This window comes from Streptomyces vinaceus, from assembly GCF_008704935.1.
GTDB classification, from domain to species: Bacteria; Actinomycetota; Actinomycetes; order Streptomycetales; family Streptomycetaceae; genus Streptomyces; species Streptomyces vinaceus.
The window spans coordinates 1363621-1419939 of the sequence record NZ_CP023692.1; the positions used below are offsets into that span (position 1 = coordinate 1363621).

Annotated in this window: 52 protein-coding genes, 1 tRNA gene, 1 pseudogene and 1 riboswitch (1 of these 55 only partly in view); of the genes and pseudogenes, 31 read left to right on the forward strand and 23 right to left on the reverse strand. The window is 73.7% G+C overall.

All coding sequences use genetic code 11. The features are described from left to right. On the reverse strand, positions 1–299 hold the 5' portion of the coding sequence (locus CP980_RS06085; RefSeq protein ID WP_150492901.1) for an NAD(P)-binding protein. It extends 1123 nt beyond the left edge of the window; 299 of the gene's 1422 nt are visible here — the first part of the coding sequence; its start codon is at positions 297–299; the stop codon falls past the left edge of the window. Between the two features lie 104 nt (positions 300–403). After that, positions 404–1438 (reverse strand): NAD(P)/FAD-dependent oxidoreductase, encoded by a 1035-nt coding sequence (locus tag CP980_RS06090; RefSeq protein WP_150492903.1) that lies wholly within the window; start codon positions 1436–1438, stop codon positions 404–406. Positions 1439–1503: 65 nt separating this feature from the next. Here CP980_RS06090 and CP980_RS06095 point away from each other — a divergent pair, with 65 nt between their 5' ends. The 3 genes from CP980_RS06095 to CP980_RS06105 all read left to right on the forward strand — a co-directional run bounded on the left by CP980_RS06095 (position 1504) and on the right by CP980_RS06105 (position 2627). Next, positions 1504–1989 (forward strand): nucleotide triphosphate diphosphatase NUDT15, encoded by a 486-nt coding sequence (locus tag CP980_RS06095; protein ID WP_132759469.1) that lies wholly within the window; start codon positions 1504–1506, stop codon positions 1987–1989. A 118-nt stretch (positions 1990–2107) separates the two neighbouring features. Further along, complete coding sequence (locus tag CP980_RS06100) at positions 2108–2380, forward strand: DUF6400 family protein (RefSeq protein WP_132759468.1); 273 nt, start codon at positions 2108–2110, stop codon at positions 2378–2380. Further along, positions 2367–2627 (forward strand): hypothetical protein, encoded by a 261-nt coding sequence (locus CP980_RS06105; protein ID WP_150492904.1) that lies wholly within the window; start codon positions 2367–2369, stop codon positions 2625–2627. The genes CP980_RS06100 and CP980_RS06105 overlap by 14 nt, the downstream gene beginning before the upstream one ends. Before the next feature lie 12 nt (positions 2628–2639). Here CP980_RS06105 and CP980_RS06110 read toward each other — a convergent pair whose 3' ends face one another. The 3 genes from CP980_RS06110 to CP980_RS06120 all read right to left on the reverse strand — a co-directional run bounded on the left by CP980_RS06110 (position 2640) and on the right by CP980_RS06120 (position 7111). Further along, on the reverse strand, positions 2640–4739 hold the full coding sequence (locus CP980_RS06110) for an MDR family MFS transporter (RefSeq protein WP_150492906.1): 2100 nt from the start codon (positions 4737–4739) through the stop codon (positions 2640–2642). A gap of 36 nt (positions 4740–4775) precedes the next feature. Then, positions 4776–6131, reverse strand: a complete 1356-nt coding sequence (locus tag CP980_RS06115) for a 6-phospho-beta-glucosidase (RefSeq protein ID WP_165937372.1) — start codon at positions 6129–6131, stop codon at positions 4776–4778. A 107-nt stretch (positions 6132–6238) separates the two neighbouring features. Next, a complete protein-coding gene (locus tag CP980_RS06120) occupies positions 6239–7111 on the reverse strand; it encodes an MmyB family transcriptional regulator (protein ID WP_150492908.1) in 873 nt (290 codons plus the stop codon). Between the two features lie 336 nt (positions 7112–7447). Here CP980_RS06120 and CP980_RS06125 point away from each other — a divergent pair, with 336 nt between their 5' ends. From CP980_RS06125 to CP980_RS06135, 3 genes are all read left to right on the forward strand, one after another. Continuing rightward, on the forward strand, positions 7448–8113 hold the full coding sequence (locus CP980_RS06125) for a helix-turn-helix domain-containing protein (RefSeq protein ID WP_099888745.1): 666 nt from the start codon (positions 7448–7450) through the stop codon (positions 8111–8113). A 67-nt stretch (positions 8114–8180) separates the two neighbouring features. Continuing rightward, positions 8181–8738: a toxin-antitoxin system, toxin component gene (locus CP980_RS06130; RefSeq protein ID WP_165937371.1), complete on the forward strand. Its 558-nt coding sequence runs from the start codon at positions 8181–8183 to the stop codon at positions 8736–8738. Next, entirely contained in the window at positions 8735–9922 is a 1188-nt protein-coding gene (locus tag CP980_RS06135) for an MAB_1171c family putative transporter (RefSeq protein ID WP_150492910.1), read from the forward strand. Before CP980_RS06130 ends, CP980_RS06135 begins: the two co-directional genes overlap by 4 nt. 29 nt (positions 9923–9951) lie before the next feature. Here CP980_RS06135 and CP980_RS06140 read toward each other — a convergent pair whose 3' ends face one another. Both CP980_RS06140 and CP980_RS35515 read right to left on the reverse strand, forming a co-directional pair. Next, the gene (locus CP980_RS06140) at positions 9952–10731 is read right to left on the reverse strand and encodes a bestrophin-like domain (protein ID WP_150492912.1); all 780 of its coding nucleotides are present in this window, start codon (positions 10729–10731) and stop codon (positions 9952–9954) included. A 76-nt stretch (positions 10732–10807) separates the two neighbouring features. Beyond that, positions 10808–11362: a hypothetical protein gene (locus CP980_RS35515; protein WP_189998447.1), complete on the reverse strand. Its 555-nt coding sequence runs from the start codon at positions 11360–11362 to the stop codon at positions 10808–10810. Between the two features lie 215 nt (positions 11363–11577). On the opposite strand from CP980_RS35515, the gene CP980_RS06150 reads away from it, so the two are divergent. Continuing rightward, complete coding sequence (locus CP980_RS06150; RefSeq protein ID WP_150492914.1) at positions 11578–13197, forward strand: YfcC family protein; 1620 nt, start codon at positions 11578–11580, stop codon at positions 13195–13197. A gap of 54 nt (positions 13198–13251) precedes the next feature. Here CP980_RS06150 and metG read toward each other — a convergent pair whose 3' ends face one another. After that, positions 13252–14967, reverse strand: a complete 1716-nt coding sequence (gene metG, locus CP980_RS06155; protein WP_150492916.1) for a methionine--tRNA ligase — start codon at positions 14965–14967, stop codon at positions 13252–13254. Between the two features lie 490 nt (positions 14968–15457). On the opposite strand from metG, the gene CP980_RS06160 reads away from it, so the two are divergent. Then, the gene (locus tag CP980_RS06160; RefSeq protein WP_229906825.1) at positions 15458–16105 is read left to right on the forward strand and encodes an RNA polymerase sigma factor; all 648 of its coding nucleotides are present in this window, start codon (positions 15458–15460) and stop codon (positions 16103–16105) included. Between the two features lie 776 nt (positions 16106–16881). Further along, positions 16882–17601: pseudogene (locus CP980_RS06165) on the forward strand (IclR family transcriptional regulator domain-containing protein); the annotation flags it as partial. A gap of 333 nt (positions 17602–17934) precedes the next feature. On the opposite strand, the gene CP980_RS06170 reads toward CP980_RS06165, so the two are convergent. Next, positions 17935–18786 carry a LysR substrate-binding domain-containing protein gene (locus CP980_RS06170; protein ID WP_150530144.1) on the reverse strand — a complete coding sequence of 284 codons (852 nt, stop codon included), beginning with the start codon at positions 18784–18786 and terminating at the stop codon, positions 17935–17937. Between the two features lie 138 nt (positions 18787–18924). Here CP980_RS06170 and CP980_RS06175 point away from each other — a divergent pair, with 138 nt between their 5' ends. Together CP980_RS06175 and CP980_RS06180 are read left to right on the forward strand one after the other, a co-directional pair. Next, positions 18925–19977: a bile acid:sodium symporter family protein gene (locus CP980_RS06175; protein WP_150492918.1), complete on the forward strand. Its 1053-nt coding sequence runs from the start codon at positions 18925–18927 to the stop codon at positions 19975–19977. A 9-nt stretch (positions 19978–19986) separates the two neighbouring features. Further along, positions 19987–20424: a (2Fe-2S) ferredoxin domain-containing protein gene (locus tag CP980_RS06180; RefSeq protein WP_189998359.1), complete on the forward strand. Its 438-nt coding sequence runs from the start codon at positions 19987–19989 to the stop codon at positions 20422–20424. Positions 20425–20445: 21 nt separating this feature from the next. Here the strand turns inward: CP980_RS06180 and fdhD are convergent, their stop codons facing one another. Further along, the gene (gene fdhD / locus CP980_RS06185; protein WP_132759574.1) at positions 20446–21279 is read right to left on the reverse strand and encodes a formate dehydrogenase accessory sulfurtransferase FdhD; all 834 of its coding nucleotides are present in this window, start codon (positions 21277–21279) and stop codon (positions 20446–20448) included. Between the two features lie 222 nt (positions 21280–21501). Here fdhD and CP980_RS06190 point away from each other — a divergent pair, with 222 nt between their 5' ends. Then, entirely contained in the window at positions 21502–22443 is a 942-nt protein-coding gene (locus tag CP980_RS06190) for a beta-ketoacyl-ACP synthase III (protein WP_150492920.1), read from the forward strand. Here the strand turns inward: CP980_RS06190 and CP980_RS06195 are convergent. Continuing rightward, entirely contained in the window at positions 22427–23629 is a 1203-nt protein-coding gene (locus CP980_RS06195) for a low temperature requirement protein A (protein WP_150492922.1), read from the reverse strand. The two genes, CP980_RS06190 and CP980_RS06195, sit on opposite strands and share 17 nt — an antisense overlap. Positions 23630–23835: 206 nt before the next feature. Between CP980_RS06195 and CP980_RS06200 the strand changes: the two genes are divergently transcribed. The 8 genes from CP980_RS06200 (at position 23836) to CP980_RS06235 (ending at position 32960) form a co-directional block, all read left to right on the forward strand. Continuing rightward, the gene (locus CP980_RS06200) at positions 23836–24297 is read left to right on the forward strand and encodes a hypothetical protein (protein ID WP_150492924.1); all 462 of its coding nucleotides are present in this window, start codon (positions 23836–23838) and stop codon (positions 24295–24297) included. A 144-nt stretch (positions 24298–24441) separates the two neighbouring features. Continuing rightward, positions 24442–24529, forward strand: a tRNA-Leu gene (locus tag CP980_RS06205). Positions 24530–24705: 176 nt separating this feature from the next. Next, positions 24706–26529 (forward strand): AMP-dependent synthetase/ligase, encoded by a 1824-nt coding sequence (locus CP980_RS06210; RefSeq protein ID WP_150492926.1) that lies wholly within the window; start codon positions 24706–24708, stop codon positions 26527–26529. Between the two features lie 113 nt (positions 26530–26642). Continuing rightward, positions 26643–27905 (forward strand): ABC transporter substrate-binding protein, encoded by a 1263-nt coding sequence (locus CP980_RS06215; protein WP_150492928.1) that lies wholly within the window; start codon positions 26643–26645, stop codon positions 27903–27905. Between the two features lie 9 nt (positions 27906–27914). Next, on the forward strand, positions 27915–30734 hold the full coding sequence (locus CP980_RS06220; RefSeq protein ID WP_150492930.1) for an ABC transporter permease subunit: 2820 nt from the start codon (positions 27915–27917) through the stop codon (positions 30732–30734). Further along, complete coding sequence (locus CP980_RS06225) at positions 30731–31504, forward strand: ABC transporter ATP-binding protein (protein ID WP_132759455.1); 774 nt, start codon at positions 30731–30733, stop codon at positions 31502–31504. The genes CP980_RS06220 and CP980_RS06225 overlap by 4 nt, the downstream gene beginning before the upstream one ends. Positions 31505–31628: 124 nt before the next feature. Then, on the forward strand, positions 31629–32477 hold the full coding sequence (locus tag CP980_RS06230) for an aldo/keto reductase (protein ID WP_150492932.1): 849 nt from the start codon (positions 31629–31631) through the stop codon (positions 32475–32477). Between the two features lie 51 nt (positions 32478–32528). Then, the gene (locus CP980_RS06235) at positions 32529–32960 is read left to right on the forward strand and encodes an RICIN domain-containing protein (RefSeq protein WP_132759453.1); all 432 of its coding nucleotides are present in this window, start codon (positions 32529–32531) and stop codon (positions 32958–32960) included. Between the two features lie 5 nt (positions 32961–32965). On the opposite strand, the gene CP980_RS06240 is transcribed toward CP980_RS06235, so the two are convergent. Then, positions 32966–33271 (reverse strand): 4a-hydroxytetrahydrobiopterin dehydratase, encoded by a 306-nt coding sequence (locus tag CP980_RS06240; protein WP_132759452.1) that lies wholly within the window; start codon positions 33269–33271, stop codon positions 32966–32968. Positions 33272–33536: 265 nt separating this feature from the next. Here CP980_RS06240 and CP980_RS06245 point away from each other — a divergent pair, with 265 nt between their 5' ends. After that, positions 33537–34352 (forward strand): helix-turn-helix domain-containing protein, encoded by an 816-nt coding sequence (locus tag CP980_RS06245; RefSeq protein ID WP_150492934.1) that lies wholly within the window; start codon positions 33537–33539, stop codon positions 34350–34352. On the opposite strand, the gene CP980_RS06250 is transcribed toward CP980_RS06245, so the two are convergent. After that, the gene (locus CP980_RS06250) at positions 34338–34763 is read right to left on the reverse strand and encodes a hypothetical protein (protein ID WP_150492936.1); all 426 of its coding nucleotides are present in this window, start codon (positions 34761–34763) and stop codon (positions 34338–34340) included. The two genes, CP980_RS06245 and CP980_RS06250, sit on opposite strands and share 15 nt — an antisense overlap. Before the next feature lie 349 nt (positions 34764–35112). Here CP980_RS06250 and CP980_RS06255 point away from each other — a divergent pair, with 349 nt between their 5' ends. The 4 genes from CP980_RS06255 (at position 35113) to CP980_RS06270 (ending at position 39440) form a co-directional block, all read left to right on the forward strand. Next, positions 35113–36132 carry a hypothetical protein gene (locus CP980_RS06255; protein ID WP_150492938.1) on the forward strand — a complete coding sequence of 340 codons (1020 nt, stop codon included), beginning with the start codon at positions 35113–35115 and terminating at the stop codon, positions 36130–36132. Continuing rightward, positions 36129–36692 (forward strand): toxin-antitoxin system, toxin component, encoded by a 564-nt coding sequence (locus tag CP980_RS06260; protein WP_229906824.1) that lies wholly within the window; start codon positions 36129–36131, stop codon positions 36690–36692. The genes CP980_RS06255 and CP980_RS06260 overlap by 4 nt, the downstream gene beginning before the upstream one ends. 109 nt (positions 36693–36801) lie before the next feature. Next, positions 36802–38253: an NAD(P)/FAD-dependent oxidoreductase gene (locus tag CP980_RS06265; protein WP_132759448.1), complete on the forward strand. Its 1452-nt coding sequence runs from the start codon at positions 36802–36804 to the stop codon at positions 38251–38253. Continuing rightward, positions 38250–39440, forward strand: coding sequence for an MAB_1171c family putative transporter (locus CP980_RS06270; RefSeq protein ID WP_132759447.1), 1191 nt, complete (start codon positions 38250–38252; stop codon positions 39438–39440). The genes CP980_RS06265 and CP980_RS06270 overlap by 4 nt, the downstream gene beginning before the upstream one ends. 24 nt (positions 39441–39464) lie before the next feature. Here the strand turns inward: CP980_RS06270 and CP980_RS06275 are convergent, their stop codons facing one another. After that, complete coding sequence (locus CP980_RS06275; protein ID WP_308439321.1) at positions 39465–40748, reverse strand: NADH:flavin oxidoreductase/NADH oxidase family protein; 1284 nt, start codon at positions 40746–40748, stop codon at positions 39465–39467. 151 nt (positions 40749–40899) lie between these two features. Then, positions 40900–41745 carry a bifunctional 5,10-methylenetetrahydrofolate dehydrogenase/5,10-methenyltetrahydrofolate cyclohydrolase gene (locus CP980_RS06280; RefSeq protein ID WP_132759571.1) on the reverse strand — a complete coding sequence of 282 codons (846 nt, stop codon included), beginning with the start codon at positions 41743–41745 and terminating at the stop codon, positions 40900–40902. 98 nt (positions 41746–41843) lie between these two features. Then, positions 41844–41941, reverse strand: a riboswitch (ZMP/ZTP riboswitch). A 108-nt stretch (positions 41942–42049) separates the two neighbouring features. On the opposite strand from CP980_RS06280, the gene CP980_RS06285 reads away from it, so the two are divergent. Continuing rightward, positions 42050–42811 carry a class I SAM-dependent methyltransferase gene (locus CP980_RS06285; protein ID WP_099888771.1) on the forward strand — a complete coding sequence of 254 codons (762 nt, stop codon included), beginning with the start codon at positions 42050–42052 and terminating at the stop codon, positions 42809–42811. A 226-nt stretch (positions 42812–43037) separates the two neighbouring features. Next, positions 43038–44633 (forward strand): RNA polymerase sigma factor, encoded by a 1596-nt coding sequence (locus tag CP980_RS06290; protein ID WP_132759446.1) that lies wholly within the window; start codon positions 43038–43040, stop codon positions 44631–44633. 57 nt (positions 44634–44690) lie between these two features. On the opposite strand, the gene CP980_RS06295 is transcribed toward CP980_RS06290, so the two are convergent. From CP980_RS06295 to CP980_RS06310, 4 genes are all read right to left on the reverse strand, one after another. Further along, complete coding sequence (locus CP980_RS06295; protein ID WP_132759445.1) at positions 44691–45131, reverse strand: SRPBCC family protein; 441 nt, start codon at positions 45129–45131, stop codon at positions 44691–44693. A gap of 53 nt (positions 45132–45184) precedes the next feature. Continuing rightward, complete coding sequence (locus CP980_RS06300; RefSeq protein WP_132759444.1) at positions 45185–46594, reverse strand: amino acid permease; 1410 nt, start codon at positions 46592–46594, stop codon at positions 45185–45187. Positions 46595–46670: 76 nt separating this feature from the next. Further along, on the reverse strand, positions 46671–48848 hold the full coding sequence (locus tag CP980_RS06305; protein ID WP_150492940.1) for a phage holin family protein: 2178 nt from the start codon (positions 48846–48848) through the stop codon (positions 46671–46673). Positions 48849–49010: 162 nt separating this feature from the next. After that, a complete protein-coding gene (locus CP980_RS06310) occupies positions 49011–49415 on the reverse strand; it encodes a hypothetical protein (protein ID WP_132759442.1) in 405 nt (134 codons plus the stop codon). A 127-nt stretch (positions 49416–49542) separates the two neighbouring features. Here CP980_RS06310 and CP980_RS06315 point away from each other — a divergent pair, with 127 nt between their 5' ends. Next, positions 49543–50319 (forward strand): MBL fold metallo-hydrolase, encoded by a 777-nt coding sequence (locus CP980_RS06315; RefSeq protein WP_150492942.1) that lies wholly within the window; start codon positions 49543–49545, stop codon positions 50317–50319. 56 nt (positions 50320–50375) lie between these two features. After that, positions 50376–50987, forward strand: a complete 612-nt coding sequence (locus CP980_RS06320) for a DedA family protein (protein WP_132759570.1) — start codon at positions 50376–50378, stop codon at positions 50985–50987. A gap of 42 nt (positions 50988–51029) precedes the next feature. Here the strand turns inward: CP980_RS06320 and CP980_RS06325 are convergent, their stop codons facing one another. Next, positions 51030–51620 (reverse strand): TetR/AcrR family transcriptional regulator, encoded by a 591-nt coding sequence (locus CP980_RS06325; protein WP_150492944.1) that lies wholly within the window; start codon positions 51618–51620, stop codon positions 51030–51032. A gap of 163 nt (positions 51621–51783) precedes the next feature. Here CP980_RS06325 and CP980_RS06330 point away from each other — a divergent pair, with 163 nt between their 5' ends. Both CP980_RS06330 and CP980_RS06335 read left to right on the forward strand, forming a co-directional pair. Beyond that, positions 51784–52764, forward strand: a complete 981-nt coding sequence (locus tag CP980_RS06330; RefSeq protein ID WP_150492946.1) for an alpha/beta hydrolase family protein — start codon at positions 51784–51786, stop codon at positions 52762–52764. 40 nt (positions 52765–52804) lie between these two features. After that, positions 52805–53137: an NAD(P)-dependent oxidoreductase gene (locus CP980_RS06335; RefSeq protein ID WP_189998357.1), complete on the forward strand. Its 333-nt coding sequence runs from the start codon at positions 52805–52807 to the stop codon at positions 53135–53137. 11 nt (positions 53138–53148) lie between these two features. Here the strand turns inward: CP980_RS06335 and CP980_RS06340 are convergent, their stop codons facing one another. The 3 genes from CP980_RS06340 to CP980_RS06350 form a co-directional block, all read right to left on the reverse strand. Beyond that, positions 53149–54249, reverse strand: coding sequence for an MBL fold metallo-hydrolase (locus CP980_RS06340; protein WP_132759437.1), 1101 nt, complete (start codon positions 54247–54249; stop codon positions 53149–53151). 44 nt (positions 54250–54293) lie between these two features. After that, positions 54294–55511 (reverse strand): aminotransferase class I/II-fold pyridoxal phosphate-dependent enzyme, encoded by a 1218-nt coding sequence (locus CP980_RS06345; RefSeq protein ID WP_132759436.1) that lies wholly within the window; start codon positions 55509–55511, stop codon positions 54294–54296. Positions 55512–55665: 154 nt separating this feature from the next. Beyond that, positions 55666–56238 (reverse strand): TIGR03086 family metal-binding protein, encoded by a 573-nt coding sequence (locus tag CP980_RS06350; protein WP_132759435.1) that lies wholly within the window; start codon positions 56236–56238, stop codon positions 55666–55668. Between the last annotated feature and the right edge of the window lie 81 nt (positions 56239–56319).

Below are 56319 nucleotides of genomic sequence, written 5' to 3' on the forward strand. Positions count from 1 at the left end.
GGCGGGCGTACGTCGAACCAGTCCAGCTCGTGCCGCTCGCGCGCCCCGAGCCGCAGCATCCGCGCGTGGACGTCGGGCAGTTCCTGCCGCAGGACCGTACGGGCCGCACCGAGCAGGGCGTGCGGCTGCGTGGCCTGCGGGACGCCCGGCCGGTGCCAGCCGAAGAAGTCCCGGTCGAGCGCGGCGCCGGGTGCGCGCGTATCGCGTTCGAACAGCTCGGCGGTGTGTCCGTACCGCGCCGCGAGCAGCGCGGTCGCCAGCCCCCCGACACCTCCGCCGATGACCAGCACATGTGCCATTGCGCGCCCCCCGAGCCGCTGAGCCGATGAACGGTACGAAGATCGGACTGTTCAGAGCCTGCACGAACCCGCCCCGGCCGAAACCCGCACACCCGTCCGACGGACTAAGCTCCGCCCGCGCCCGCGCCCCCGCCGCCGGCAGCGGCGCGGTGGGCTTCCAGCGCCCGCCGGCCCTCCTCCTCGATCAGGTCGCCGTTGAGCGCCACGGCCGCCCGCACCCCGGCCGCGGCCGCCCCGGCCAGCTGCTCCATGGGGCCGGCCACGTTCCCGGCCGCCCAGACACCGCGCAGCGCGGTGGCTCCGGTCAGCGGATCCGCCTCCAGGCAGGTGCCGATCGCCGTCCCGTCCCGCTCCACCGTGGCCACGGGCAGCCCGAGGCTCGCCGCGACCCCGGCGCGGGCGGTGAACCGCGGGGCCACCACGAGGGCCGTGCACGCCACCTTCCCGCCGTCGGCCAAGGTCACGCCGGCCAGCCGGTCGCCGGCGATGTCCAGCCCGCTCACCTCGCCCTCCGCCACCGCGACGCCGAGCGCGGACAGCAGCTCCCGGTCCTCCTCGGTGAGCCGCCGGGTATGGGTCAGCAGGGTCACGCGGTCGGTCCAGTTCCGCCACATCTGCGCCTGGTGCACGGCGAGCGGACCGGTGGCCAGCACCGCGACCGGCTCGTCGCGCACCTCCCAGCCGTGGCAGTACGGGCAGTGCAGCACGTCCCGCCCCCAGCGCTCGCGCAGCCCCGGCAGCTCCGGCAGTTCGTCGACCAGCCCCGTGGCGATCAGCAGCCGGCCCGCCCGTACGGAGGACCCGTCGGCGCACCGGACGAGGAAGCCGCCGCCGGGCAGCCGGTCGGCGGCGAGCGCGGTGCCGGCGGCTCCGCAGCGGATCCGGCCCCCGTACCCGGTGACCTCGGCCCGCCCCACCGCCAGCAGCTCCGCCGGGCTCGCCCCGTCCCGGCCCAGGTAGCCGTGCAGGTGGGCGGCGGGGGCGTTGCGCGGGCTGCCGGAGTCGAGCACCAGTACGCGGCGGCGGGCCCGGGCCAGGGTGAGCGCCCCGGCGAGTCCGGCGGTCCCACCGCCCACGACCACCACGTCGAAGGAGTCCGTCGGCGTGTTGTCCCTTGCGTCGTCGCTCGCGTTGTCCATACCGCCGAGGGTGTGGCCCGCCCACCCGCTTGACAAACTCTGTTGCCGAACCGGCAAATGGAGCGATGACCACACCCAGCGACCGCCCCGGACCCCCGACCCGGGCCGTCCCCCGGCCCAACGCCGTCGTCGGCGTCGGCCTCGTCGTGACCGACCCGGCCGGGCGCGTGCTCCTCGGCCAGGCCCACGACGGCCGCTGGGAGCTGCCCGGCGGGAAGGTCGACCCCGGCGAGAGCTTCGAGCAGGCCGCCGCCCGCGAGCTGGCCGAGGAGACGGATCTGCGGGCCGCCCCCGAGGACATCCGGATCCTGACCGTCCAGCTCTCCCCGGAGGCAGGGACGACCCGCCTGACCGCGGGGGCCGTGACCGGCGCCGCCGAGGGCACCCCCACCGTCACCGAGCCGCACAAGATCCTGCGCTGGCAGTGGTTCGCCCCGGAGGCGATCCCGGAAGCCCTCTATGCGCCCTCCGTGACGGTCCTCCGCGCCTGGCGCCCCGAGCTCGGGCCGACCCTGCCGCCCGTCCCCTCGTACGACTACCCGACGCCCTGACGCGGTCGGGAGGACAGGGCAGGGCACGGCAGAGCGGGGCAGGCGGCGCCGCCGACCCGCTGTGACATCTCCCACCCCCTCTTGCCACGGCAAGGAAGGCATACCTAAGTTCGTATGCATGGCCCCCCACCACCCCACACCCCCCACCGGCCCGGACTCCGCCGGGCTGACCGAGTTCACCGTCGACCTCACCGCCCAGGAGGTCCTGCGGCGGGCCCAGGTCATGGCCGCCCTCGGCCCCGACTGGGACCCCGTCGAGGTACTGCGCGGTGAGGAGGCGGCGTACGACCTGCTCTACTCCGGCCTCGACGCCGAGCAGCAGCGCATCCACGACAGCCTGGTCGAGGCCGGTGTGCTCGCCCCGCGCGGGGACGGCCATGCTGCCGCTTGACCCGCAGGCGGACCCCGGGCGGCGTGCCTGGGTGGCCTGCCCGAGCTGCGACGACGCCCGCGGCTGCCCGCCCTGCGAGGAGCGGCGCACCTGCTCCGCGCACTGGCGCTACCTGCTCACCAACACCGGCAGCCTGCTGCACCTGCAGTGCCCTTCCTGCACCCACGTCTGGGTGCACGAGAGCGGCTTCGGCGCCACGCGCTCCCTGTGGAGCCGCGTCACCGGCGGCCGCCCGACCGGGCTCTGACCCCCTCGCGGGTCACACCCCCGCCGGGGCCTTCTGCGCGAAGTAGCCCTCGCCCAGGTCCTCCGCCAGCAGCCGCTTCGCGATCGCGTCGGCCGCCGCCCGGAGTTCCTCGCTCCGCGGCCGGCCGCGGTCCTTCTCCAGCTGGTCCCCGAGCCAGTCGCCCCACGCCTTGGAGAGCGTCGCCGCCTCCCGCTGCCCCGCCGGCGTGAGCGTGAAGAAGGATCCCTCCCGGCTCACGTACCCCTCCTGCTCCATCCGGTCGAAGACCGGCACCAGGACCTCGGGCGGCAGGGCGCGGCGCGAGGCGATGAGCCCGAGGCTCGCGTGGCCGACCGTCCGGGTCATGATCTCCACCTGCATCACCGCCCACGCGCCCGCGATGTCCAGCCGGGTGTCGGAGCCGTTCACGATCGCCCGCGCCGTCTCCGGCCCCATGTTCCGTACGAGCTTGCCGACCGCCAGCTCCAGCAGCTTGGCCGAATCCCCGGAGGCCGTGGCCGGGGAGGCGAAGCCGTCGCCCATGTCCGTCGAGGCCGCGCGGGCGGAGTCCCGCAGGTGGACCTGTTTGAGGTAGAGCGCGACGACGAAGCCGACCCCGGCCACCGGCACGGTCCACAGGAACACCGTGTGCAGGGCGTGTGTGTACGCCTCGATGACGGGGGCGGCCGCCGCCGGGTCGAGCCCGTGCACCCCCTGCGGGCTCTGGGCCGCCTTCGCCAGCTGCGCCGGATCGGCCCCCGTCGCCCGGGCGGCCTGCGCCACCGCCTTCTCCAGCTCGGGGCCCAGGGTGTTGGCGTAGATGGTCCCGAACACAGCTGTGCCGAACGAGCTTCCGAGCGTACGGAAGAACGTGACGCCTGATGTGGCGGTGCCGAGGTCGGCGTAGTCCACGGTGTTCTGGACGGCGATCGTCAGGACCTGCATGCACAGGCCGATCCCCGCGCCGAGCACGAACATGTACAGCGATTCCAGCCAGGCGCCGGTCTGCGGGCCCATCCGCGACAGCAGGTACAGCCCGATGCCCATCACGGCGCTGCCGACGATCGGGAAGATCCGGTAGCGGCCCGTCTTGCTGGTGACGTTGCCGCTGAAGACCGAGGCGATGAGCAGGCCGATGACCAGCGGCAGGGTCCGCACGCCCGACACCGTGGCCGAATCCCCGTCGACGTACTGGAGGTAGGTCGGCAGGAAGGTCATCGCGCCGAGCATCGCGAAGCCGACGACGAAGCTGAGGACGGAGCAGACGGTGAAGACGGGGTTGCGGAACAGCCGCATCGGCAGCATCGGTTCGACGGCGCGGACCTCGGCGAGGCAGAAGAGGGCGAGGGCTACCGCGCCGCCCGCGAACAGACCGATGATCACGGCCGAGTTCCAGGCGTACTCGTTGCCGCCCCAGCTCGTGCCGAGGATGAGCGCGCTCGATCCGATCGCGACGAGGACGATGCCCAGGTAGTCGATGACGGGCCTGCCCTCGACCCGCACCGTGGGGATCGTGCGCGCCGCCGCGATGACCACCAGGATCGCGATGGGGACGTTGACGTAGAAGCACCAGCGCCAGGACAGGTGGTCGGTGAACAGGCCGCCCAGCAGCGGGCCGATGACGGTCGCGACGCCGAAGACGGCGCCGATGGCGCCCTGGTACTTGCCCCGTTCGCGCAGGGGCACCACGTCGGCGATCAGGGCCATGGCGGTGACCATCAGCCCGCCCGCGCCGACGCCCTGCACGCCCCGCCACAGGATCAGCAGGGACATGTTGCTCGCCAGCCCGCACAGGAAGGAGCCGGTGATGAAGACGACCGCCGATATCTGGAAGATGAGTTTCCGGCCGAACATGTCGCCGAACTTTCCCACCAGCACGGTCGCGACGGTCTCCGCGAGCAGGTAGGAGGTGACCACCCAGGACATGTGGTCGCCGCCGCCGAGATCGGCCACGATCGTGGGCAGCGCCGTGCCCACGATCGTCTGGTCGAGCGCGGCGAGCAGCACGCCCAGCATGATCGTCCCGAAGATGACGTTGCGCGTCCGCCGGTCCGGCAGGGGCGGCGCCGCGGCGGGGACGACGGGGGCAGTGGTCACACTCCGGACTCTCACAGCACGCCCGCGCCCCCGCATCCGGCACGGGGCCGAACGGATGACGCTCCGCCGGGATCAGCGCAGGTGGGCCAGGCCCGGATGCTCGGCCGCGTACCCGTCGAGCAGCCGGCGCGCCACCCCGACCGAGTCCACCAGCGGGTGCAGCGCGAAGGCCTTGACGGCGTCCGGCCGGGAGCCGCTCGCGGCGGCCGCGAGGACGGCCCGCTCCACCGCCTTGACGGAGGTCACCAGGCCCACCGCGTGCAGCGGCAGCGGATCGACGGCCACCGGGTGCGCGCCGTTCGCGTCGACCAGGCAGGGCACCTCGATGACCGCCTGCGCGTCCAGCACGGACAGCACGCCGCGGTTGCGGACGTTGAGGATCAGCGTGGCCCGCTCGTCGCGCGCGATGGCCCGCATCAGTGCGAGCGCCACCTTCTCGTACCCGCCGGACTCCAGATCGCTCGCGTCGCGTTCGCCCGTGCCCGCCGCCTCGCGGTTCTCGGCCATGTACGTGGCCTCCCGCTCGGCCCGCGTACGGTCCCAGGCGGCCAGGGCCGCTCCGGGCGCCAGGTCCGCGCGGCCCGCCTGGGCGTAGAACCCGCGCTGCTGGTCGCGCAGGAAGGCCCCGCGGGTCTGCCCGGCCTGCGCGTAGGCCCGTACGGTGTCGCGGTTGAAGTAGTAGTAGTGCAGGTACTCGTTGGGGATCGCGCCGAGCGAGCGCAGCCACTCGGCCCCGAACAGCCGGCCCTCCTCGAAGGACTCCAGGGCCCCGGTGTCGGCCAGCAGCCGCGGCAGTTCGTCGCGGCCCGCGATGCGCAGCCCGCGGACCCAGCCCAGGTGGTTGAGGCCGACGTAGTCGATCCAGGCCTCCTCGGGGCGGGCGCCGAGCAGCCGGGCGAGGCGCCGGCCGAGCCCCACCGGGGAGTCGCAGATCCCGATCACGCGGTCGCCGAGCTCCTCGGCCATGGCCTCGGTGACCAGCCCGGCCGGGTTGGTGAAGTTGATGACCCAGGCCTCGGGGGCGGTACGGGCCACCCTGCGGGCGATCTCCCGGGCGACCGGCACCGTCCGCAGCCCGTACGCGATCCCGCCCGCGCCGACCGTCTCCTGGCCCAGCACTCCCTCGGCCAGCGCGACCCGCTCGTCGGCGGCGCGGCCTTCGAGCCCGCCGACGCGGATGGCGGAGAAGACGAAGTCGGCTCCGCGCAGGGCCTCGTCGAGGTCGCGGGCGGCGGTGACGGCCGGGGCGTCGGCCGCCCCGGAGGCGGCCGCCTGGTCGGCGAGCACCCGGGCCATGGCGCCGAGCCGGGCGGGGTCCTCGTCGTACAGGGTCACGTGGGTGACCCGGCCCTCGGCGTGGTCGCCGAGGAGTGCTCCGTAGACGAGCGGTACCCGGAATCCGCCCCCGCCGAGGATGGTCAGCCGCACGCCCTACCGCCCTTCGCCCGTGCCACGATCGGTGCCACGATCCGTGACACCCGCTCCCGCGGCACGGGATCGACCCGTGATGGAGGTCCCAGTGTCCCCCGCGGCGGCTAGTCGTCCAGCGACGGCACGGCGCGCAGCCGGGGTCCCCGGTGGAGGGGCGCGGCGGCGCCGTCCCGGACCGGGCCCGTCGCCGCGCCCTGCGGCGCGGACAGGATCATGGTGATCCGGGTGAGGCCCATGCCGTCGAGCATCCGGCTGGATTCGGCCACCATCCGGCAGCGCACGTGCCCCCAGCGCGGATCCCAGTGGCGTACGGTCCGCACGGCCCCGTCGCGCTCGGCCGCGTCCGCCCCGTGGGTGCTCAGCCAGTGCGGCACCCCGTAGCGGTAGGCCGCCTCCATGAACGGATCGCGGGCCACCTCCTGGCGGATGGAGGTGAGGCCCTCGTCGTCCGGGGCCGCGGCGAGCGCGGCGGCGAACTGGGCCAGCAGCGGTACGCACCAGGCCGGTTCGTGGTCCTCCAGCACGGCGGCGGCGTCCGGGTGGAACAGCACGAAGCGCAGGAAGTTGTCGTCCGGGAGGGCGGTCGGGTGGGGGCGCACCGACTGGAAGAGCTTGTCGAACGCCGAGTTGGTGAGCGCCACGTCCCAGCGGTGGTCCACCAGGAAGCTCGGGTAGGGCACGGACTCCATGAGCGCCGCGTAGTCGCACAGGTAGTCGCGCTGGGCGGGGTCCTGGGGCAGCCGGCTCTCCTCGGCCGCCCGCCAGGTCGGCGGCGGGTCGCGGTCGACCATGACGCGGAAGAGCCAGAAGCACTGCCGCTCGCTCATCTCCAAGGCCTCGGCCAGGGCGAGCAGTTTGCGGTCGGTCCATTCCTTGACCAGGCCGCGTTCCCAGTTGCCGTAGGCGCGGACGCTGATGCGCAGCCGGGCGGCGAGGTCTTCCTGGCTCAGGCCCAGTTCCTCGCGCCGCTGGCGCAAAATCTCCTTGCGTCGCTCCGACCGCACTGCGCCGCGTGCGGACTCGTCGCCCGCAAGGCGCTCCTCGACGACTCGGGCAAGCCCGTCGGACGGGCCCACCGCTGCGAGATGTGGCACCGAGAGCTCCCCCTCTTCACGGTCTGGATCTTCAATTTCCTCTGGCGATCCTGCTACCGACTTCATTCGAGTGTCAACTATCGTGGCAATTCCAGCCTCTTGACAGCTCATTCCCGCCACAGCTGTGGCAAGTTCTGGCCCTGCGACGGCTCCTCGGCTAGATTCCAAAAGCCGACCATGTGCCCGTACCGACCCCGCCGCGATCTAGGAGAACCACTGGTGACAGACGGCTTCCCGGCTCCCGTCGCGGTGGCCAACGCGCCCCTGGCAGCCACCGTCACGCGCGTCGCCGAACTCGCGGGCAAGATGGGCCGCGACCTGAACAAGGTCTTCGACCTGCGCCGCCTGTCCGAGGCTTCCGGCGTCCCCGCCGACGTGGTCCGTTCCCTGCTGGACGGCCGGCCCGTCGTCGAGCCCTGCCTGCAGACGCGCTTCCTCCAGCGCCTCGACCTGCTCCGGCGCACCCGGCTGAAACCGAACGGACGCCGCTACACGCAGCAGGAGATCGCGGACGGCGCCGGAATGTCGCGCCAGCAGGCCGGCGCCCTGATCAACGGCGACCGTCGGCCCACCATGGAGCACTGCGACGCGATCCAGCGCTTCTTCGGCGTCCACGCCGGCTTCCTCACCGCGCACGACGCCGAGGCCCTCACCGACGCCCTCCTGCGGACCGAGCAGCAGCTGCTCCAGGACTACGCGGTCCGGACGCGCGAAACCGTACCCGCCCCGGCCGCTTCGACCGGCGATCCGCTGGCAAGACTCCTCCAGAACCACGGTGTCCGCGGCATCGCCTGGCGCGCGGCCCAACTGCCCAGCGACAAACACCGGGACAAGGTGACCGAGTGGCTGGACATGCTTCTCGAAAGCGTCAAACCGAATGAATGATGACCCGGTCGAGAGTCTGGGTCTGATCCTTGAGTCCTGATCCGGATCCGCGCCGACGGGGAGAACGGTGAGCATAGGCAGAGAGCAGCGCCGGTTGTGCGGCGAACTGGTGGCCGGGCTCCGGCTGACGGCGCCCGCGGAACCCGTGGACCTCTACGCCGCCCTCTGCGAGGGCATGAGCAGACACCGCGGCCGCCGGGTGGACTTCCGGATGGCCTCGTTCCCGCCGGGGACGGCCAGCGGCCTGTGGCTCGACATGGCGGACCGCGATCTGGTGGTCATCGAGGAACGCACGGCACCCGACCACCAGTTGGTCATCCTGGGCCACGAGCTGTGGCACATGAAGGCCGGCCACTGCAGCCACCACGTCGACGGCGCCGCCGTCGCCGCCCGGCTGCTGTCCGACGGGGCCGACCTCGGCGAGACCGTCCGCAGCGTCGCCGCGCGCACGCGGGCCGACGTCTCGGAGGAGACCGAGGCGGAGACGTTCGGTTTACTGCTGGGCAGCAGGTGCCGGACCTGGCTCGCCGGGTCCGGGGGCCACCGGGCGCCCGCACAGCGTGATCAGTTGGCGGGCCGCATCGAGGCCTCGCTCGGATACCGGGGGCACAGGAACGACCGTTGAACGGCCAGGACTACTACATACCGGCAGCCGCCCTCGCGGTCTCCCTCGCCTTCAAGCTGCCGGCGCTACGGCACAACTGGCGCGATCCGCTCCTGCGGTCGGTCTGCGCCCTGCTGGTCCTGGCCGGATCGGTGTTCACCTTCGCCGCCCCGCCCACCATCGAGGCGGTCAACGAGTGGACCGGCATCACCAACGTCTCCGCCCCGCTCGTCTACTGTCTGATCACCCTCTTCAGCGCCGCCTGCCTGGTGCTGATCGTGAACTGGCGCGGCGGCCCTCCCGAGGAGACCCGGCGCATCTCGCGCCGCTGGATGACCGGCTACGCCGCGGTCGTCGTGGTGCTGGTGGTGCTCTTCGCCCTCGGCGACACCCCGGTCGAGCGACTGCGGGACTTCGACACGTACTACGCCAACACCCCGTACATCCAGCAGATGATCGCCCTCTACCTGACGGCGCACCTGGTGGCGGCCGTCGTGATGGTGGCCATGTGCTGGCGCTGGTCCCTCCAGGTGCACGGCTGGCTGCGGATCGGCCTGATGATCATCGTCTCGGGCTACGTCTTCAACCTCAGCTACGACGCCACCAAGATCTCGGCGGTCGTCGCCCGCTGGGCCGGCCACGACCTCGACGACCTGAGCACCTACATCGCCCCGCCGCTCGCCTCCGTCGGCGCGCTGATCAGCGCGATCGGTTTCGTCCTGCCCCTGCTGTGCCAGCGGCTGTCGGACAGCTGGCAGACCTGGACGACGTACCGCCGCCTCGGCGCGCTGTGGCACGAGGTGCAGATCGGCGCCCCCAGTGGGACGCACGTCGTGCAGATGTCCTGGTGGGCCCCTGCGGAACTGCGGGTGATCCAGCGCGAGTCGGACATCCACGACGGCTTCCTGCACCTCGGCCCGTACTTCGACCCGGACCGCCGCGAGGACGCCTACGCACGGGCCCTGGCGGCGGGGGCGGAGGAGGAGACGGCGCGGGCGGTCGCCGACGCGGCGATGGTCGCGGCCGCCGTCCAGGCCCGGTCGGCGGACCCCGAGGGCGCGGTCATCGGGGCGAGCGAGGAGAGCGTCCTCGACACCCTCGGGGGACCGCGCGACCTCGTCGGGATCTCGCACGCGCTGCGGCATTCGCCGGTGGTGGCGGCCGTACGGCGGCAGATGGCGCTGTCGGGGCGCGAACCGGCCTGATCCGGCCCGCCCGCGCCCCGGGGAGGGGGTCAGCGCCCGGCCGCGGCCAGCGCCACCTTCGGGAACAGGTCCTGGAACGGACCGGCGGAATCGATTCCCTCCCGGCCGTAGGGTGCGTCGAAGCTCCACACCATGAACAGCAGGAACACGATCAGCGCGCTGAACAGCCCCGCCAGCAGCAGTTCCCGCCCGGACCGGCGGATCTGCAGGGTGAAGATCAGCCCCACCGTGACCACCCCGCCGACCAGCAGCCCGAACCACACCACGCCCGGCAGGGTCGACTCGTCGGCCTGCATGCGCGAGTGCCGGGCGTCGTCGGCGGCCGCGATGTGGTCCAGCAGCGGCTGGTAGGCCTGTGCCTGGAGCTCGTTCGCCGGGCTCTGGTGGGTGACGTCGGTGCGCAGCTTCCCGAGCAGGTCGCCGCCCTGGGCCGAGGCGCCCTGGCCCGAGGTGAGCAGCGGCCAGTCCACGGCGACGGTGTGGGAGACGTACGCGTCGACCTCGCCCCGGATGCGGTCGCGGACGGGGACGGGGTAGACGTCGGCGCGCTGGGCGACCTCGTACAGCGACTGGGCCTCGCGGCGCACGCTGTCCTCGGCGGCGCCGCGCGCCTCCCAGACGCCGGCGATGGCCAGGCCGAGCACGATCGCGTAGACCACGCCCACCATCATCGTCATGTACTCGATGACGTCGGGGGTTTCGCTGGTGTCCTCGTCCTCCGCGACCCGGCGGTGCCGGAGCAGGGTGCAGGCGAGGACGAGGGCGCAGACGAGCGCCATGGCGACGGCCAGGACCAGCCATTCGGACACGAGGGTTCTCCCGTTGACGGTTCGGTGGATCGGTGGATCGGTGGATCGGCGCGGAAGGGCCGGCCGGGGCCGCGGCTCAGCTGCGGCCGCTCCTGGAACGCGGCCGCAGCGCGGCGGCGGCGAGGACGGCCGGGGTGGTGACGACGACCATGAGCATCACGGTGGACATACCGCCCGGGGTGCGCCGCTCCAGGGCGATCGAGTGGTACGGGCGCACGTGGAAGGAGCTCACGGGCGCGGCCACGGCTGCGGCCCGGGGCGGAGCCGGGGTCGCGGCCGGCGCCGGCTCCGCGACGGCCGCGGGCTCCGGCGCGGCCGGCGCCGGCTCCGCCCGCCCGGCGGCGGCCTTCGCCGTCGGCGGGGGAGCCGTCCCGGCGGCCCGGGCGGCCGGTGCGGGCCCCCGCCCCGGGTGGTGCACCGTCGGCCGCTCGGCGCCGGGCACGGGGATCCGTACCGGGGGCAGCACGGCGGGCGGCTTCGGCTGCCCGCCCCGCACGCAGACGTCGAGCCGGGCTCCGTGCCCGCGCAGGGGCTCGGGGCCCGTGCCGTCGTCCGCGACCGCCACATGGCCGTACAGCGGGCAGAGCGCCGCCACCATGCCTGCCCCGGCGAGGTACTGCCAAGCCGTCACCGCGCGTCCTCCCGTTGTGAGGGTTTCGGCTGAAGAAACGATCACAACGGCGGTTCGATACGCCGCAGACGCGTCAAGATCTTCGGCGGAAGGGCTACTTCAAGCCACCGACGCCGAAACCGCGCACCGGCCCTCCGCATACGGGCTCCGGCCACCCGCAGGACCGTTCACCCGCGCGGCCCATCCCGCCACGGCGCCCGCCACCGCCCCGCCCCATGATCGGAGCAGCGGATCCGCAGCCCGGCGGCGCGCACGACCCGACCGGCCGCAGACCGGCCCGGCCCGGAGGGAGGTTCTCGGTGACGACGCCGCCCACCGCGCCCCCGCTCCCCGGGGCTCAGGAGCCGCCGCCGGCGAAGAAGTTCGCCTTCCCGAGCGCGCTGACGATCCTGGCCCTGGTCACCGTCGCGGTCTGGGCGCTGGGGTTCCTCGTCCCGGCCGGCCAGTACGACCGCGACGAGGACGGCGCGCCCATCTCCGGGACGTACCACCGGGTCGAGGGGACGCAGAGCTTCACCGACCGGCTGAACGACCTGTTCCTCTCCCCCGTCAACGGCTTGTACGGCATCCAGGACCTCAGGACCCACGAGGTCGGCCCGAGCCTGACCGGGGCCCTCTACGGCAGCGCGGGCGTGTTCCTCTTCGTGCTCGCGATGGGCGCGTTCATCACGGTCGTCTTCGCCACCGGAGCGCTCGACCGCGGCATCGCCCTCCTCGCCCACCGGCTGCGCGAGCGCGGCGCGCTGCTCATCGCCGCCGTGATGCTGGCCTTCTCCGTCCTCGGCACGGTGGAGGGCTTCGCCGAGGAGACCCTCGGCTTCTACGGGCTGCTGGTACCGATGATGCTGGCCCTCGGCTACGACCGGCTGGTCGCCGCCGGCTCCGCGATCCTGGGGGCGGGCATCGGGGTGCTGTGCTCCACCGTGAACCCCTTCGCCACCGGCGTGGCCTCCTCGGCGGCCGGCATCTCGCTGGGCGACGGCATCGCGCTGCGCTTCGCGATGTGGCTGGTGCTCACGCCCGTCACGATCCTCTACGTCGTGCGCTACGCACGGCGCGTCCAGAGGGACCCGGCGCGGTCCCTGTGCGGTTTCCTGCCGGGCGACCGGGAGCAGAAGGCGACGGCGGCCGATGCGGTGGAGCCGGAACTGACCCGCCTGCACAAGACGGTGCTGTTCCTGCTCGTCCTCGTCTTCGCCTTCATGATCTTCTCGGTGGTTCCCTGGTCCGGTGCGCTGACCGGCAGGGCGGACGCGGTCCCGTACGTCTGGGAGCTGGACTGGTCCTTCCCGCAGCTGGCCGCCCTCTTCATGTGCGCGGCGGTGCTGGTGGGCCTGGTGGCACGGCTCGGAGAGGCGAAGCTGAGCTCCACGATCATCCAGGGCGCCGCCGACTTCATCTCCCCGGCGCTGGTCATCATGCTGGCGCGCGGGGTCACCGTCATCATGAACAACTCGAAGATCACGGACACGGTCCTGCACTCCATCGAGGGGGTGGTCACGGGCACGTCGTCCGGGCTGTTCGCGGTGATCGTGTTCCTGGTGAACCTCCCGCTGGCCTTCCTGATCCCCTCCACCTCCGGCCACGCCACGCTGGCCATGCCCATCCTGGCCCCGCTCGCGGACTTCGCGGGGGTCTCGCGGGCCGTGGTGGTCACGGCCTGGCAGGCGGCGAGCGGCTGGATGAACCTCTGGGTCCCGACCACGGCCGTGACGATCGGCGGCGTGGCCCTGGCCAAGGTCGGCTACGACAGGTACCTGCGCTTCGTCTGGCCGCTGCTGGCCATCCTGCTGGTCCTGATCTGCGGCTTCCTGGTCCTCGGCGCCACGGTCTGACGAACGACGAAGGGGCGCGACCCCGGAAGGTCGCGCCCCTTCGCCGAGCGGAGGTCAGCCTGCCTCGGTGCCGCCGAAGCGCTCGCGGTAGGACTGGAGGTCCTCCTCGGCGATGCGCGCGAAGAGCACCGGGGGCACGGTGAACGGCGTACCGGCCGGGACCGCGTCCAGGGACTTGGCCTGCTCCGGGCTGATCCACGTCGCCGTGTCGCCGGCCAGCTCGAACGAGGAGCGCATGGTGCGCGCCGAGGCCGGGATGAACGGCTCCGAGACCACCGAGTAGAGGTGGATCAGGTTCATGGCGGTGCGCAGGGTGAGCGCTGCGCCGTCCAGGTCGGTCTTGACCTCCAGCCAGGGGGCCTTCTCGTCGAGGTAGGCGTTGCCGGCCGACCACAGGGCGCGCAGCGCGGCCGCGGCCTTGCGGTACTGGAGGGAGTCCATGTGGCCCTCGTACTCGGCCAGCAGCTCGGCGATCTGCTCGCCCAGCCTGGCCTCGGCCTCGCCGGCCGGGCTGCCCGCCGGGACCTCGTCGCCGAACTTCTTGCGCGAGAAGGTCAGCACGCGGTTGACGAAGTTGCCGAGGGTGCCGCCGAGGTCCTTGTTGACCGTGGTGGTGAAGTGCTCCCACGTGAAGGAGGAGTCGTCGGACTCGGGCGCGTTCGCGATGAGGAAGTAGCGCCAGAAGTCCGCCGGGAGGGTCTCCAGCGCCTGGTCGGTGAAGACGCCGCGCTTCTGCGAGGTGGAGAACTTGCCGCCGTAGTACGTCAGCCAGTTGAAGGCCTTGACGTAGTCGACCTTCTTCCACGGCTCGCGGGTGCCGATCTCGGTGGCCGGGAACATCACCGTGTGGAACGGGACGTTGTCCTTGGCCATGAACTGCGTGTAGCGCACGTCCTCGGCCTCGTACCACCACGCCTTGTAGTCGCGGTTCGCCGGGTCGGCGTCCGCCCACTCCTTGGTGGCGGCGATGTACTCGATCGGCGCGTCGAACCAGACGTAGAAGACCTTGCCCTCGGCGGCCAGTTCGGGCCAGGTGTCGGCCGGCACCGGCACGCCCCAGTCCAGGTCGCGGGTGATGGCGCGGTCGTGCAGGCCCTCGGTCAGCCACTTGCGGGCGATGGAGGAGGCCAGCTGCGGCCACTCCTCCTCGTGCTCCGCCACCCAGGCCTCGACCTCGACCTGGAGCTTGGACTGGAGGAGGAAGAGGTGCTTGGTCTCGCGGACCTCCAGCTCGGTGGAGCCGGAGATCGCCGAGCGGGGCTCGATCAGGTCCGTGGGGTCCAGGACTCGGGTGCAGTTCTCGCACTGGTCGCCGCGGGCCTTGTCGTAGCCGCAGTGCGGGCAGGTGCCCTCGACGTAGCGGTCCGGCAGGAAGCGGCCGTCGACCGGCGAGTAGACCTGCCGGATCGCGCGCTCCTCGATGAAGCCGTTCAGCTGCAGCTGCCGCGCGAAGTGCTGGGTGATCTCGGCGTTCTGCTGCGAGGAGCTGCGGCCGAAGTAGTCGAAGGACAGCTCGAAGCCGTCGTAGACCGCCTTCTGGGCGTCGTGGGCCTGCGCGCAGAACTCGGCGACCGAGAGGCCGGCCTCCTTCGCGGCGAGCTCGGCGGGGGTGCCGTGCTCGTCGGTGGCGCAGATGTACAGGACGTCGTGGCCGCGCTGGCGGAGGTACCGGGAGTACACATCCGCCGGAAGCATCGACCCGACCATGTTGCCCAGGTGCTTGATCCCGTTGATGTAGGGAAGCGCGCTGGTGATCAGGTGTCGAGCCATCCTCGGATGCTCCATTTCATATATGCGGTGACAACGTGACGTGACGGATTGTGATGCGGTTCATCGTATCGAACCGCTGAAAGGCCACGTGCCGCATTTTCGTGGGGTGGACGTCGGTGGGTGTCACGCAAAAGCGAGGGTGGTGACCTCTGCGTCACGGCCCTCGCAAGGGGCCCATGCTACAGCCGGAGCGGATCACCGCGGACACCGGTCCGCGGGGCGTGCGCCGGTGCACGGCGGCCCGGCTTGGCGCCGGCATATGCGTACGCAATGACCGGGCGCGCGTGTGGTCGAAGTCGGTCATCGACCGATCATGACCGAACGTAATCCCTCGACGTCTCTCTTCTGTGTTCCCCCAGGGCTTCCGCGCTGCCAGGCTGTCCGCGCACAGGGGACGAGGTGAGGTGGAACGGTGAGCGATGGCGGACCAGAGGAGTCCGGTGGGGCCGTGGGACTGCCGCTGCCCAGCCGACGGCGGCGGCCGACGCCCATGAGCCAGTGGGACCCGACGGCACGCCTGTCGTACTGGGCCTTCCACGCGAACCGGCGGCCCTCGTACATGCGTTTCGCGTACTTGCAGCTGGGCTCCGACGCGGCTGCCGAGGACGCGGTCGACGCCGCCTTCGACTCGATCATGAACGAGTGGTTACGCATGCTCCACATGGACCGTCTCGACGCCTACGCCTGGACCATCCTCAAACAGCGCCTGGTCGACCGGCAGCGGCGCGGCGGGCGCGGCGCCTGGCCGCCCGGACCCACCGCGCCCCGGCCCATGGACATCAGCGCCTTCGAGGCCGCCCTCAAGGAGGCCCGCGCCGATCAGCAGTGCGAGGCGCTGACCGACACCATCCGCTTCTACTCCGCCGTCTCCCGCCTCGCCGAGCGCCAGCGCGACGCCGTGCTGCTGCGCTACGGGCTCCAGTGCACCCCCGGGGAGGCCGCCTCGGTGATGGGCGTCGACGAGGCCACCGTCCGCTCGCAGCTCGGCCAGGCCCACCGGCGGCTCGCGCGGATGCTCGACGCCTCGGCCGAGGCGGCGGACGCGGCGGGCCCCGCCGACCCGGCGCACCCGGCGCACCCCGCGGACCCTGCCGACCCGGCGGACCGCGCCGGCCCGGCCGAAGCACCCGAGTCATGAGGCGCCGCGAGGGCAAGGAGGAGCGCGCGGGCGAGGCCGGCCGCCGTTCCCTGGCCGAGTTCCTGATCCGGGCCGGCGTCCGCGACCGCTACCCGCACTACGACCTGGGCGCGGCCGAAGCCCGCCTGCTGCGCGCCTCCCGGGGGCGCTCCGCCGCGTCCCCCTCCCGCCACCGGGCCGGCGCGTACGGGTGGAGCGATCCCGCGCGGGACTGCCCGCTCGACTCCGAACGGGCCCGGCGCGACCTCAAGGCCGTCTGCCTGGCCGCCGTCTGCGCCCCGAAGGCGGAGGCACAGCTCGCCGCGTTCGCCGAGAGCGGGCACACCGATCTGGCCGGGGCCGTGGTCTTCGGCTGCCTGCTGCACCTGGCCGGGCTGCGCGAAGGCGCCCGCTTCTGGTGGCAGTTCGCCGCCGGTTCCGGCCGGGCGCGGACCGCCTCGGCCGGGTACTGCCTCTTCCTCGACCACTCCCGGCGCGGGGAGCACCACGACGCCCGCTTCTGGGCGCGCGAGCTCGGCCGCCGCGGCTACCGGCCCGGCGGCCCGCGGGACCTGCGCGAGGTGCGGCTGTGCGCGCAGGCGAGCGTGCTGCGGTACGTCGACCAGCTCGACGACCCCGATCTGGGCCCGGTGCCGCTGCCGAGGCCCGGGCTGCCTTCGGTGCTGGCCGCCTTCCGGCCGCCGCCCCCGGCCGCGGCGGAGCCCGCGCCGTCCGCGGCGGCCCGGCGCACGGCGCCGGCGGCCGGGTCCTCCCGGCCCGCGGACACGGGCGAGGCCATGGCGCAGGCGCGGCGCGCGCTGGCCGTCGTACGGGTGCTGGAAAGGCATCCGCTGGGGGTGCGGGCCGCCCAGCTGCGGCGGGAGTCCGGCCTGGCCGAGGCGGAGCTGCGGCCGCTGCTGGCGATGTTGTGCGAGGAGGAGTACGCGTACCGGCCGGGCTCGGGCGTCTACGCGCGCGGGCCCGCCCTCGACCGGCTCGCCGCGCCCGGGGCCGGGGGGCTGGCGGGCCAGCTCCAGCGCACGCTGGCCCTGGCCCGGGACAGCGCGGGCGCGGCGGTGTACCTGAGCCGGTACGCGGAGGGGGAGGTCCGGATCACGCAGATGGCGGACGGGCCGGGGGCACCACCGGTGCGGGAGTGGGTGGACTTCAAGGCGGCCGCGCACGCCAGCGCGGTCGGCAAGTGCCTGCTGACGCAGCTCGACGCGGACCGCCGCCGCGACCACGTCGCCCGGCACCGGCCGGCCCGGCTCACCCCGCGGACGATCACCGACAGCCGGACGCTGTTCACCGCCCTCGACGCGTTGGCTCCCGGGGCGCCGGTCTTCGACCTGCGCGAGTACTCCCCCGGCGTGGTCTGTTCGGCGGTCCCGATCGCGACCGGAGGCGCGGCCGGGAGCCTCGCGCTGTCGCTGCCCGCCAGGCACGCCCACCGGCTGCACGAGGCGACCGAGGCCCTGCGCCGCAAGGCCGTCCCGGTGCTCCTGGCACTGCTGCTGTCGGGGGCGATCCCGCCGGACGCCCCGGCCGCCCGGGCCTCCGCGCCCGCGCCGCGGCCCTCCGGGGTCACCCCGGAGACCCTGCGCCACCTGCGGATGCTGTTCCGTACCCCGCTGACCCGCCCGACGGCTTCGCCGGCCGACCCCCATCTGGTCAGTGACACGGCATCGGAGGCGGCGTACTTCTTCGACCCCCTCCCGGAATCCGAGGAGCCCCGGCTGTCCCTCCCGGTCACGTTCGCCCCGCTGAGCCCGGGCACCCTCCCCACGGCGAAGGGTCTGGTGGTGCTGAGCACCTGAGCGCGGCCCCGCCTGACGGCCCCGCGCCGGCCGTCACGCGGGGCGCGTCAGGCGGTCCGCGCCGGAGAGGATCGCGGAGGCCAGCGCCTCCGCCGCCGGCGAGCTCCGCCCGCCCCGCAGCAGCGCGAACTCCACCGACCCCAGGTCCGGCAGCCCCGCCACCCGTACCAGCCCCGGCGGGATGAGCCCCCGGGTATGGGCCATGACCCCGAGCCCGGCGCGGGCCGCCGCGACCAACCCGCTCAGGCTGCCGCTCGTACAGGCGATCCGCCAGCCACGCCCGTCCCGCTCCAGCACCTCCAGGGCCCGGGCCCGGGTGATGCCCGGCGGCGGGAAGACGATCAGCGGCACGGGCCGCTCGGGGTCCACCCTCAGCCCCTCCGCCCCGATCCACACCATCCGGTCCCGCCACACCAGCCGGCCCCGCTCGTCCCCCGGCCCGCGCCGCTTGGCCAGGACGAGGTCGAGCCGGCCCTCGTCGAGCCGTTCGTGCAGGGTCCCGGACAACTCGACCGACAGCTCCAGGTCGACCTCGGGATGCTCGTGCCGGAAACCCTCCAGGATCTCCGGGAGCCGGGTCAGCACGAAGTCCTCCGAGGCCCCGAACCGCAGCCGCCCCCGCAGCCGCGTCCCGGTGAAATACGCCGCCGCCCGCTCGTGGGCCTCCAGGATGGTGCGGGCGAAGCCCAGCAGCGCCTCGCCGTCCTCCGTCAGCTCCACGCTGTGCGTGTCCCGCAGGAACAGCGGCCGGCCCGTCGCCTCCTCCAGCCTCCGTACGTGCTGGCTGACCGTGGACTGCCGTACGCCCAGCCGGCCCGCGGCCTGCGTGAAGCTGAGCGTCTGGGCCACGGTGAGGAACGTGCGCAGCTGGACCGGGTCGTACATGACTGCCATGACCGCCATGGTGCCACTGTCATCACGGAACGAGATGACAGTCAGTGTGGTGTGCAGGTTTCCCGATCACCGCCCCACCCGCGACGATGAGGGGGCCCCAGCCGCGCCACCCACCGGAGAGCCCCGTACATGCGCCGCCCGCAGATACCCGCCTGGCTGCCCCTGGACCCGTGGATCCTGACCCTCCTCGCCACCGTCGCCGTCGCCGCCCTGCTGCCGGCCCGCGGCGCGGCCGCCTCCGTCGCCGAGGGCGCGTCCACCGGGGCCGTGGCCCTGCTCTTCTTCCTCTACGGCGCCCGGCTCTCCACCCGCGAGGCCCTCGACGGCCTGCGCCACTGGCGGCTCCACCTCACCGTGCTGGCCTGCACCTTCGTCCTCTTCCCGCTGCTCGGCCTGGCCGCTCGCGGTCTCGTTCCCACGCTCCTGACACCGCCGCTGTACAGCGGACTGCTCTTCCTGTGCCTGGTCCCCTCCACCATCCAGTCCTCGATCGCCTTCACCTCGATCGCGCGCGGCAACGTGCCCGCCGCGATCTGCGCGGGCTCCTTCTCCAGCCTCGCCGGGATCGTCCTCACCCCGCTCCTCGCCGCCGGCCTGCTGGGCGGCGGCGCGGGCGGGTTCTCCCCGGACTCCCTCCTCAAGATCGTCCTCCAGCTGCTGATGCCCTTCCTGCTGGGGCAGTTCCTGCGCCGCTGGGTCGGCGGCTTCCTGGTCCGCAACAAGAGGGTCCTCGGGTACGTCGACCGCGGCTCGATCCTGCTCGTCGTGTACACCGCCTTCGGCGCGGGCATGGTCGCCGGGGTCTGGCACCAGGTCAGCGCCGCGCGGCTGGGCGTGCTGATGGCGGTGGAGGCCGTACTGCTGACCGTGATGCTGCTGGTCAGCTGGTACGGCGCGAAGCGGCTCGGGTTCGGCCGGGCGGACCGGATCGCGATCCAGTTCGCGGGGTCGAAGAAGAGCCTCGCGGCCGGACTGCCCATGGCCAGTGTGCTGTTCGGGGCCCAGGCCGGTCTCGCGGTGCTGCCGTTGATGCTGTTCCACCAGATGCAGCTGATGGTGTGCGCGGTACTGGCGCGGCGGCGGGCCCGGGACGCCGAGCCGGCGGCGGAGGCCGAACTGTCCGCCGGCCGTGTGGCGGAGGTCTCGTCGGCGCTTCAACACCCCGCGCCACGGGGCCGGTAGCGTGCGGCGGTGACCTGGATACGCCCTCTCGCCGCCCACGCCGAACGCCCCTGCACCCTGGTGGTCTGCCGCGGCTGCTGCTGCGGGGACCCGCGCAAGAACCCCGGCTCGGACCACGCCGGTCAGCTGGCCCGGCTGCGGGAGGCCGCGGCGGCGTCGGAGGGCCGGCTGGCCGTCCGTACGAGCGACTGCCTCGGGCCGTGCGCGCAGGCCAATGTGATCGTGGTGCAGCCCACCACCGAGGCGCGCCGCCGGGGAGCCCGCGCGGCCTGGTTCGGCTGGGCGCTGGACGACACGGCGACCGACGAGGTCATCGCGTGGGCGCGGTCCGGGGGGCCGGGCGTCACGCCGGTCCCGGCGACCCTGGACCTCCACCGCATCGACCCGCCGAAGCCCGAGCCGCAGACCGGGTCCAGGGCCAAGGGACGCGGCCGCCGGAGCCGCTGACCCGGGGCGGCCGGCCGGCCGCTACAGGACGATCCGGTCCTCTCCCGCGTAGATGTTCATGTCCGGCCCGCGCAGGAAGCCGATCAGCGTCAGCCCCGAGTCCAGGGCCAGGTCCACGGCGAGCGAGGACGGGGCCGAGACGGCGGCCAGGACGGGTACGCCCGCCATCACCGCCTTCTGGGCCAGCTCGAACGAGGCACGGCCCGACACCAGCAGGACCGCCCCCGCCAGCGGCAGGTGCCCGGCCTGGAGGGCCCGGCCGACGATCTTGTCGACGGCGTTGTGCCGGCCGACGTCCTCCCGTACGTCGAGCAGCCGGCCCTCCGGCGAGAACAACCCCGCCGCGTGCAGCCCGCCGGTGCTCTCGAACACCTTCTGCGCCGCGCGGAGCCGGTCCGGCAGCTCGGCGAGGAGCCGCGCGGGAATCCGTACGGGGTCCTCGGCCGCGCTCCGGAGCGGGAAGCGGGTCGCCGTGCGCACCGCGTCCAGGCTGGCCTTTCCGCACAGGCCGCAGGAGGAGGTGGTGTAGACGTTGCGTTCGAGCGTGATGTCGGGCAGCGGAACCCCGGGGGCGAGCTGCACGTTGACCACGTTGTAGGTGTTCGAGCCGTCCTCGGTGGCTCCCTCGCAGTACGTCACGGCGCGTACGTCCTCGGCGGAGGCGAGTACGCCCTCGCTCACGAGGAAGCCCACGGCGAGCGCGAAATCGTCGCCGGGGGTGCGCATCGTGATCGCCAGCGGCTTGCCGTTCAGCCGTATCTCCAGCGGTTCCTCGGCGACCAGCGTGTCGGGGCGGACCCCGGCCGCGCCGCCGCGTACCCGAATGACACGACGGCGCTCGGTGACCCGTCCCATGGTGATCAGTCCGCCCGTTCTGTCTGTCCTCGTCACGCACTCCGTCGTGCGGTTGACGAGCCCATTCTCCCGGATCGCCGCCGCGCGGGGCTCCCGGCAGGAAGATCCTCCGGAATCTCCAAATTAAGGGGCGGTAATCCTGTTGGGTCACGTGCACCTGTACCCACCAGTAGCAGGTCAAGCTGGGTGATCCTGACTTCCGTAGCAAGGGGGACCCCGCCCATGACCGGTTCACGCGTGGTGGCACTAGGGCACTACCAGCCCGCGAAAGTGATCACCAACGAGGACCTCGCGGCGATGGTCGACACCAACGACGAGTGGATCCGCTCCCGGGTCGGCATCAAGACCCGGCACATGGCGGGCCCCGACGAACCGGTGGACGAGCTGGCCTTCCACGCCGCGGGAAAGGCGCTGGCCGGCGCCGGTCTGACCCCCGACGACATCGACCTCGTCCTGGTGGCCACGTCCACCGCGATCGACCGTTCGCCCAACATGGCCGCCCGCGTCGCCGCCAAGCTGGGCATGGGCGGCAGCCCGGCCGTCATGGACCTCAACGTCGTCTGCTCGGGCTTCACCCACGCCCTGGCCACCGCCGACCACGCGATCCGGGCCGGTTCGGCCGCCCGCGCCCTGGTCATCGGCGCCGACAAGATGACCGAGATCACCGACTGGACCGACCGCACCACCTGTGTGCTGACCGGCGACGGCGCGGGCGCCGCCGTGGTCGAGGCCTGCGAGGATCCGGGCATCGGCCCGGTCCTGTGGGGTTCGGTCCCGGAGATGGGCCACGCCGTGCGCATCGAGGGCTCCCCGCCGGTCTTCGCCCAGGAGGGCCAGTCCGTCTACCGCTGGACCACCAGCCAGCTCCCGGCGCTCGCGCGCAAGGTGTGCGAGAAGGCCGGGATCGCTCCCGAGGAGCTGGCCGCCGTCGTCCTGCACCAGGCGAACCTGAGGATCATCGAGCCGCTCGCCGCGAAGATCGGCGCCGTGAACGCGGTCGTCGCGCGCGATGTCGTCGACTCCGGCAACACCTCGGCCGCGAGCATCCCGATGGCGCTGTCGAAGCTCGTCCAGCGCGGGGAGATCCCCACCGGCGCCCCGGTCCTCCTCTTCGGCTTCGGCGGGAACCTCTCGTACGCGGGCCAGGTCATCCGCTGCCCGTAGCCGCCGTGCAGCCCGGGGTCCAGCGGAGCTCGGCTCCCAGCGCCCCCAACAGCACGACGACCAGCGCCACCAGCTGCCACAGCCCGGCGGTGCCGGTGCCGACCGGTACCGTCGCCAGGGCGAGCACGAGCGCCGCCGCCCGGAACCGGGCGGGACCGATCCCCAGGACGGCCCGGAACGCCAGGTCCCCGGCGAGGTAGACGGCCACCCCTCCGGCGAGGGCGAGGGCCGGGCCGGTGTGCAGGTGCTCGCCCAGGTGCCCGATGGTCTTCTTGACGCCCGCCGCGAAGGCGGCGATCCCGAGCAGCATGGGCAGGAAGGCGTAGTAGTAGGCGAGCATCGCCAGCTTGAAACGCTTCTCCGGGGCGGTCGCGGCGAAGACCTGCTCGGCCCGGCCCTCGTCGCGCACGAAGTACATCCACCACAGGGCCGACGCGACGGCGAGCGCGAGGAAGGCGCCTCCCGCGATCCCGGCGGACAGCGGCAGCGAGCCCGTCCCGATGCCGATCGCGATGACCGACTCGCCGAAGACGATGATGAGCAGCAGCCCGTGCCGCTCGACGAGGTGCTCGGCGCTCATGCCCCCGAGCTGGTCGCTGACGGTGGTCACGGCCGCCGCCGACCCGGAGCCGGACACCGGCTCAGCCCCGGCCCCTGCCCCCGCGGACGCCGCGCCGCTCGCCGCCACCCGCTGCACCAGCTGCGGTACGGCGAACTGGATCAGCAGAGCGAGTATCCACAGCCCCCAGGCGGGCGGCCCGTCGAAGAACCCGGCGGCCAGCACCGACAGCGCGCACAGCGTGTTGGGCAGCGCGAACCACAGCACGCCCGATCCGTGCGCCTGCGTGTAGAGCGCGCTGTGCACGAGCACGACGCACACGTACCCCAGGCCGAAGGCGACCCCGCCCGCCCCGAACGCCGTCGGCACCGCCAGCGCACAGACCAGGAAGGCCCCCATCGCCAGGATCAGGAGCAGCCTGCGCACGGTGCGGTCGGGCGGTACCTGGTTGGTCAGGTGCGCGTAGCCCCCGTACATCCAGAACAGCACGGTGAAGATCAGCAGCACCTGGCCGGCGCCCCGGAGGCTGAGGTCGTCCGCCAGCAGCACCGTCAGCTGGGTGATGGTGAAGACGAAGACGAGGTCGAAGAAGAGCTCCAACGTGCTGACGCGGTGCGGTGTTTCCATGCGTGTCTCCCCCTGTATGCGGACGTGCGGCGCTCATCCGACCGCCTCGCCGCCCCCGGTGTCCAGCGGGTATCGGCATCCGGGTCGCCGTGCGGGGTCGTACGACCTGAGGCGTACGCGGATCCCGCCCGGCGGAAGGACGCGCCGCCGCCGGGCGGGGCGCAGGATGAAGGCACGCCGTCCGCCGCCGAGGGAAGCGAAGCCCCATGATCCGCAGGTCCGTCATCCTGACCATCGCCGCAGTCGTCTCGGCCGTGGGGCTCGCGGTCGTCGTGGCCCTGCCGGCCGCGGCGGACTGGTACGGCAACCGGCACCAGGAGTCGGACGCGTACGCGACGGGAGCCGAGGCGAAGTCGGCCCGCGCCTCGGTGCCCCGCTGGCTGGCGGACGAGGCGGAGTCCGTGCGGTACGCGATGCGCACGACCGGCGGCGACCGCCTGCTGAAGGCGACCCTGCCGGACGAGCGGCTCCCGGACGGGTGCACGACGGAGCCGCGGCCGCAGGCGCAGGAGGTCGCGCTCAAGGAGAACTGGTTCCCGAAGGACGCCCGGGGGAAGGCCACCGCGCGCTGCGGGCTCTACTACGCCTACATGGACGGCACCACCCTCTACGCGTGGCAGCACAACGACGACTGGCTGAGGGCCGAGCGCTCCGAACCGGCCCGCTGACCGGCGAGGCGCGAGGTCTCGCCGCAGACCTGGGGACATGCGTGCAGGTCAGCGAGCGGCCCGGCCCGAATACCTGGTCGGAGGCACGCCGATCCTTTGCTATTGTTGTCCTTGTCGCCGCGGGAAACCGGGGCCGACCACCTGGTCCGGGTGGCGGAATGGCAGACGCGCTAGCTTGAGGTGCTAGTGCCCTTTATCGGGCGTGGGGGTTCAAGTCCCCCCTCGGACACCAGCAGGAACCCCACTTCGGTGGGGTTCTTTTGCGTTTCCGGGGCCGTGGGCTGGGGAGTTTCCCTTCCGCCGGGCCTCCACACCTCCCTGGGGAGGTCTTGTGGAGGTCTTCGCTCGGTGATCAGCCCTCGTGAGGTCTGGGGTAGCGTCGCCGCGCTGCGCGGAGAGGAGCGGGGCATGCACGAGACCACCGTCCCACCAGTCGTTGTTGCGGCGCCCGTCGGCGGGCTCGCCGACGCCGTCTTCCACCATGCCCAGGAGGACCCCGGCCGCGTGGTGCTCGGCCGCAAGAGCGACGGGGTCTGGCGGGACGTGACCTCCGGGGAGCTGGCCGCCGAGGTGCTCGCGCTGTCGAAGGGGCTGCTGGCCCAGGGGATCCGGTTCGGGGAGCGGGTCGCCGTCATGTCCCGGACCCGGTACGAGTGGACCCTGTTCGACTTCGCCCTGTGGGCGATCGGCGCCCAACCGGTGCCGGTCTACCCGACCTCCTCCGTCGAGCAGGTGCACTGGATCCTGCAGGACTCCGACTGCACCGGCTGCGTCGTCGAGAACGAGGACCAGGCCATGACCGTCGGGTCCGTCATCGAGCGGCTGCCGCACCTGCGGCGGCTGTGGCAGCTCGACGCCGGGGCCGTCGACGCTCTCGTGGCGGACGGCCGCGGGGTCGCCGAGGACCTGGTGCACCGGCACCGGGCGGCGGTGACGCCCGACGCGGTCGCCACCGTGATCTACACCTCGGGGACCACCGGGCGCCCCAAGGGGTGCGTGCTCACGCACGGCAATTTCATGTACGAGGCCGACACGATGGTGGCCCGCTGGGAGTCGGTCTTCCAGGCCGGCCCCGGGGAGCAGCCCTCCACCCTGCTGTTCCTGCCGCTCGCCCACGTCTTCGGGCGGATGGTGGAGGTGGCGGCCGTACGGGCGCGGGTGAAGCTGGGGCACCAGCCGGTGCTGGCGGCGGCCGAGCTGCTGCCGGACCTCGCCGCGTTCCGGCCGACGTTCGTGCTGGGGGTCCCGTACGTCTTCGAGAAGGTGTTCGCGGCGGCCCGCCGCAAGGCGGAGGCCGAGGGCCGTACGGGCCCCTTCGACCGGGCGGTCGAGACGGCCGTGCGCTACGCGGAGGCGCGCGAGCAGAAGGCCTTCGGGACCGGGCCGGGCCCCTCGGCGGGGCTGCGCATGGAGCACCAGCTGTTCGAGAGGCTGGTGTACGGGAAGGTCCGCGAGGCGATGGGCGGCCGGGTGCGCCACGCCATGTCGGGCGGATCGGCGATGTCGCGCCGCCTCGGGCTGTTCTTCGACGGGGCCGGGATCACGGTGTTCGAGGGCTACGGTCTGACCGAGTCCTGCGCGGCGGCCACCGCGAACCCGCCGGGCGCGACGAAGTACGGCACGGTGGGGCGCCCGATCCCGGGCAGTACGGTGCACATCGCCGAGGACGGCGAGGTGTGGCTGCACGGGAGCCACGTGTTCTCCGGGTACCTGAACGACCCGCGCGCCACGGAGGCCGTGCTGCGGGACGGCTGGCTGGCGACGGGGGACCTGGGGCGGCTGGACGAGGACGGGTACCTCACGATCACCGGGCGCAAGAAGGAGATCCTGGTGACCTCCAACGGCAAGAGCGTCTCCCCCACCGCCCTGGAGGAGCGGGTGCGCTCGCATCCGCTGGTCGCGCAGTGCGTGCTGGTGGGCAACGACCGGCCGTACGTGGCCGCCCTGCTCACGCTGGACATGGAGGGGATCGCGCACTGGCTGTCGATGCGCGGGCGCCCGCAGCTGCCGGCGGCGCAGCTGGTCCACGACCCCGATCTGACGGCGGAGGTGCGCAGGGCGGTGGTGGCCGCGAACACGCTGGTCTCGCAGGCCGAGGCGATCCGTACGTTCCGGGTGCTGGCGGAGCAGTTCACCGAGGAACGGGGGCTGCTGACGCCCTCGTTGAAGCTGAAGCGGCGGGCCATCGAGAAGGCGTACGCGCAGGAGGTGGCGGCGCTCTACCAGCCCTGACGGGGCCGCTCCGGCAATATCTGACGGTCCGTCATTCGGCCCTGCCACTCGTATTGACGAGTCGTCAGGTCACCCACAGAATGCGGGGATTCCGACCGGAGGGGATCCCACACATGCTGCGACCGATCCGCACCCTGGCCGCCGCGGCGGCGGCGCTCGCACTCGTCTCCGCCTGCAACTCCGCCTCCGGCAGCTCCTCCCCCGGCGAGCCCGGTGCCGCCGGGAACTCCCGCGGGGTGAGCGCCGACTCGATCAAGGTCGGCGGAATCGTCTCCATGACCTCCGCCAGCGGCTACAGCAAGAAGGACACCGACCTCGGCGCGAAGGCCCGGTACATGAGGGCCAATGCCGAGGGCGGGATCAACGGGCGCACGATCGACTACCTGGGCGCGGAGGACGACGGGCAGGACCCCGCCAAGAACATGGCCGCCGCCCGCAAGCTGGTCCAGCAGGACAAGGTCTTCGCGGTCGCCCCGATGAGCTCGGTCACCTTCTCCGGCGCCGACTTCCTGGAGCAGGAGAAGGTGCCCACCTTCGGCTGGGGCACCCTGCCCTCCTTCTGCGGGCCCGCGTACATCTACGGGTTCAACGGCTGCCTGGTCCCCTCCCCCGGCGGCACCCTCAACCAGACCTGGCCCGAGGGGATCGGCCAGCTCCTCGGCGGCGCCCAGGGCAAGTCGGTCGCGGTCATCGCCAACGACAGCGACGCCGGAAAGTTCGGCATCCGCACCTTCCAGCAGGGCTTCGCGGCCGCCGGTTTCAAGGTCGCCTACGCCAAGGCCTCCGTACCCGCGACGGCGGTGCCGAACGACTGGTCGGCGTACGTGAAGGAGATCCTGGAGAGCGACGACGGCAAGGCGCCCGACGCCGTCGTCTCGGTCATGCAGACCCCGAACAACATCGGCCTGTTCACGGCGCTCAAACGCAGCGGCTACCAGGGGCTGCTCTCCGATCCGACCGACTACGACCCCGGCCTGCTCGCCAAGGACGCCACCAAGCAGGCCCTCGACGGGGTGCACGTGCTGCTGCAGTTCCAGCCGTTCGAGTCCTCGGACCCGAAGATGTCCCAGTTCAAGGCCGACGTGAAGGCGGCCGCGGGCGGGCAGGACGTCCCGCTGAGCATGCACACCCTCACCGGGTACATGTCCGCCGACCTGTTCGTCTCCATCGCGCAGAAGGCGGGCAAGGACCTGACCGTCGAGTCCTTCCAGGCCGCCGCGCAGGGCTTCTCCGACACCGGCACGCTCGTCGGCGACCGCTCGGAGCCCAAGGGGCAGAAGGACAGCTTCGGCTGCGGGGCGCTCGTCCGGCTGCGCGGCGGGGCGTACGAGGTCTCCGTACCCTTCTCGTGCCGCCGGCCCGTCCCCTTCAAGTAGGGACCCGGGATGGGGGATCTGCTCGTCTTCGTGCTGAGCGGTCTGGTCTCCGGCGCCCTGTACGCACTGCTGGCCACCGGGCTGGTGCTGTCGTACTCGGCGTCCGGGCTGTTCAACTTCGCGCACGGGGCCACCGCCTACCTGTGCGCGCTGACCTTCTACGAGGTGCACTCCGGGCTGGGCTGGCCCGCCGTCCCCGCGGCCCTGCTGGTGGTGTGCGTCCTGGCCCCCGGGCTCGGGTGGGGGCTGGACCGGCTGATGTTCCGCCGTCTCGCGCGCGTCGGGGAGACGGCGCAGATCGTGGCCACGATCGGGCTGCTGGTGGCCCTGCCGGCGGCCGGGCTGTGGGCCGTGGAGCTGCTGGGGGACGCGGGCGCGCCGGTCAAGCCCGCGGAGAACCAGTTCGGCCTGGCGGGGGTGGGGCCGAGCCCGGCGCGGAGCTGGCAGCTGTTCGACGGGGTGGGCGTGGACTCCGACCAGCTGATCACGTGGGTGGTGACGGCGCTGGTGGCGGTGGGTCTGTGGGTGCTGATGCGGCACACGCGGCTGGGCCTGCGGCTGCGGGCCGCCGTCGACAACCGGTCGCTGACCGAGCTGCGCGGGATCAGCGCCGACCGGCTGTCTTCGGTGGCCTGGATGATCTCGTCCGCGCTGGCGGGGCTGGCGGGGGTGCTGGCGACTCCGCTGCTGGGACTGTCGGCGCACGACTTCACCCTGTTCCTGTTCGTCTCGGCCACGGCGGCGGTGATCGGGCGGTTCGCCTCCGTCCCGCTCGCGTTCGCGGGCGGGCTGGGGCTGGGGGTGCTGCAGAACCTGGTGGCCGGGTACGCCTCGTTCGCCGAGGGGATCACCGGGTTCCGGACGGCCGTGCCGTTCCTGATCCTGTTCGGGGGGCTGCTGGTGCTCGCCCGGGGCGGGCGGACGGCGGGGACCGCGGCGAGCGAGGGGGGCGCCGTCCCGCCGGACCGTCCGGCGGGGGCTCCGTGGGCGCGGCGGTGGGGGGTGTGGGCGGTGGCCGCCGGGGCGCTGGCCCTGGCCTTCTACACCGTGACCACCCCGTTCTGGAGCGGGCTGCTCGCCCAAGGGCTCGCCCTCGGGCTGGTGTTCATGTCCTTCACGGTCGTGACCGGGCTCGGGGCGATGGTCTCGCTGGCGCAGGGCACCTTCGTGACGGGGGCCGCGCTGGTGGCGGGGCTGCTGATGAGCCGGGGCTGGCCGTTCGTGGCGGCGCTGGCGGTGGGCACGTGCGCGGCGGCGGTGCTCGGGGCGGTGGTCGCGCTGCCGGCGCTGCGGCTGGGCGGGCGGACGCTGGCCCTGGCGACGCTGGCGCTGGCGTTCCTCGCGGACCAGGTGCTGTTCCAGATGCGGTGGCTGCGCAACGGGGACGCGGGGTGGTCGATCCCGCGGCCGGTGTTCGGGCCGGTGGACCTCGGTGACGACCGGGCACTGGGGGTGGCGCTGGTGGTGCTCACCGCGGTGTGCGCGGCCGCCCTGAGCGCGCTGCGGAACTCGCCGTCGGGGCGGGCGATGCTGGCCGTACGGTCGGCGCCGGCGGCGGCGATGGCCTCGGGGGTGTCCGTACTGCGGACCAAGCTGCTGCTGTTCACGGTGTCGGCGGGGCTGGCGGGGTTCGGGGGCGTACTGCTCGCTTCGTACAACACCCGGATCACGGCGACGGACTTCACGGCCATGACGGGGCTGGTGTGGCTGGCGGTGGTGGTGGCCGCGGGGGTCCGGCGGCCGCAGTACGCGGTGGTGGCGGGGCTCGTCTTCGCGGTGGCCCCGCGCGTCCTGTCGGAGTGGGTGACGCAGTCCGCGCACCTGCCGGTGATCCTGTTCGGCCTGGCGGGGCTGGCGCTCGCCAACGACCCGGACGGGTATTGCGCCGCGGTTCCGGTACGGCTGGCCAGACGCCGGGCCGCCGCGTCCGGCGGGGGCGCGGGCCAGGTCTCGGGCGGGGTTCCGGGTGGGGCCGCGGGCGGGGTCGCGGGTCCGGGGGCGAGTCCTGCGGAGTTTTCCGCCGCCCCGCCCCGCCCCGAAGCCGGACCGCGTCCGGACCTCGTGCGGGAGCCCCGCCTCCGTACACCCGCGCCCCGGGCAACGGCCGGCCCGGGCGGGGCGGGTGAAGGCCCCGCGGAGCCCGCCCTCCAGCTGCGCGGCGTCACGGCCGGGTACGACGGCGGGCTCGTCCTGCACGGGGTCGACCTCGCCGTCCGGCAGGGGGAGATCCTCGTCGTACTCGGCCCGAACGGCGCCGGGAAGAGCACCGCCTGCCGGGTCGCCGCGGGATCGCTCGAAGCCGCGGGCGGGAGCGTCCTCGTACACGGGCGGGACATGACCCGCTCCGGACCCGTGCGACGGGCCCGGAGCGGGGTGCTGCTCGCCCCCGAGGGGCGGGGGATCTTCCCGGCGCTGACCGTCGAGGAGAACCTGGCGCTGTACCTGGGCGAAGCGGACGCCCGCACCGCCGTCTACCACCGCTTCCCCCGGCTCGCCGAGCGGAGCGGGGTGGCCGCCGGGGCCCTGTCCGGCGGGGAGCAGCAGATGCTGGCCCTCGCTCCGCTGCTGCAGCGCCCGCCGGGGGTGCTGATCGCCGACGAGCCCTCGATGGGGCTGGCACCGCGCGTGGTGGAGGAGGTGTACGCGCTGCTCACCGAGCTCCGCGACGCCGGGACCGCGCTGCTGCTGGTCGAGGAGAAGGCGGCCGGGATCCTCGGGGTCGCCGACACCGTCGCGTACCTCTCCCGCGGCCGGGTCACCTGGTGCGGGCCGCGCGCCGAGGTGGAGGCCGACCGGCTCACCGCGGCCTACCTGGGGAGGGCCACGTGACGGCTCCGTACGTACTGGAGGGCCGGGGCATCGGCGTCCGCTTCGGCGGCGTCACGGCGCTGGCCGGGGTGGACCTCGGGGTCCGGGCCGGGGAGGTGTGCGGGCTGATCGGGCCGAACGGGGCCGGGAAGACCACCCTGTTCGACGTGCTGTCCGGGATCAGGCGGCCCGATGCGGGGCGGATGCTGCTCGACGGCGCGGACATCACCCGCCGCTCGCCGGTCTGGCGGGCCCGGCACGGGATGCGCCGGACGTTCCAGCGCCAGCAGCTGTTCGGTCGGCTCAGCGTGGCCGAGAACCTGCTGGTCGCGCAGGAGTGGCGCGGCGGCGGGGGCGGCTTCGCCGCCGACCTCGTGGGCTCCCCCGCGCGCCGCCGCCGGGAGCGGGAGCGGCGCGAGCGCGGCGAACGGGTGCTCGCCGCCTGCGGGATCGGCGCGCTGGGGGCCTCGTACGCGGGCGGGCTGCCGGTGGGTCAGGCCCGCATGGCCGAGCTGGCCCGCGCGATCGCCGATCCGCCGCGCGTGCTGCTGCTGGACGAGCCCGCGTCGGGGCTGTCGGGGCCCGAGCGGGAGCAGCTCTCGGCGGTCGTGCGCCGGCTGGCCGGGGAGGAGGGGTGCGCGGTGCTGCTGGTGGAGCACGACGTGGCCTTCGTGATGGACCTCTGTACGCGGGTGGTGGTCCTGGACCTCGGGGCCGTCCTCGCCGAGGGCCCGCCCGCCGGGATCCGGGCGGATCCGCGCGTCCGGGAGGCCTATCTGGGGGTGTCCTGACGGTGTGTCCGGCCGGGGTGGGCCGCCTCGGCCGCAATACGCTCGCCGGGGTGGCCGGCCGCCGCGTCGCTGCGCCCGCCCGTCCACCCCGTATCCCGCCTCCGACGAAGGAACCGCACCCGAAGTGAACGAAGTCCCCGCCATCCGGCTCAACAACGGCACGCTCATGCCCCAGCTCGGGTACGGCGTCTTCCAGGTCCCGGACTCCGAGGCCGCGCACGCTGTCGGGACCGCCCTGGAGGCGGGGTACCGGAGCATCGACACGGCGGCCGCCTACGGCAACGAGAAGGGCACCGGCCGGGCGATCGCCGCCTCCGGGGTGCCGCGCGAGGAACTCTTCGTCACCACCAAGCTGTGGAACGACCGCTCCCGGACCTGGCGGCGCGAGGAGGTACTGGGCGCGCTGGACGCCTCCCTCTCCAAGCTCGGCCTCGACCACCTGGACCTGTACCTGATCCACTGGCCGCGCCCGATGCGCGACGACTTCCTCACCATCTGGAAGACCTTCGAGGAGATCGCGGAGAGCGGCCGCGCCCGCGCCGTCGGCGTGTCGAACTTCCGCCCCGCCGACCTGGAGCGGCTCGGCGCCGAGAGCCCGCTGGTCCCGGCCGTGAACCAGGTCGAGCTGCACCCGCTCTTCCCGCAGGGCGAGCTGCGCGCCGTGCACGCGACGCTGGGGATCGTCACCGAGGCCTGGTCCCCGCTCGGCCAGGGCAAGGAGCTCCTGACGCTCCCGGCCGTCACCGAGGCCGCCGCCCGGCACGGGCGCACCCCCGCGCAGGTGGTGCTGCGCTGGCACCTGCAGCTGGGGAACGTCGTGATCCCGAAGTCGGTGACCCCGTCGCGGATCCGGGAGAACCTGGACGTGTTCGGCTTCGAGCTGGACGCCGCCGACCTCGCCTCGCTGGACGCGCTGGGGCGGGGCGCGTCGGCCGGGCGGATCGGGCCGGACCCGGCCGTCTTCGACGCATGAGCCGCGGATGAGCCACTAATGAGCCACGAATGAGCTGCGGATGAACCGCGCATGAGCCCGCCCGACGGGGTCTACCGGATCCGGAACGTCGCCAGCGGCCTGCTGCTCCAGCTGGAGGGCGGTACGCGGGTGGGGGTGGGCCCGGACGCCCCGCCCGCGCCGCCGGCCGCCCGGCGGTGGCGGATCTCGCCGGTCCACCGCGGCGGCGGGATCTTCCACATCGTCAGCGTCCACAACGACAGGCGGCTGGACGTCGCGAACGCGTCGACGGAGAGCGGCGCCCGCGTCCAGGTCTGGCGGGCCAACGCCTTCGGCGCGCAGGAGTGGATCGTCGAGGAACACCTCGACGATCCCGGCGTGGTGTCCCTGATCGCCTGCATCAGCGGTCTGCCGCTGGAGGCGGACGAGGAGGGCCGGGCCCGCCAGTGCGAGGACACCGACTCCCCCGCCCAGTGGTGGCGCCTCGAAGCCTCCGGCGGCTGACCCCGTCAGCTCGCGCCGTGGGAGGGGGCGAGGGCCTCGACGCGTTCGGCGAGCGCGAAGTCGGCGCCGGTGACGGCGTCGCCGGCGCTGTGGGTGTTCACGGACACCCGGACCGTGTTGTAGCCGAGGGTGAGGTCCGAGTGGTGGTTCAACTCGTCCTGGACGGCGGCGATGTGGGCGACGAGCGCGCTCGCCGCGAAATGGGTGCCCAGCCGGTAGGTGCGGATGATCCGGTCGTCCTCGAAGGCCCAGCCCGGGAGTTCCCGCAACCGGTCCTCGATCTCCTTCTGCGAAAGCGGCTCGTCTGCCATCGGCATGCTCCTTCACCGTTCGGTCCGGACTCGTTCTGACGTGGGGTCAAGGTTCCCACAGCGCAGGCCCGGGGGAAGGTTCCGCGCCCTGGTGCGTGCGGGTTCTTCCGCGCCTTCCGGGTCCGCCGCGACGGCCCTGTGCTCCTGTGCCGAACGTGACCGTTACCACCAGTAACTCGGCGTGCCGCACTGCGGGCTCGGGCTGCGCAACGGGTTCGGCCTGGGCCGAGCCGCTGCGCCCCGTCCCTCGGCTAACGTCGTGGGCATGACCTCCACCCCGTCCGTCGGAGCCCTGCTGCGCACCTGGCGGGAGCGGCGCGGCATCAGCCAGCTGGAGCTGGCGGGCCGCGCCGACTCCTCCTCCCGGCACATCAGCTTCATCGAGACCGGCCGGTCCCGGCCGAGCAAGGAGATGGTCCTGCGGCTCGCGGACCACCTCGACGTACCGGTCCGCGAGCGCAATGCGCTGCTCCTCGCGGCGGGTTACGCCCCGCACTACGCGCAGACCCCGCTGGACGACCCCTCGATGGGGACGCTGCGCGAGGGCCTGGAGCGGCTGCTGACGGGCTACGAGCCGTATCCGGCGCTGATCGTGGACGCCGTGTACGACGTCGTCGCCGCCAACCGCGGCATCGCGATGCTGCTCGACGGGCTGCCCGAGCACCTGCTGATCCCGCCGCTGAACGCCATGCGGATCACCCTTCACCCGCAGGGCCTGGCCCCGCGGATCCGCAACCTCGGTGAGTGGCGCGGGCATCTGCTGGCCCAGATGGAGCGGCAGATCGCGCTGTCCCGCTCGGAGCCGCTGCGCGCGCTGTACGAGGAGGTGTCCGGGTATCCGGTGGACACCGGGCCGCGACCCGCCGGGGCCGGTTCCGGGGCCGGTTCCGGGGCCGGGGAGGGCGCGGCGTACATCGCGTTGCCGCTGCTGATCGAACACGACGGGCACCTGCTGTCGTTCGTGTCCTCGATCGCGACGTTCAACACGCCGATGGACGTGACCGTCGCCGAGCTGGCCGTCGAGACCCTGCTGCCGGCCGACGCGGCGACGGCGAAGTACCTGCACTCACTGGGGCCCTGAGGCGGACTCCCGCAGCGCCAGCTGCTGGACGTACGCGAAGCCCGCGACGACGAGCGCCTGGGCCGGGATCCACACGAGGCCGGCGGTGGTGGGGGCGTCCCAGAGGAAGAGCGAGACGACGCTGAGCGCCGCCCAGGCCCAGTTGGCCTCGACGACGAACTTCACGGCGGGGACCGGCGGCCGGCGGCGGGAGGCGAGCCAGCCGACGCCGGCGCCGTAGAGGGTCAGGAACAAGCCGATTTCGAGCAGGACGTCCTGGCCGACTCCGAGCAGCCGGCCGAGCGGGGCGCCGAAGGCGGCGTAGGCGAGGCCGTTCCCGGCGGTGACCACGCAGTCGAGGGCGAGGAAGCGGCGCAGCGCGGTCTGCGGGACGGTGGTACGGGCGATGCTGCCGAACAGGGTCGTGGACATGAGGGATCGGCCTCCATGACGGGTCGGGCTGGTACGTGCTGACGGGACGGGCCCCGAGGCCGAGTGCGCGGTCTCGGGACCCGGTGCCCCCACTGTGCCGCCGCCCCCCGCCGGGATCGATTACCCCGGGGGTAACGCACTCCCGAGGCCCAGGCGTGGACGTAGCCCCGCTCATGGAGTGGACGTCGTCGATCGCCGCGGCGGTGGGGCTGCGGCGCGGGTGTGCCAACCTTCTTTGACTCACATCGCAAGAAACGTTGGGGTTCTCCTGTTTCCGCGTGGGGCTGAGGGCTACGCTGCTGCCAGCCGAATCCCTCGAACGTCCTCTCGACATACGGAGAACCTCACGGTGCCAGCCGCCGACCGACCCGACCTGGGCGCCGCATGGGCCCGCGTCGCGGCATCGGCCGAGCGGAGCGGCCGGGACCCGGCCGAAGTGCTGTGCCCGGAGCGGCTGAGCCGCCTGTGCGGGGTGGAACCGGCGCTCGTCCCGCAGGTGGTGGCCGGGACGGCACCCGAATTACCGCTGTGCCTGCGGGTGCACCGGCGCTTCCTGCGGCTGCGGGCCACCCGCCGGGACAAGCACGGCCGCGAGTGGCCGCTGGCCGCCATCGCGGAGGACTTCCAGGCCCCCGGCGCCTCCCTCGGCCCGCTCAACGCGGGCACCGGACTGCCCCGCCTGGGCCACGCGGCGGGAGTGCAGCGGTTCTTCGGGGTCTACGCCGGCTTCCTCCTCGCCGACAGCCAGAGCGCGGTGGAGCGCGCCCTCGCCACCGCCGGGGCCGACGCCCCGGCGGACCTCGGGCGCCTCTCGTACCTGACCGGGCTGCCCCCGCACGACATACGGCTCACCCTCGACGGCACACCGCCCCGGCTCCCGCTGAAGGAACAGGTCCACCAGCGCTTCGAGCACCTGCGGCGCACCCGGCTCCGCGCGGACGGCCAGGTCCACTCCCTGGCCGCCATCGCCCAGTCCTTCTACGCCTCGGGCCAGTCCCTGACCCGTCTCGCGCGCGGCGAGGGCCTGCCCAACCTCGCGGCCGCCGCGGGGATCCAGCGCTTCTACGGGGTCGACGGCGGCTTCCTGCTGGCCGACGACACCGAGGCGCTCGCCACCGCCCTCGCCGGGATCGAGCAGGAGCTGGAAACCGCCGGACACCACGCGGAAAACCCGATGCTGGCCGTCCTGCGGGCGCACGATGTACGGAGCATCGTCACGCGGGCCGGGCGGCTCTCCCCGGCGGGCTGGAAGTCACTGGCCGACCACCTGGACGACCTGCTGGCCCGCGAGGGACAGCTGGCGCGCGAGAGCACCGGCCGCGTGGCGGTGCCGGACGACCGGAAGGCTGCCGAGGGGGGAGCGCCATGAGGACCACACGCACCATGCGGAAACTCGGCGGGGATCTGCTGGCGGAGGCGCGCCTGGCGCGCCCGGCCGATGCCGCCGGGATCATCGGGGGCCTGTGCGCCGCGTACGGCCGCCGGCGCGGCGGGCGGCCGGTGGAGTTCCGGTTCGCCAAGTTCCCCCCCGACACGGCCAGCGGACTCTGGCTGGAGATGGAGGAGCGCGACCTGCTCGTCATCGAGGAGCGCACCCGGCCCGAGCACCAGCTCGTGATCGCCTGCCACGAGTTATGGCACCTGGAGGAAGGTACCTGCGACAGCCACGGCCCGGGCATGGCCGTGGCGGCCCGGCTCACGGGAGCCCGGGGCGACCTCGCGGAGCTGCTGCACTCGGAGGCCGGACTGGGCAGCGTGGTCCGGCAGGCGGCCGCTCGCGCCGACCGGGAGGATCCGGCGGAGATCCGGGCCGAGACGTTCGGCCTGTACCTCGGCCAAGTCCTCAAGGCGTACCTTCCGGGGCCCCGCGAGGAGCGGTCCCCCGAGGCGATCGAGCGCATCAAGTCCTCGCTCGGCTGGGGCCGTTGAGTGCACGCCCGGCGGCGTACCGATGACGCCCCGGTGACCGGCGCCACCCCCTCCCGACGCACCTCACGCGCGCCGCTGCCCCCGCACGGCCCCGACAGAGAGCACCACCATGACCCAGTCCTCCCCGCCCCGCCACGCCGTCGTCATCGGCGGCAGCATGGCCGGCCTGCTCGCGGCGGCCGTGCTCGCCGAGCACGCGACGGTCACGATCATCGACGCCGACACCCTCCCCGACAGCCCGGCGCCGCGGCGCGGACTCCCCCAGGCCCGGCACGTCCACGTCATGTGGTCGGGCGGGGCGCGCGCCATCGAGAAGATACTGCCGGGCATCACCGAGGCCTGGACGGCGGCGGGCGCGATCCGCCGCAGCCTGCCCACGGACCTGGTCACCATGACGGCCCAGGGCTGGATCCCGCGCTGCGGGGAGAAGCAGTTCAACATCTCGTGCAGCCGTGACCTCCTCGACGCGGTGGTCCGCGCCCGGGTGACCGGACTGCCCGGTGTCAGCACGCTCCAGGAGAGCCGCGTACGGGCCCTGGAGGGCACGGCGGCCCGCGTCACCGGCGTCCGCGTCGACACCCCGCAGGAGCGGGACCGGCTGGTCACCGCCGATCTCGTGGTCGACGCGAGCGGGCGCGGCTCCCGGGCCCGCGCCTGGCTCCAGCAGCTCGGCGTCGGCGGGATCAGACAGGCCCAGGTCGACTCCGGCCTGGTGTACGCCACGCGGATCTTCGAAGCCCCCTCCGGTGCCCACGAGATGGGCTTCCCGATCGTCAACGTGCAGTCCGATCCGCGGGTGTACGCACCCGGCCAGACCGCGACCATCGTCCCCATCGAGAACGGCCAGTGGCAGGCCACCCTCTCCGGCACCCGCGGTGGCCAGCCCACCGGCGACCCCGAGCAGTTCATCCCGTTCGCCAAGGGACTGCGCGACCCGGTCGTCGGCGAGCTCCTCGTCGGCAGGAAGCCCCTGACCGACATAGCCGTCACCCAGGGCACCGCCAACCGCCGGGTCTACTTCGAGAAGGCCGACCTGCCCGACGGGTTCTTCGCCGTCGGCGACTCCGTCGCCACCTTCAACCCGCTGTACGGGCAGGGGATGACCGTCGCCGCGCAGGGGCTGCTGGCCGTACGGGCGCTGCTGCGCACCCAGGGCCTCGCCCACCCCTCCTTCGGCCGCGAGGCGCAGCGCGCGCTCGTCCCGCAGGTGTCCACCGCCTGGGAGCTCGCCACCTCCCAGGACATCCTGTATCCGGGGGCCACCGGCATGAAGCCGCGGGCCGGTGTCGGGCTGCTCAACGCGTACGTCAACCGGCTGATGACCGGCGCGACCACGCGGGAGGCGCTGACCGCCGCGTTCCTCCAGGTGATCACCATGAGCAGCCCTCCCTCGTACTGGCTGCGCCCCCCGGTCGTCTGGCACGTGCTGCGCGCCTCGGACCGGGGCGCGCTCAAGGCGCCGCCGCTGACGGCGGCCGAGCGCTCCGTCGCGGGGCTCGACCACGGGTCCGGGCCGGTCGATCCCGTGGACCCGGTCGGTCCCGTCGGTCAGGCGCGATGACCGACGGTCTCATCCTCTACGTTCCGGGGTCGGTGATGATCCTGGCGCTGCTGATCAAGGCCCCGACCCTGCGCCGGGGCTGGGACCAGCCGCTCATGCGGGCGGTGTGCACCCTGCTCCTCGTCGGCTGCATGGTCATGTTCCTGGCGGCGCCGCCGACGATCGCCGCGGTCAACCGGCTCACCGGGGTCGTCAACTTCTCGGCCCCGCTGGTGTACAGCGTGCTGACCGCGTTCTCGGGCTCGTGCATCGTCCTGGTCCTGCAGTGGAGCGGCGGCCCGCCGGCCGTCGTACGGCGGGCGACCCGGCTGACGGCGGCCGTCTTCAGCGCCGTCACGCTGCTGATCATCGTCCTGTTCGTGATCGGCGACGCGCCCGTGGAGCGCCTGCGCGATCTGGACACCTACTACGCGAACACGCCCTGGCTGCGCGAGATGATCGTCTGCTACCTGCTCGCGCACACCGTCGGCAGTTCGACGCTGACCCTGCTGTGCTGGAAGTGGCTGCTGCGCGTACGCCCCTCGCTGCGCCCGCTGCGCACCGGGCTCGCCCTGATCGTGCTCGGCGGGGCGCTGGACCTGGGCTACCTGGTCGCGAAGTGGGCCGCGGTGGGCGCCCGCTGGGCGGGCCGCGACTGGGACGGCCTGTCCACCTACGTGGCCCCGCCGTTCGCCTCCGCCGCCGCCCTGATGGTGGGCTCGGGGTTCATCGTCCCGCTGGTCGGCGGCTCGGCGGCCTGGCGGGACTTCAGCCGGTACCGGCGGCTGCACCCGCTGTGGAAGGCGCTGCGCGGCTTCGCCGCGTCGAGCGTGACGACGGTGCCGCTGACCTGGTGGTCGCCGATCGGGATCCGGCTGATCCACCGCGAATCGGTGATCGACGACGGGATCCTGGCGCTGGCCCGCTGGTTCGACCCGGCCGTACGGGCGGCGGCGTACGAGGCCGCCCTCGGCCAGGGCCTGTGCGCGTCGCGGGCTTCGGTCGTGGCGGACGCGGCGATGCTGGCCGCGGCCTGCCGGCGCCGCGAGGCGGCCGCGGCAGCGGAAGCCGCCGACCGCGCGGCCGCCGCCAGCACGGCCGCGGCCGACCAGGGACTGCCCGAGCCGTACCGGCTGGACTCCAGGCCGCTGACCGCGCTGGCCCGGGAGTTCCGCACCTCGCCGATCGTGGCGGCGCTGCGCCGGTAGCCGACCCGGCCGGGGAGGGCGGCCTCAGCCGGCGAGGGCGTCCTCGGGCTCGGGGTTGCGGGCGAGCCAGGCCCCGTACGCCCGCACCCGGCGCCAGTGGTGGAGCTGGTCGAGGGCGAAGGCGGCCCGCGGGGAGGCCTCCGGACGCGGTTCCAGACCGCGGGCCAGCCGGTGCAGCTGGAACCGTACGAAGGCCAGCAGCCCGGCGCCGGCCAGGTCGCGGTCCTTCCAGCCCAGCCGCTCCACGGTCACCCGTACGTCCTCCCCGGCGCGCCAGCGGGCCGGCAGGTCGGGGCGGAAGGCCAGCGCGGAGGCGAGCCCGACGACGGACACCCCGCGCGCCAGGACCTTGCGCGCGGTCTCCTGGCGGGCGATCCCGCCGGTCAGCATCAGCGGCATCGTGGCGGCGTCCAGGAACTCCTCGGCGAAGGAGAGGAAGTACGCCTCCCGTCCAAGGGTGCGCAGGTCCGCGGTGCGGCCCAGGGTCGCGGGGCTCTCCACGCTGCCGCCGGAGAGTTCGACGAGGTCGACGCCGAGGCCGTCGAGGGCCGTGAGGACCTGCGCGGCGTCCTGCGTGTCGAAGCCGCCCCGCTGGAAGTCGGCGGTGTTGAGCTTGACGCCGACCGCGAAGCCGGGGCCGACCTGTGCGCGGACCGCCCGGACGACCTCGGTCAGCAGCCGGACCCGGTTCTGCGGGCTGCCGCCCCAGCGGTCGGTGCGCCGGTTGACCAGCGGGGAGAGGAACTGGCTGATCAGGTAGCCGTGGGCGGCGTGGATCTGCACCCCGTCGAAGCCGGCCTCCTCCGCCCGGCGGGCCGTGACCGCGAACCGGGCGACGGTGGCCTCGATGTCGGCATCGGTCATCGCGGTGGGGCGGGCGAAGCGCTTGGTGTGCTTGCCGAGGCTCACCCCTATGTCGGAGGGCGCCCAGGCCGTGCCGGGCATCTCGGAGCCGACCTGCCGGCCCGGGTGGTTGATCTGCATCCAGACCCGTCCGCCGCCGCCGGACGCGGCCTCGGCCCAGCGGCGGAACGGGTCGAGCGGGGAGTGGGCGTCGAGGACGATGGTGCCCGGCGCGGTCAGCGCGCGGCGGTCGACCATCACGTTGCCGGTGATCAGGAGGCCGGCTCCGCCCCGTGCCCAGCGGCGGTAGAGGCGCTCGATGCGCTCGTCGGGCAGCTGGCCGGCCCCGGCGAGGCTCTCCTCCATGGCCGCTTTCGCCAGGCGGTTCGGCAGGGTGGCTCCACCCGGCAGCTCCAGTGGCGTGAACAGGTCCATCGGCAGTTCCCCCCAGGAAACGTGTTGCACGTGTCATCCCGCGCCCCGGCGCAAAGATACCGCCCGCTCCACGCTGCCCGGCAGGCTCCGTCCGCAAGAATCCGGACACCCCCCGGAACGCGGAACGCCCCGGACCGAAGGGCCGGGGCGTGTCCGTACGGGGCGTTCCCGTGGGTGGCGGTCAGAGGTCCGCGAGCTCCAGGCCGGCCTGGGCGGCGGCCGCCTGCACGGTCTGCTCCAGCAGGACGGCGATGGTCATCGGACCGACGCCGCCCGGGACCGGGGTGATCAGGGAGGCGCGGGCGGCGGCCGACTCGAAGTGGACGTCGCCCACGTTGCCCTCGTTGTAGCCGGCGTCCAGGACGACGGCGCCGGGCTTGATGTCCTCGCCGCGGATGAATTCGGCCTTGCCCACGGCCGCGACCAGTACGTCGGCCTGGCGCACGATCGAGGGGAGGTCCACGGTGCGGGAGTGGCAGTAGGTGACGGTGGCGTTCTGCTCCAGCAGCAGCATGCCGGCCGGCTTGCCCAGGATCGCGCTGCGGCCGACGACCACGGCGTGCTTGCCGGTCAGGTCCACGTCGTACTCGGCGAGGAGGCGCATGATGCCGCCGGGGGTGCAGGAGACGAAGCCCGGCAGTCCGAAGCCCATGGCGGCGAAGGAGTGCATGGTGACGCCGTCGACGTCCTTGCCCGGGGCGATGGCCTCGAAGGCGGCCCGCTCGTCGATGTGGTGCGGGACCGGGTGCTGGAGCAGGATCCCGCTGATCTCCGGGTCCTCGGACAGGGCGGTGAGGGCGGCGACGAGCTCCTCGGTCGTGGTGGACGCCGGCAGCTCCACGTGGCGGGAGGTGATCCCGGCCTTGGCGCAGCGGTTCTGCTTCATCTTCACGTAGGTCACGGACGCCGGGTCCTCGCCGACCAGGACGGTCGCGAGGCAGGGCGCGGTGCCGGTGCGCTCGGTGATCTTCGCCGCGAGGGCGGCGGTCCGCTCCGAGACGCGGCGGGCGAGGGCGGTGCCGTCCATCAGCCGGGCGCGGCCGGCGGCGGGGACGGGGGCAGAGGCAGTCTGGGCAGTCGTCACGGGGTCTCCTGAGCGTCGCTGCGGATCGCTGTTCGCGGGTTCGCGGTCGCCCAGGCGCGCGGCAGGAGACGTACGTGCGGACATACGCCGGGCCGCTCCCCGGTGGTGATCCACCCGAACGCCAGTCACGGCCCGCCTCCACTGTAATGGACCCCGCCCGGATGTGCGGTGGTGCGCGGCGGCCCCCGGTCCGCGGGATCCGGTCAAACCGGTGGATCACCGGCGCCGGGCCTGGGACGATCGAGACATGACGCGCACTTTCGACCATCTCGTCGCGGAAGCCGAATCCGTTTCCGTGGACGGCTGGGACTTCTCCTGGCTCGACGGCCGGGCCACCGAGCAGCGCCCCTCCTGGGGCTACCAGAGACTGCTCGGCGAGCGCCTGGCCCGGGTCCGCTCGGCCCTCGACATCCAGACCGGCGGCGGGGAGGTGCTCGCGGGTGCCGGTCCGCTGCCCCCGCTGACGGCGGCCACCGAGTCCTGGCCGCCGAACATCGACAAGGCGACCCGGCTCCTGCATCCGCTGGGCGCGGTGGTCGTCGCGGACGCCGACGAGCCGCCGCTGCCCTTCGGCGACGAGGCCTTCGAGCTGGTCGCGAGCCGCCACCCGGTGACCATCTGGTGGGAGGAGATCGCGCGGGTCCTGCGTCCGGGCGGGACGTACCTGTCGCAGCAGGTCGGGCCGGCGAGCGTCTTCGAGCTCGTCGAGTACTTCCTCGGGCCCCAGCCGGAGGAGGTCCGGCGCGGCCGGCACCCTGACGACGCGGTCGCCGACGCCGGCAAGGCCGGACTCGAAGTGGTGGATCTGCGCTCCGAAAGACTGCGTACGGAGTTCCACGACATCGGAGCCGTGATCTACTTTCTCCGGAAGGTGATCTGGATGGTGCCCGGCTTCACGGTCGGGCAGTACCGGGACCGGTTGCGCGAGCTCCACGAACAGATCGAACGTGAAGGCCCGTTCGTGGCGCACACCGCCCGTTTCCTCATCGAGGCCCGCAAAACGGGCTGACGGGAAGGGGGCCGCGGGCGCGGACGGATCCCCGGCCGAATGGTTGCGCGCCCACAGCGTGGCGCAGGTCACTCAATTCAGCGCGTAACGAATCGACTCGGGCATGCGATGAACCGACAGGTGTCCTCGCGCGGCCCCGGAATACAGACCCCCCTCGGGCCTGTTTCCCGAGTCCGCGCGATGATGTCCCGCCCACTCCCTATCTGTTCGCAACGAGAGGCTCCTTGTGTCGCTCAGCCCGTCCCGTACGTTCCCTCCGGAGATCGCCGAATCGGAGGCCCTCGTCGCGCTCGTCGAGCGCGGCCGCGAGCAGGGTCACATCAACGGTGACGACGTGCGCCAGGCCTTCGAGGCCGGCCGCATCCCGGTGGACCAGTGGAAGCGGGTCCTGCGCAGCCTGAACCAGGTCCTGGACGAGGAGGGTGTCGCGCTGCACGTCAGCGCCGCCCCCGCCACGAAGGCTGCCGCGAAGAAGCCCCGCAAGGCGGCCGCCGCGCCTGCGCGCACCGTGACCAAGAAGGCGGCCGCAGCGCCGCGCCCCATCGGTGCGCGCAAGACCTCGGCCACCAGCCCGGCACCGGCCACCGCGGCGGCGATATCCGCTTCGCCGGCCGCGGCCACCGAGGACGAGGCGACGGCCGACGCCGTCGCCGAGCCGAAGAAGCGGACGGTCAAGAAGACCGCCGCGAAGAAGACCGCGGTGAAGAAGACCGCCGCCGCGGCCAAGAAGACCAGCGCCAAGGACGCCGACGAGGGCGAGACCCCGGCCGCCGCCGAGGGTGAGGACTGGGCCGCCGAGGACCTCGTCGACGACGTCGAGGAGGAGGCCCCCAAGGCCGGCGGCGCCCAGGGCTTCGTCCTGTCCGACGACGACGAGGACGACGCCCCGGCGCAGACGGTCATGGTGGCCGGCGCCACCGCCGACCCCGTCAAGGACTACCTGAAGCTGATCGGCAAGGTGCCGCTCCTCAACGCCGAGCAGGAGGTCGAGCTCGCCAAGCGCATCGAGGCGGGTCTCTTCTCCGAGTACAAGCTCGAAGAGGAGGAGGACCACAAGCCCGCGTTCAAGCGCGAGCTGGAGATCCTCGTCGAGGACGGCCGCCGCGCCAAGAACCACCTGCTGGAGGCCAACCTCCGCCTCGTGGTCTCCCTGGCCAAGCGCTACACCGGCCGCGGCATGCTCTTCCTGGACCTGATCCAGGAGGGCAACGTCGGTCTGATCCGCGCCGTGGAGAAGTTCGACTACACCAAGGGCTTCAAGTTCTCCACGTACGCGACCTGGTGGATCCGCCAGGCGATCACGCGCGCCATGGCCGACCAGTCGCGCACCATCCGCATCCCGGTGCACATGGTCGAGATCATCAACAAGCTGGCGCGCGTCCAGCGCCAGATGCTCCAGGACCTCGGCCGCGAGCCCACTCCGGAGGAGCTGGGCAAGGAACTCGACATGACCCCCGAGAAGGTCATCGAGGTCCAGAAGTACGGCCGCGAGCCCATCTCCCTGCACACCCCGCTGGGTGAGGAGGGCGACAGCGAGTTCGGTGACCTCATCGAGGACTCCGAGGCGGTCGTGCCGGCCGACGCGGTGTCGTTCACCTTCCTCCAGGAGCAGCTCCAGTCCATCCTGGGGACGCTCTCGGAGCGTGAGGCGGGCGTCGTCTCGATGCGTTACGGCCTGAACGACGGCCAGCCGAAGACCCTGGACGAGATCGGCCGCGTGTACGGGGTCACCCGTGAGCGCATCCGCCAGATCGAGTCCAAGACCATGTCGAAGCTGCGCCACCCGTCGCGTTCGCAGGTGCTGCGCGACTACCTCGACTAAACCGTCCGCAAGCCGTCCGCGCCCCCGGCCAGTCGCAAGACCGGCCCGGGGGCGCGTTCAGTTCTCCAGGAGATGCTTGAGCTTTTCCTCGTTGCGCGGCATCTCCTTGCGGGCGTACGGCTTGACCACGAGCGGGGCGATGACCTTGCCGATGCCGTGGCCCTCGAAGTCGAGGTCCAGGGTCACGCGCGAGCGCCTGCCGCCGTCGAGGGGTTCGATGGTGCCGCGCACATCGCCCCGGACGGGTCCGCCGACGCCTTGGATGTGCCAGCTGCGCGGCCGGTCGAGCTCCGTGACCTCCATGGTCATCGGGAACCTCCGCCGGCCCATGCGCCGGGTGACGACGACCTTCGATCCGACGTGGACGGGTGCGCCGTCCAGCGGACGGGCGGAGAGGGCGCTGTCCTGCCACTCCGGCAGGCGCGTGGGGTCCGTCACGTAGTCGAAGACGTCCTCGGGACTGCGGGAAATCTCGATGCTCTCTCTGATCGCGGACATGGCGACCCCTTACTGCCCCCTGCCGGTCCTCTCCTTCCACGCTACCGCGCAGGTCAGGCGGTGTCCCGGCGCTCGGCCCGGTCCTCGCTCCCGCAGGCGCCCCGCTGCCCCCGCGCGGACATCGCCGCGTAGACGAGGACGCCGACGAAGAGGAAGAGGACGCCCTGGTAGACGGCCGCGTAGCCGGAGCCGGCGACGAGCCACATCGAGAAGCCGAAGGCCAGGCCCGCCAGGATCCCGTCGCGCACCAGGCGGCCGCGGTGGACGCGCCCGGACTGCCCCGACAGCAGGAAGTAGATCTGCGCGGCGGTGGAGAGGAGGTACGGGACGGTCGCCGTGAAGGTGGTGATCAGGACGAGGATCTCGAAGACCCCGTCCGAGCCCGCCGTGTAGTTGTAGATCGTCAGGCCGGAGGCCAGGGCGACGGTGACGATCACGCCGACCACCGGGACGCCCCTCTTCCTCGTCTCGAAGACCTTGGGGAAGAGCCCGTCGCGGGCGGCGGCGTACGGGGTCTGCGCGCTGAGCAGCGTCCAGCCGTTGAGGGCGCCGAGCATCGAGACCACGGCCGCGCAGGCGACGAGGGTGCCGCCCCAGGTGCCCCCGAACATGGCGTTGACCGCGTCGGTGAAGGGGGCCTCGGACGCGACCAGCCGGTCGTGGGGCACCAGCCCGAAGACGGAGAGGGTGCCCAGCAGGTAGACGGCGGCCGCGCCGGCGGTGCCGAGGATCGTGGCCCGGCCGACGTTGCGGGCGGGGTCACGGACCTCGCCCGCGCTGACGGCGGCCGACTCCACGCCGAGGTAGCTGAAGAGCAGGATGGCCGCGGCCGCGGAGACCGCGCCGACGGGGCCCTGGCCGGTGGCCTGGAAGGGGCCGAGGTTCGCCGGGTCGAAGAAGAACAGGCCGCCGACGGCGACCAGCAGCAGCGGGACGAATTTCAGTACGGTGGCCACCAGTTGGACGGCGCCGACGTAGCGGGTGCCGGCCAGGTTGGCGAGCGCCGGGAGCCACTGCACGGTGAGGGCGGCCAGGCACATCGCCGCCTTGTGCTCGCCGATGGCCGGGAAGAGCACGCCGAGGTAGCCGACCGCCGCCACCGCGAGGGCGGCGTTCGAGACCCAGGCGGTGATCCAGTAGCTCCAGGCCGCGAGGAACCCGGCGAAGTCGCCGAACGCGGCGCGGGCGTAGACGTACGGGCCGCCGGTCTGCGGGAGCCGCTCAGCGAGCCGGCCGAAGACCAGGGCCAGGGCGATCGCGCCGGCGGTGAGCACGCCGAAGGCGACCAGGCTGATCGTGCCGAAGGGGGCCACCGAGGCCGGCAGCAGGAAGATCCCGCCGCCGATGATGTTGCCCATGACCAGGCAGGTCGCGATCGGCAGGCCGAAACGCCGGGCGTGGGGGTCGCGGCCCTGCCCCGGAGGTGCGGCGGTCTCGGCGGGCGGGGTTGCGGTGCTGGTCATCGGTGGTGCGCCTCGGGATGTCTCACATGCTGGGCAGGGTCAACACATGGTTGACCAGCGCGAAGGCGGCACAAAATCAGCGGATTTCGTCCCGTGCGGGCACCCCTGCGGAAGGAAGGCTTCCGCTCTTTCCGCCGCCGGGCCGGGGTTCCTCCACCGGCCGCCCCGCGGGCTCCACCGATACCCCGGCGGCCCCGTGTGCCCCGGCCGCCCCCTCCACCCCGTCCGCCGGCGGAGCCAGCGGCACTTGCGGGCCGTCCGCCTCCCGCAGCCAGCGCCGCAGCACCTCGTGCACCGCCTCCGCGCCCACCAGGTCCGGCTCCGGCTCCGACAGCTCCGTCGGCCACATCAGGAACGGACGCCCCTGCTCCCCGCCCAGGCCCCCGTGCGAGCCGATCTGCTCCTCGAACGCGTGCACCGCCCCGGTGCCCGGCTCGTACGCCGAGTTCACCATGACGTCGGCCACGTGCGGGAAGGCGTCGGTCCGCCGGACCGCCCGCGCCGCGCCCGGTCCGAACCGGGCCAGCAGCTCCTCCGCCGCGCCGGGCTCGTCGAGGCGCGCCACCCGCCCGCCCGGGCCCAGCACTTCCCCGTCCACCAGCAGGAACCCGATGCCCGGGTGGTTGGCCAGGGTCGCCAGCAGGGCCGGGTGCGCCCGCTCGATCCGCTCCCGCGAGGCCCGCCCCGGCAGGTCCGGGAAGGAGATCAGCCCGAGGTTGCCCGAGGCCAGCACCACCGGGTCCGGGCCCCGCCCGGGGTGGGCCCGAGCGCCCTCCTCCACCGGCCGGTGCAGGGCCGCGAGCACCGCCGCGCGGGCCTCGGCGCCGCTGGGCGTGCGGCCGGCCCGACGGGAGACCGGCAGGCCGCAGCCCGCGCGGACCAGGTCCTTCAGGGTCAGCCCGTACCGCCCCAGGAAGGTCTCCCCCGGGCTCTGGCCGTGGTCCGAGAGCAGCACGATCCGGTACTCCCGGGGTACGTGCTCCGCGACGCGGGCGAGCAGCGCGAGGCTCCTGTCGAGCCGGGCCAGCACCCGGTCGGTGTCCCGGCCGTGCGGCCCCGAATGGTGGGCGACCTCGTCGTAGGCGACCAGGTCCGCGTAGATCGCGGCGCGCCCCGCGAGCATGTCGCCGATCACCGCCGCGACGACGACGTCCCGTTCGACCACCGTGGCGAAGGCCCTGATCAGCGGGTACAGCCCGCCGCGGGCCACCCTCGGCCGCTCTCCCCGCAGCCGGGCCCGCAGCGACTGGCCGATCTCCCGGGCGACCTCGGCGACGAAGGACAGGGCGGTGCGGACGGCGTTCGCCGGGTCGCAGAAGTACGCGAAGTAGCCCGCGCGGGAACGGTTCGCCCGGCCCCGGCGCGCCGAGACCGACAGGACGAGGGCCAGCTGGTCGGCGCCGCCGCTGAACAGGTTGCCCCGGCTCGCCCCGTCGAGGGTGAGCAGTCCGCCGTCGCCGGTGCGCGCGATGGCCCGGCGCTGGAGTTCGGCGGCGCTGGTGGGCCGGTTGCAGACCACCACCTCGCCGGTGTCCTTCTCGTACCAGCGGAAGGCGGGCACGTCGAAGGTGGAACCGTGCAGGATGCCGAGCTGGCTGGCGCCGGTCTGGCTGGACCAGTCAGTGCGCCAGGCGGTGAGCCGGTGGCTGCCGTCCAGCAGGCCCGCCACCGTGGGCATCAGGCCGCTGCCCGCCGCCCGGCGCAGCGTCTCGTACCCGACGCCGTCGAGCTGGAGGAAGACCAGGCCGGGGGCGGCCTCACCGGGGCCGGGCGCGCCCTTGTGCCGGGTACGCCGCCGGCGGCGGTCGGCGAGCCGGTGGAGCCGGCGCCGGTACGCCTCGTCGTCGCGTACGGCCAGTGCGGTGGAGGTCGCGGAGGCGACGGCGGACATGACGGCGGCGACCACCACGGCGGTCTCGGGGGCCACTTCGCCGCGCCCGGAGGGGATCAGGCTGAGGGCGAGCAGCAGCAGCGAGCCGTTGAGGAAGAAGACGAGCAGGCCGAGCACCAGGGCGGGCACCAGCAGCAGTGCCCTGACCAGCACCGGCCACACCAGCGCGCTCAGCAGGCCGAAGGCCCCGGCGCCCCATGCGGCGGTCAGCCCGATCTCCGTGACGCTGTCCCCGTCGCCGGCCCGGAGCCGGAAGTCGGGGAGGATGCCGGCGAGGGCGAGCATCGTGAGGGTGGACACCGCCCAGACGAGGATCACCCGCACCAGGGCGCCGCCCAGGGTCCGCCACCGTCCTCGCCGCACGCCGTACCGCCTCGTGTCTCCCCCGGATCCGCGCCCCGCCCGCGGTCCCGGCCGCACTCTCCAGCGTCGCACAGGGAGGCGGCCCGGGCCGGGTGACCGGGGTGGCGCACGGAGGTGCGAACCGCGGCGGCCGGGAGCGCGGCCTCGCGCGCCCGTCGCGGGCTACGTACCGTCGTAGCCGGCGGTGGGCATGGACAGGCGGCGGTGCACCTCGGCCTTCATGGCGGAGGTGTACTGCGGCTCGGCGAGCCCGGCGGTCTCCAGCCGTACGCCGCGCCGCTCGCACTCGGCGGTGAACTCCTCCACGGAGCGCAGCGCGCGGGCCAGGACCCGGCGGTTGGGGGCGACGAACAGGTCGACCTGTCCGGCGTCCACGTCGCACCAGAGACCGCAGTGGTCGGCGCGCAGTCCGTAGAAGAGCAGCGCCCTCGTCACGACGTACCCCCGGTCGGCCGCCCAGCGGGCGCACATGGCGTGCTGGCTCCGGGTGTCGACGGCGAAGGGGTCGGTGTCCAGATCCTCGAGCGGGGCCAGGCTGGCGATAGCGGCCACGCGCAGCTCATCCATGCCGCCCGACCCTACTCCGATCCGCGGCCCGGGAGGAGGGGGCTGCGGACTTCGGTTCGACGCGCGTCGAGGGGGCAGGATCTACCCTTCAAGTGGCCGCGGGACGCACGAGCGACGGGGAGGCCGGGTGCCGGTGGAGATCACCTGGTGGGGCCATGCCACGTGCACGGTCGAGGACTCCGGGGTGCGGCTGCTGACGGACCCGCTTTTCGCGCGGCGGCTCGCGCATCTGCGGCGGCGGCGCGGGGCGCCGCCCCCGCCGGAGGCGGCCGAGGCCGACGTGGTGCTGGTGTCGCACCTGCACGCCGACCACCTGCACCTGCCCTCGCTGGCCCGGCTGGCGTCCGGGACCCGGCTGCTGGTGCCGCGCGGTGCGCGCCGGGCCGTACCGGGGCTCGCGCGGGTCGCGGCGGTGTGCGGGCTGCCCGTGACGGAGGTGGTCCCGGGCGAGGAGGTCGGCGTCCGGGCGGGCGTACGGGTCCGGGTGGTCAGCGCGCGGCACGACGGGCGGCGGCTGCCGTTCGGGCCGCGTCTGGCGCCGGCGCTCGGGTACGTGGTCCAGGGCTCGGCGCGGACGTACTTCGCCGGGGACACCGGGCTGTTCGAGGCGATGGCCGAGGAGGTCGGGCCGGTGGACGTGGCCCTGCTGCCGGTCGGCGGCTGGGGCCCGTACCTGGGGCCGGGGCATCTGGACCCGGCCGGTGCGGCGCGGGCGCTGGCGGAGCTGGCGCCGGCGGCGGCGGTGCCGGTGCACTACGGGACGTACTGGCCGATCGGGCTGGACGCGGTGCGGCCGCACGAATTCCACTCGCCGGGCGAGGAGTTCGTACGGCTGGCCCGGCAGCTGGCGCCGAAGGTGACGGTACGGGTGCCCGGGCACGGCGAGCGGGTGCGGCTGCCGTGACGTGGGAGGCGTACGGGTCGCACGGGCTCGGTGTGGCAGTGGGCGCGGCGGGTGCGGTGGGTGCGGTGGTGGGTCAGGTGCCGCCGGAGACGACCCGGCAGGCGGTGGGCTACCCGGCGCTGTTCGTACTGGTGGCGCTGGGGGCGCTGGTGCCGGTGATCCCGACGGGGGCGCTGGTGAGCACGGCGGCGGTGGTGGCGTTCCATCAGCGGTCGCTGCCGTTCGGGGTGTTGCTGGTGTGCGGTGTGGCGGCGGTGGCCGCGTTCGCGGGGGACATGGCGCTGTACTGGCTGGGGCAGCGCGGGGTGCGGTCGCGGGGCGGCTCGCGGTGGCTGGAGGCGCTGCGGGGGCGGGCGACGCCCGAGCGGCTGGACCAGGCGCAGCGCAAGCTGGACGAGCACGGGGTGCTGGTCCTCGTGGTTTCCCGGCTGGTCCCGGCGGGCCGGATCCCGGTCATGCTGGCCTGCCTGCTGGCCCGGCTCCCGCTGCGCCGCTTCGCCCGCGGGGACGCTCCGGCCTGCCTCGCCTGGGCGGCGACGTACGGGCTGATCGGCATCCTGGGCGGCTCCCTGTTCTCGGAGCCGTGGAAGGGCGTGGCGCTGGCGGTCGCCCTGACCCTACTGATCAGCGCGGCCCCGGCCCTCCACCGCCGACTGCGGGGCCGGTAGCCGCCGGCCCCCTCGGACCCCGGCGCCCTGGGGCCAGGGCGGTCAGCGCGGGTGGCGCAGGCCCGCGATCAGGACGTCGACCATGCGGCGTGCGTCGTAGCGGGAGTCGGTCTCGGCGCCGATGCAGAGGTTCCCGATGCCGCGCATGAGCTGGTACGCCGTGAGGTCGGAGCCGATCTCACCCGCCGCGACGGCGGCGTCGAGGAGCTCGGTGCAGACCGGCAGGAGCCGGTCGAGGAAGTAGGCGTGCAGCGCCTCGAAGCCGGCGTTGTCGGCCTGCATCGCGGCCGCGAGGCCGTGCTTGGTGACGAGGAAGTCGGCGAAGAGCCGGACCCACTGCCCGAGGGCGGCGTACGGGGTCGGTCCGGCCGCCAGCAGGGCCGGTCCGGCCTCGGCGCAGGCCTCGACCTGGTGGCGGTAGACGGCGATGACCAGGTCCGCCCGGGTGGGGAAGTGCCGGTAGATCGTGCCCATGCCGACGCCGGCCTCGGCCGCGATGTCCCGTACGGGCGCCTCGACGCCCGAGGTGACGAACACCGCAGCGGCCGCGTCCAGCAGGGTCTGCTGGTTGCGCCGGGCGTCCTTGCGCTTGGACGCGGCTGTGCCGCCCACGTTCAGGCCGCTGTCGCTCACGGCGGCACTCCTTCCCTCACCGGTCTTGCAAAGCGGAACGGCGCTCCGTATTGTTGGCGGAGCAGTGTTCCGGTTCGCCCATGATGGCAGACCGGCGTGGAGCCCACCAGGCCGCCGCCCCACCGGAGCACGTATGCGAGGACACCGAACGGAAGGCACTTCCATGTCCGCGATCTCCGCGATCTCCGCAATCACCGCAATCCCCGCACCGACCGTCCCGGACTCCCCCCGGTCCGCCCCCGCGCCCGCCACCGTGATCTCCGCCAAGCCGGTCGTCCTGCCGGCCCCGAGCGGCCGCGGCGAGGACCTCCAGGTCCGCGTCAGCGCCCCCGCCACCGGCGGCAACCTGCCCGTCATCGTCTTCTCGCACGGCTTCGGCTGGTCGATGAACGGCTACGCCCCGCTCGCGGACCACTGGGCCGCCCAGGGCTTCGTGGTGATCCAGCCCACCCACCTCGACTCCCGGACGCTCGGCATCCCGCACGAGGACCCCCGTACCCCGCGGATCTGGCGCATCCGCATCGAGGACCTCACGCTCGTGCTCGACGGGCTCGGCGTCCTGGAAGCCTCCGTGCCGGGCCTCGCCGGCCGCGTCGACCACGGCCGCATCGCCGTGGCCGGCCACTCCTGGGGGGCCCAGACGGCGAGCACGCTGCTCGGTGCCCGCGTCCTGGACGCGGACGGCGTTCCCGGCGAGGACCTGTCCGACCCCCGCGTCACGGCGGGCGTACTGCTCGCCCTGACCGGCCTGGGCGACAGCCTCACCCCCTTCGCCGCGGAGAACCTGCCCTTCCTGAGGCCGTACTTCGACACCATGACCGCACCGGCCCTCATCGTCGCCGGCGACCGGGACGACTCCGCGCTGTCCACCCGCGGACCGGACTGGTTCACCGACCCCTACACCCACAGCCCGGCCGGCAAAAGCCTGCTCACGCTGTTCGGGGCCGAGCACTCGCTCGGCGGCGTTCCGGGGACCGAGGTCGCCGAGACCACCGACGAGAGCCCCGCGCGCGTCGCCCTGATCCAGCGGCTGAGCACGGCCTACCTCCGCAGCGCCCTCTCGTCCGAGCACGACGGCTGGAAGGAGGCGGTCACCGCCCTGGAGAACGACCCGGACCCGCTCGGCAGCCTGCGGAGCAAGTAGCTCCGGCGCGCCGTCCGCCACGACCGGCACGTGGCCCGCCGTGCCCGGGACTGCCGTCGAGGCCACCCGGCAGGCGGTCGGCGGACTGCTGAACGTCGTACAGGCGGCCCAGGACTGGGGTGTCCGGCGTCTCGGCGTCGCCAGCACGATCGGCGTCTACTTCGCAGGAGCGGACGGCGGCGGACCGCACGCCGGCGGACCGCTGCGCGAGGACGCGGCTGTCGCCGACCGCGCCCGCCTCATGGAACCGGCCTTCGCCGGGGACGGGCTCGACCTGAACTACGTCAAGGACACCGGCTACCGGGCCGCGTACGGCACCGAGCGGGCCGCCGCCGACTGCGTCGCCTGGCTCCGCGCGGGCCACAGGAGGTGAACGCGCGCCCCTCAGAGCGCGCGCGAGCCGCCGATCGGGAGGTCCCAGAGGTCCTCGCGGGGCAGTCCGGCCCGGGCCCAGGCCGCGCGGACCCGGTGCAGCGGCTCCGTCACCGGCTCCGCCGACAGGACGAAGGTGCCCCAGTGCATCGGGGCCATCCGCCTGGCCCCCACGTCCCGGCAGGCCTGTACGGCCTCCTCCGGATCGGTGTGGACGTCCCGCAGCCACCACCTCGGCGCGTACGCCCCGATCGGCAGCAGCGCCAGGTCGATCCCCGGATGGCGCCGGCCGATCTCCCCGAACCAGTGCCCGTACCCGGTGTCCCCCGCGAAGTACGCCTTCCTCGGCGTCCCCGCCACCTGCGTCTCGCTCAGCACCCACCCGCCCCACAGCGTCCGGCACGTGTCGAGCAGGGACCGCTTCGACCAGTGGTGCGCCGGGACGAAGTCGAACCGTACGCCGCCCAGTTCGGCGCACTCCCACCAGTCGAGCTCGGTGACCCGGCTGAAGCCGCGGCGCCGGCACCAGCGGCCCAGCCCGGCCGGGACGAAGAGCGGGGTGCGCCGGGGCAGTCGCCTGAGGGTGGGGGCGTCGAGGTGGTCGTAGTGGTTGTGGCTGATCACCACCGCGTCCACCGGCGGCAGTTCCTCCCAGCGCACGCCGACCGGGGTGATCCGGGCCGGGGTGCCGAGGATGCGCCGCGACCAGACGGGGTCGGTCAGTACGGTCAGCCCGCCGATCCGCAGGACCCAGCTGGCGTGGCCGGCCCAGGTGGCGCAGAGCGTCCCGGGGCCGGCCGCGGGCAGCGGCGCGGGCTCGTACGGGAGGTCGGGGATGCCGCGCAGCCCGTCGGGGCCGGGCCGGAACGCGCCCTCGCGCGCGAGCCGGGCGAAGGCCCGCAGCCCGGGCAGCGGTGTGGTCAGCCGGTCGGCGAAGGACCGCGGCCAGGACCGCACCTCCCCCGGCGGCCGCGGCTCCGCGGGGGCGGGACCCGGACTGGGGGCGGGACCGGGACCGGGGCGGGCGGGGCCGACGGGCGCCGGGCGGACCGGGGCCGCGAGGTCGGGAACCGCGGGGCCGGGAGGTGCGGAGGTGTCCGTCCGGTTCCTCATCAAGAGCTCTCCGTTCACCGCACAGCGGGCTCGTTCCGGTCAGGTCAGGAGGTCAGTCCGGCCAGGACCGATCCGAGGAGGTCCAGGGAGCGACGTACGTGCGGGAGGCCGAGGGGGTCGGGCGCGCCGAGCGCGGCGAGCCGCTCCTGCGGGGTCGCGCCGAGCAGCGGGCCCGTCGAGAGGCGGACCCGCAGTGCGCCCAGCTCGTCGGCGAAGCGCTGCCCGCCCGGGGTGGGCGCGCCGAGCCGCCCGCCCAGGTAGTCCTCCAGTTCCATCGCGTCGCGGACCCCCTGCCGGGCCAGCCCGGCGCGCAGCGGGGTCAGGTCGGCGTACAGGTGGCGCCCGGCCTGCGGTGGCCGGGCGAGCGCGCCGACGGCCAGCAGCTCCCGGTGGGCCGCGGCGGCGACCGCCCCGTGCAGCGCCGCGGCGGCGTGGGCGCGCCCGGCGACGGCGTCGGGTTCGTCGAGCGCGTACGCGGCGGCCCCGGCGACCGGGCCCGCGACCATGGCCCCCGTCGCGGTGAGGATGTCGAGGGTGCGGGCCCGCAGCCAGGTGCCGCGCGGGGTGCCGGGGAAGCGGACCACGGCGGCCGGCCAGCCGGCGGGCAGCAGCGCTCCGGACAGGTCGATCAGTACGGCGGCCTGGTCGGGGAGCATCTCGGCCGGGCTCAGGACGAGGGTGTCGTGCGGGCGGTGGACGGTGTCGCGCCAGCTCTCGTCGCTGACGACGAACAGCCCGGCGTCCCCGGCGGCCTCGCAGGCCTCGCGCAGCATCTCGGGCGGGGGCACGGTGGCCGTGGGGTCGTCCGCCACCGACAGCAGCAGTACGCGCGGGTCGCCGCCCTCGGCCCGCACCCGCCGTACGGTCTCCAGCAGGGCGTACGGGTCCGGGATGCCGCCGCACGCGGCCGGGGTCGGCACGTGGTAGGCCCGCCGTCCCAGTAGCCGGACCTGCGGGGTCCACCATGCGGGACAAGGCCGGGGCAGCATCACATCGCCCCCGTACGCGCCGAGCAGCGCCAGCAGCAGGGCGGGCGCGCCGGGCCCGGCGGCCACGTTCTCCGGGGCGGTGGGCAGCCCGCGCCGCCCCCAGTGCCGGCAGGCGGCCTCGCGTACGGGTTCCCCGCCGCCCGGGGGTTCGGGCGCGGAGCGCTCGGCGGCCGCGGCGATCACGGCGGTGAGCTCGGGGAGCACGGGCAGGCCGGGCTGGGGCGCGGGCGGCCCGTAGCGGACCGGACCGCGGCCCTCCGCCGTGCGCTGCATCCCCGACACCTCGCCCTGCCTTCCCCGTTCCGTATCGGCACCGTCGGCCGACCACGCTCTCGGACATGCCCTTTATACGGCGGTTCGCAGGGGTGTGCCTGTTGTCGTCCACCCGTCGTCCGCCCGTCGTCCACCCGGGGAAGCGGCGCGGGGTTCAGCCCCGTCTGCCCACCAGGGCCAGCAGCCGGGTCTGGGCGTCGGCGCCCGCCGGCACCTCCAGCGGCGGGGCGAACAGCCCGCTGGCCGCGAGCCCGTCGGCGTACGGCATGACCTCCTTGAGGGCGAATTCGACGAGGCCGTCCGGGAGCCGGTCGTCGGCTCCGATGCCCCGTGAGAGGTCCCAGGCGTGGACGACGCAGTCGGCGGTCAGCTCGGCGCAGTACGCCCGCGCCAGCGCGGGCCCGTACGAGAGCCTGACCGTACGGGTCAGCGCCCCGGGCGCGGTGAACGCGGCGTGCGCGGCGCTCGCAGCACGCTCCCAGGCTCCGGCCGGGTCCTCGCCCAGGACGTCTCCTGCGAAGGCGTCACCGATGTCCTCGATGGTGCGTCCGTCGGTCACCATCGGCGGGATCCAGAGCTGCTCGCCGGTGACGTGGTTGACCAGGTCCCGGACGGTCCATTCGGTGCAGGGGGTCGGGGCGCCCCACTGGCCCTCCCCGACGGCGCGCACCCGCCCGCCGAAGAGCCGCAGGGCCTCGGCGTGCTGTTCGAGCAGCGCGTCCGGCATGGCTCTCACCGTCCTCCGCCAGGGGGCAGGATCTCTGGGGCCCACTGTCCTCGCCCCTCCCTCGCCCTGCCACCGGCCTGC

Coding starts and splice junctions, on each gene's coding strand:
- CP980_RS06100 (WP_132759468.1), top strand. CDS start 2,108: ATGGCCCCCCACCACCCCACACCCCCCACCGGCCCGGACTCCGCCGGG.
- CP980_RS06310 (WP_132759442.1), bottom strand. CDS start 49,415: ATGGATGAGCTGCGCGTGGCCGCTATCGCCAGCCTGGCCCCGCTCGAG.
- CP980_RS06195 (WP_150492922.1), bottom strand. CDS start 23,629: ATGGAAACACCGCACCGCGTCAGCACGTTGGAGCTCTTCTTCGACCTC.
- CP980_RS06175 (WP_150492918.1), top strand. CDS start 18,925: ATGCGCCGCCCGCAGATACCCGCCTGGCTGCCCCTGGACCCGTGGATC.
- CP980_RS06095 (WP_132759469.1), top strand. CDS start 1,504: ATGACCACACCCAGCGACCGCCCCGGACCCCCGACCCGGGCCGTCCCC.
- CP980_RS06215 (WP_150492928.1), top strand. CDS start 26,643: ATGCTGCGACCGATCCGCACCCTGGCCGCCGCGGCGGCGGCGCTCGCA.
- CP980_RS06350 (WP_132759435.1), bottom strand. CDS start 56,238: ATGCCGGACGCGCTGCTCGAACAGCACGCCGAGGCCCTGCGGCTCTTC.
- CP980_RS06090 (WP_150492903.1), bottom strand. CDS start 1,438: ATGGACAACGCGAGCGACGACGCAAGGGACAACACGCCGACGGACTCC.
- CP980_RS06190 (WP_150492920.1), top strand. CDS start 21,502: ATGACCGGTTCACGCGTGGTGGCACTAGGGCACTACCAGCCCGCGAAA.
- CP980_RS06340 (WP_132759437.1), bottom strand. CDS start 54,249: ATGAGGAACCGGACGGACACCTCCGCACCTCCCGGCCCCGCGGTTCCC.
- CP980_RS06235 (WP_132759453.1), top strand. CDS start 32,529: ATGAGCCCGCCCGACGGGGTCTACCGGATCCGGAACGTCGCCAGCGGC.
- CP980_RS06285 (WP_099888771.1), top strand. CDS start 42,050: ATGACGCGCACTTTCGACCATCTCGTCGCGGAAGCCGAATCCGTTTCC.
- CP980_RS06270 (WP_132759447.1), top strand. CDS start 38,250: ATGACCGACGGTCTCATCCTCTACGTTCCGGGGTCGGTGATGATCCTG.
- CP980_RS06210 (WP_150492926.1), top strand. CDS start 24,706: ATGCACGAGACCACCGTCCCACCAGTCGTTGTTGCGGCGCCCGTCGGC.
- CP980_RS06265 (WP_132759448.1), top strand. CDS start 36,802: ATGACCCAGTCCTCCCCGCCCCGCCACGCCGTCGTCATCGGCGGCAGC.
- CP980_RS06250 (WP_150492936.1), bottom strand. CDS start 34,763: ATGTCCACGACCCTGTTCGGCAGCATCGCCCGTACCACCGTCCCGCAG.
- CP980_RS06220 (WP_150492930.1), top strand. CDS start 27,915: ATGGGGGATCTGCTCGTCTTCGTGCTGAGCGGTCTGGTCTCCGGCGCC.
- CP980_RS06150 (WP_150492914.1), top strand. CDS start 11,578: ATGATCGGAGCAGCGGATCCGCAGCCCGGCGGCGCGCACGACCCGACC.
- CP980_RS06240 (WP_132759452.1), bottom strand. CDS start 33,271: ATGGCAGACGAGCCGCTTTCGCAGAAGGAGATCGAGGACCGGTTGCGG.
- CP980_RS06280 (WP_132759571.1), bottom strand. CDS start 41,745: ATGGACGGCACCGCCCTCGCCCGCCGCGTCTCGGAGCGGACCGCCGCC.
- metG (WP_150492916.1), bottom strand. CDS start 14,967: ATGGCTCGACACCTGATCACCAGCGCGCTTCCCTACATCAACGGGATC.
- CP980_RS06300 (WP_132759444.1), bottom strand. CDS start 46,594: ATGACCAGCACCGCAACCCCGCCCGCCGAGACCGCCGCACCTCCGGGG.
- CP980_RS06330 (WP_150492946.1), top strand. CDS start 51,784: ATGTCCGCGATCTCCGCGATCTCCGCAATCACCGCAATCCCCGCACCG.
- CP980_RS06260 (WP_229906824.1), top strand. CDS start 36,129: ATGAGGACCACACGCACCATGCGGAAACTCGGCGGGGATCTGCTGGCG.
- CP980_RS06295 (WP_132759445.1), bottom strand. CDS start 45,131: ATGTCCGCGATCAGAGAGAGCATCGAGATTTCCCGCAGTCCCGAGGAC.
- CP980_RS06105 (WP_150492904.1), top strand. CDS start 2,367: ATGCTGCCGCTTGACCCGCAGGCGGACCCCGGGCGGCGTGCCTGGGTG.
- CP980_RS06160 (WP_229906825.1), top strand. CDS start 15,458: ATGAGCCAGTGGGACCCGACGGCACGCCTGTCGTACTGGGCCTTCCAC.
- CP980_RS06200 (WP_150492924.1), top strand. CDS start 23,836: ATGATCCGCAGGTCCGTCATCCTGACCATCGCCGCAGTCGTCTCGGCC.
- CP980_RS06170 (WP_150530144.1), bottom strand. CDS start 18,786: ATGTACGACCCGGTCCAGCTGCGCACGTTCCTCACCGTGGCCCAGACG.
- CP980_RS06345 (WP_132759436.1), bottom strand. CDS start 55,511: ATGCAGCGCACGGCGGAGGGCCGCGGTCCGGTCCGCTACGGGCCGCCC.
- CP980_RS06245 (WP_150492934.1), top strand. CDS start 33,537: ATGACCTCCACCCCGTCCGTCGGAGCCCTGCTGCGCACCTGGCGGGAG.
- CP980_RS06110 (WP_150492906.1), bottom strand. CDS start 4,739: ATGCGGGGGCGCGGGCGTGCTGTGAGAGTCCGGAGTGTGACCACTGCC.
- fdhD (WP_132759574.1), bottom strand. CDS start 21,279: ATGGGACGGGTCACCGAGCGCCGTCGTGTCATTCGGGTACGCGGCGGC.